Raw genomic sequence first — 57671 nt, 5'->3', positions numbered from 1 at the left:
ATCCCTCTCCTTTTATGGATGAGATAACAAAGCCTTGCGACTGATAAAAGCCAATGGCGTTTTCATTAGCAGTCAGACACTTCAATGTCAGATCAGAGTAATGTTGTTTGCAGGTATTTAGTAAAGCAAAGCCGACTCCAGAACGTAGCGTTCGCGGGCAAACATAGAGGTGATGGATGAAACTTTCAGGTTTCCAAATAGAGGCAAAACCTAAAACCTTGTTGCCAGAAACAGCCACCCATATTTCTTCACCTTCTGTATCGAATTCGAAATCGGATAACTTAAAAGCGTTGGTATCAGCCCAATGAAAGGTGTTCTGTCTTGATTCTAGATAGATCGCCTGTAAGGCAGTTAAATACTTGGGTTGATGCCTTGTGACTTCCATGTCGCTCCTGCCAATCCGTGTGACTAGAATTAAGGCTGTGGGCTAAGCTTTTCTACCTGTTAGCCATAGGGTGTTCAGGGTTTAACTGAAGCAGATCCCACAAGTTACCGTAAAGATCTTCAAACACAGCAACGGTACCGTAACCTTGCTCTTTAGGCTCTCGGACAAAGTTAATGCCCAAAGATGTCATGCGTTCGTAATCACGCCAGAAGTCATCGGTGTTTAAGAATAGGAATACGCGTCCACCAGCTTGGTTACCGATGAAATCAAGTTGCTCTGGCTTGGAAGCTCTAGCAAGTAACAGGCTCACACCGGTTGAATTTGGTGGAGCAACAACAACCCAGCGCTTATCTTCTTCTGGTAGATACGTGTCTTCAATGAGAGCAAACTTAAGCTTATTTACATAGAAATCAAGCGCTTCATCGTAGTCTTTTACCACTAGTGCAATGTGGACAATATTCTGTTTCATAACATACCTTTTTTTTGCTTAGTGAAAACTTGTTTCATGTTACTAAGCAATTCGCCCACGCATAATAAATTGCGGGCCTGCTGCGCCACCTAGATACTGTTCATTAGTATCTTCGAAGCCGCCTTTCTTATAACAGTTGAATGCTGCGGGATTTTTGCAATTCACGGTTAAGTAAATCAACTCATACACTGAGTAATTCGCTTTTAAATATGGAAACAAAGCTTTGACCGTGCCAGTTCCTAAACCTTTACCTTGCTGGTTTTTATCAAGCACAAAAGCTCTTAAGCCAATGCTTCCTTCAGGGCAGAATTCGTAATGCTCTGCGTAAGCGATATCAAGCTTAAAGAAACCCACCACATCGTTATCAAACTTAATCACGTGCAAGTGCGTCGTTTCACTGCCGTCTAATAAAAACTCTGCAGCTGTTCCTGCAAACTTAACCTGTTCATCGGCTAATTGGATGCCCTGAACTAACACCACATGAGACTCTTCAAGCTTTTCGATAGTTATCATTGTCCTTCCTTTTGTATAACACCCACGTAAAATAGCTTAAAGCTCATCGCTCGTGTCTCGAGAACCGTAGTTTGGGAAGTTGATATTAAGAACGTTATCGTCCTCAAGAGTGAATAGAACACTTCCATTTTCTACACCAGTTTCATTCCTATCTGAACATCCTAGAAACAGCTCCCAATCAAACGAATATTGAAGTCGGTATTGATTGCTACTGATGTGTTGAACTTCTTTGATTTTGATACCGTTCACTACATGTGCCATATCATCGATGTATGACAGATCAGGGATTAGCTTTTCTTCGAAATCACTCTTATGCTCGGTTAAGAAATTGAGCAGTTCAGAACATAACTCGGAGCCATGAACCAATGGCTTAGACAGACTAGAAAACAACATTTCTAAATACTCCAAGGATTGTTTTGATATTAGGCGGATGCGCACGAATCTGTTACAAATTCAAGCTCAGCCAGCGCGAACCTTTAAGGCTAAACGTTACTATTATCCGAGCTATTAAACGAGTACATTCGAACTTCATCTCGAGGAAACCAGCCCAATTTTTCGTAAAACTGTTGAGCATTGATGTTGTCGTTATAGACAAACAAGTGGGTCTTCGGGATGCCTAACCCTGCAAGTGCGTTGACCGCCTCTGCTATAAGCTTACAACCTAACTTTTGCCCTCTGAAGTTGGCCGAGACAGCTAAATGTTGTAAATACCCACGACGTCCATCCGTTCCGACCAACACAGCGCCAATGATCTCGTTGTTACTTTCAGCCACAAAACTTAGACCGGGGTTACGATCTAAATAGCTCCCAATGCTTTCTTTCGAATCGGCATCGCGAATACTCATACCTTCTGTTTGGCACCACAACGCGATCACTGAGTCGTAATCTGAAATTGCCATTTCCCGAATGTTGACCACTCTACTCTCCTTGTATAAACGGGCGCTTAATACGCTATTTTTTGACGAGCGACTTGGTGAGAAACGATAGCGAGGAATCTACAGGGTAATTTTCTAACACCATCTGGCATTCATACCCTCGTTTCTCATAAAAAGGCTTCGCTTGGAAACTTAATGTATCGACCAATGACGACGTACAACCTTGAGACTTCGCATACTCTTCAATACGCTCAAGTAGCTCACTGCCGACTTGCTTTCCTCTCATCGAATCGTCGACCCAGAGGAACTTAATCAGTAACCAGTTTCCCCAAAGGTCAGCGATAATGCCACCGACTTTGTTACCTTCCACCATCGCGTAGTACGCAACTTGAGACTTGGGGATCCCTTCCAGAAACGGTGTGTTGTGTTTGATTAACCCGCCTCTGACTTCATTAATGTCGTCATCGGAGGGCTCGATATCTAATTGGTATTCCATTGACTTCCTATCTCTGGATTAACGGCTTATGTAACATGTTCGATGCACTTACTAGCAGATAGCTAAACCACTCAAGTGAGTTACTTATACAAGCTAAACTTCTTTGTAAACTCACGTAGAATCTCCGTTTCACCAAACAGGCATACACCAAGATACTCAAGGTCTTCTTCTTTGATTTCTTTGGTTCGTTGCTGCTGCTCAGCAGAACCACCTTCGATCATTGAGCTCGTAAAATCAGTAAATTTAATACCACGACTGAACGCTTCTTCGCGCACTTTTCTAAGCTTATTTGAGTTTTCTGCTTTCAGCACGATGAAAGGATAGTGAGATAGGTTTTGGTGAACATTGCCATCCAAGTCTTCATAGTCAACGTAGCAAGTCTCGTCACTTTCTAATTGATTAGATAGGCCAACGCTCAAGTGCCCTAGCACGTTCAATGTTCTTCCTAAATCCATCTTTTTGCTTAAAACCGCTATGAATCGTTTTTGGCTTTCGTCTGGTAAATGGCTCACTACATATCCTCATTCATTCTTAATCACAGTATTTGTATAACGCATTACTGGGGCGTGAGCAATGCAACCTTAGTACTCAGTTAATACGTTTAGTCTATCCAATAATTTCGAGCAAAGACCAGTATTCGTTAAACCACAAGGTCATGATTTAATGAATATCTTGGCAGAACCTAAAGAGATAACCGTCTGGAGTTTGAACGATGAACTGCTTCTGAGTCGCGATCGAATCACCACATTGATAAGACTTCGACTCTAACGCTAAGTAAATAGAATCAGCGGCGCTTTCGTTAACTCTCTGATATAGAGATTCGATATCGATAACATCCCATTGAAAGTTAACGCCACGCCCTAAAGGTAACTCCAGATCACCTGAAAGCCATTTTCGACTTTTGCCCGCGATCCCTTCAAGCATCACATCAACACCATCAAGCGTTAGATAAGCAAACTCCTCATCTGGCCGCTCGTATTTCACTTCAAACCCTAATACATCGACAAAGAAGGATTTGCTCACATTAATATCGAAACAATAAAGCTCCGGAACTACTCGTAACGTCATGATTTTCCTATTCACTAAATAGCGAGAGATTAGTAAGAATCTAATCAGGATTTACACTCTAATATAGAGTTAATTAATCTGTGTACTTTAGCTAGCTTTGTAAAGCCTTTCGTTAATCTCCCAAAGCGCGTTTCTGTTCGAGTCATATGTTAGAAGTTCAATAGCTTCTTGGTAATCACACCAACGGTAACCTGTGTGTTCATTGGATAATTTAGGATCTTCCGTTACTTTAACTGAGAAGGAATGCTCAGGAATGACGAATGGATGCTCAGTCCAATTGTTATTCCCTGCATAAAATACTTTTGGAAGCATGCACATTGAATCAAGCTGCTGCCAGTTATCACCGACTAACTGAGTTTCTTCAGAAAGCTCTCGTTTTGCTGCTTCAAGAATTGATTCATCATTTTCGCCACCACCGGATATTGCCTGCCATACACCATAGTCACTTCTGCGTACGATTAAAAACCGAGGTTTGGTGTCGACTATTTGATAGGGAAAGACTAAAACTTGAAAAGGTGCTCTCATTGGTATGCCCTCCTATCGTTCACGTTTACGGCGCTAGCTTCCCAAGGATGACTGGATCGCTCAACAGATTCGTCAGAGGAAGAAACAATGGCTCTGGTAAATCATCGAGCTTAAACCATTTCCATTGCTTACATTTATCAGGCTCTGTCACCTGTGGTTCGCCGCTAACGTCAGAAGCAACAACAAACAGCGTTATATAGTGCTTGTTCTCTTTCTCAAAAATATCATTGGTAAAAGAGAGCTTCTCAAATGCATTAACAACCAAGCCCGTCTCTTCGAGTGTTTCGCGTTTGGCACACTCTTCAATGCTTTCGCCCCATTCAAGATGTCCGCCCGGCGTAGCCCACGTATGAGCGCCGTGAGAACCAATTCGTTCTCCAAGTAACACTCGCCCTTCACGTAGAATAACCGCAGCTACACCTACTCTTACTTCCTGACTCACTTAAAACTCCTTAATTCTTACCAAAAGACAAACGAACAGCTAAGTGACTAACAATGCCGAGATTGCGTTCAAACTTACCACTAACGCCAAGCCGAGTTAAATACCAAATGTTGATAATCTCATTTGGATACTTCGTTTTATGTAGTCTTCAACTAACTCGACAGGCTCAAACGAAGAACTAATTGGTAGTTTTAGATTCAGTTGTTCAATACCAACGGCCATAGAGCCATTTTCTGACTCAAACTCTTCCCAACTGATCTTTCTCACTTTTGTTACAGCTTTAGCGGCCAATAAGAGTTGAGCGAATTTTGCAGGACTATAACCTTGATTCTCTGCAACAAAATGCTGTTTTTCTAAGGTTCGGCCTTGCGCCAAAAGTAAATAGAACCGTGCAATGTCATAGACATGAACATATTGGTTAAATCCTATAGACGGCATACCTACTTGGATCGTTTGGCTATCGAAAGATTCTACAATTCGCTTTAACTGACAGTTCTCACCGCCATAAACCAAACTAGGACAGTAAACGACGTGCCATCTGTTTCTAATAGCGCTCTGTATTGTTTCTACATCTAATCTAACGGCTTCCAAGGGTTTCAGCCTAAATTGACTCAAATCAGCGCTAGAGGCGTTACCAAAGAGCCAAACACCCGATGTATGTATCTTTGTTGCATCTCTAGCGGCAAGTAGGTCTAACTCAGATAGTAACCTTTGCTCCACATCTGCAATTTCATCTGCTGAGAATTGTGACCAATGTGGACGCGCGCAATTCACAACCACATCAAAGTAGCCTTCAAAATCGGACCTGTTTTCTATCAACCCGACTGTAAGAGGTGTGACGATTTTGTCTCTACCGTATGTAAAAACTTCAAAGCCACTTTTTGCGAATAGCGATGTAACGTGACGGCCAATGTACCCACTAGCCCCTGCAATCAATACTTTCATTCTTTCCCTGAACTTTGCATACATGAAGCCCAAGCTTTACTTCTAAGCCAGAACAGCGCGCTCAAAGGTTAAGTCTGTCCCGTTATCCAGTCGAGAGTTATCAACCAGTGTCGTTATTTTCATAGTTCTCTTTTTATCTGATCACGAATCGTACATTGCCCAACGAAAATAAGTTCACGCTGAGCAACGACGAACCACCAAAACTAAACCGTCGCACCGTAAACCCAGTGATTACTCTCCACTTTCAAAGTGGGCAAATACTTCTGCACCAGTCATATTATGTGTTTCATTTTTAAATTCGTAGTATTCGGGCTTTTCGTCGATGAATATCTGATGAGTTAACTTGTAGTCATCCCCAGACATCAATAAACCGACAGGAAGGTGATACTGATTATTTGGCACCAAAAAGTAAAACAAGTGAGTACCACATTTACCGCAGAACCCCCTCTCAGCCCAATCTGATGACTTATATCTCACTACATTTGATTCACCTGATATTTTAACTGAGTCAGCGCAATCAATGACTAACATCGGACCGCCAGACCAATTTCTACACATACTACAATGACAAGCCCCCAATTCATTACTGGCGTACTCTACTTCCAACTCAACCGAGCCACATAGGCATTTTCCTTTACCTTTCATGAATCCTCCAATCTTTGCAATGTGTGTAAAATGAATAGCAGATAACGCTTTTTATACCGATGGCTTAATAAGAAAGGCTATTTTTTTGTTTCCCTTCTCCGACAGATACGCGGCATACTTTTTAGAGATCCATTTATGAATATGAAGCCCTGTTTTACGGACAAGATACCAATCTATAGCAACTAGAATCACCAAACCGATTACAGTACCCATTATAAAACCTCCATGCTCATTGAAATGTCACTCTAGCAAATGGTTAAGAAAGCCTGCGAACGTACACAGGCTATAAATCCGAGTTCTCGTTCTTTACCTAACCCTGTATAAACACTAAGACATTACAGCTATCAAACAGAAAAATTCCGTATTTAAATCCAGAATAATTCTTTCTAGTTTCTAAGATAGGCAAGCAATATGCAACTAAGCTATTAAATAACAATGGCTTATGTCACAGCTAATTTCAGGCGTGTGAAAAATCGCTTACTTTAGTTAATTTGGAATGCGGCGATCTTTGTGGTAATACTCTCGGTCTCGTTCGTTGATTTCGCGTACCACTTTGCATGGGTTGCCTACTGCGACGACATTAGCTGGGATGTCTTTGGTAACGATGCTCCCTGCGCCTATTACTGAGTTTTCACCAATGGTGACACCGGGAAGTACCACGGTGTGTGCGCCAAGCCATACGTTGTTGCCAATACGAACAGGAACATTGAACTGCGCTGCTTTTAGCCTGAGTTCTGGGCTGATGGGATGTGTGCCAGTGGCGATGGTCACGTTAGGCGCAATCATCACGTTGTCGCCGATGAATACGTCTGTAAATTCAGACATCACTTCAAAGCCGATTGACTGGTAAAAACGCTTGGATAAATCGAAGTCTTTCGCGGGTACGAAAGACTTAATTTCTGAGACTTTGAGGTTTTCCATCCTACATCCTTATAGTGTTGATGTTCTGGTGCTGATACGCTTAACGCTTTAAGTAGTTACGGCGTTTATTCAGAGCTCTTATTCAGAGTCTTGCTGAAATGAGTCGACTTCGGCTTTGGTTAAATAACGCCACTGACCTGCTTCAACATCTAAACGAACATCACCAATCTGTTCACGGTGTAGTCCCACAACTCGATTACCTACCGCAGCAAACATTCGTTTTACTTGATGAAACTTGCCTTCTGTAATGGTCAACAGCACTTCTTTACTGGTAATCACTTCGAGCTCTGCTGGACGCGTCAGTTTTTGCTCGCCTTGCAATTGAATGCCCGCTTTAAACTTGTCAGCGACATCCTCTTTTATATCTCGTGACAATGTCACGCGGTACACCTTCTTACATGACTTGGTTGGCAGTGTGATATTGAATGACCAGCGCCCATCATCGGTAATCAAGACTAAGCCTGTGGTGTCGGCATCTAAGCGCCCCGCGATGTGTAGTTCTGATGCTTTGTCTATCTCAATGTAGTTGAACAGCGAGGGATAAACTTCATCGATATTGGAGCAAATAGTACCCGCTGGCTTGTGCATTAGGAGGTATCGAAATTCCCGTAACTTAAGCTGCGTGCCATTCAACAAGATGGTGTTGCTTTCATGAACCTGAGCAGATTCATCGGTGATTGTTTCACTGTTTACGTACACCTCGCCATTATGGATACGTTCAATCGCTTCAGGCTTGGTTAGGTCTGTGCTTTTACATAGGTATTTATCAAGGCGCATTAATCGTCGGCACCACATTTAGCACAAGGCTTGTAAGTTCGTTCACCTTGCTCGATAACCACATAATCACCAACGCACTTTTCACATAAAGCGAACTTTGGGTAAGCCTCTTTTTGTTTCTTTGCGTTGATGTTGCCTTCGGTGGTGTATACGGTTCTCATTTTGATGCCTTTGCTTGAATTACGTGAGAGACGCAAATTGTATCACTGTTTACAGCTTTGATTGGAGTGGTGGTACATAGATAAATTGACTTTAAGCGCCATAACTCCAAGCTCCCGCCCCGTAACGACTGAACCATGAACAACAAAGTCAACGTGCCACGCCTATCAGTGGTAAAATGATAAAAGCTCACCAACTTATGAAGTCGATAATGAAAGATTGTAATCAATGCGGAAAATGCTGTATCAAATACGGAGATGGCGACCTTGCCGCGACTCAAGAAGAGATCGATTTGTGGGAGCTGTTCAACCCAGACATCTTTGAATATGTTCGAGGAAGCGAGATTTGGTTTGACCCTGAATCTGGCGAACGTTTAACTCGCTGCCCTTTTCTGGAGCGGGTTCCGACGAAAGACACCAAGGCTCAAGCCAAGTACACATGTAGCATTTACTTAGACCGACCAGAAGATTGCCGACACTACCCAAGCCTAATTAACGAGATGGTACGAGATGAGTGTGAAATGATTGAGGTGGTGGATTTACAAGACACGAAGAAAGCTCAAAGGAAACTCGACCTGTTGATGAAAGACAGCCGCCCTTCAAGCTATTCGTAAGCGATGATCTTTTGAAGATCAATTTTCAGCATTAGCTAATATCAGCCAAAACCTTAAGCCAAATACTGGTTCGCTTCTAACCAATCAAGCGCAACCAGTGCTGCCAGTGAACATACCGCTCTGTCGTTGCCATCAACAAACTTAAGTTCTTCGATTTCAGCATCTGGAGACAGTTCGCCAGTATAATCAGCAAGGTAACAAGTCAATTGCACCGATACACCTTCCGCTTTACCATCAGCTTGACCTGTAAACGTCTCGACGTATTTGATGGAATTAGGCACTAAATCGACTGAGATCTCTTCTTTGATTTCGCGAAGCAGTGCTTGCTCATCACTTTCGCCAGCTTCACGCTTACCACCCGGTAGGTAGAACAGTTCTTTGCCTTTGGATCTCACCATCAATAGCTTACCGTCTTTGATGAATATCCAAGCCAGCTTATCAATTACCTTATGCATGTCGTTAGACCTTCTTTCTGTTTTAGTTCTCGTTATTACTGAATCTAGCCACACCATTAGTCGCGACCAAACAAAGCCTGGGTATGTTACACGCTGCAATGAATATACTCTATTGAATCGAATAGGAAATATCATTGCCAAACCGAAAAATGACAGCGTTCGAGACAATGCTCGTCAACTGTCATTGGCGTTGTTTACGGATTGCTTTCTAGTTGTTCGTAGATAGAATCAATCGACTAACCACTTAAGCGCAGAGTCATGGTCTTCGAATGACTTAATCTCACCAGACACAAACCAGCTCCCTACTTTTGAAGCGAATTCTTGCCAGCTTTTATCACCATAAATCGCGATTTTGTCTATCTTCGAATTGAGCTCTAATCCCAGTTTGAAATCATCCCAAGCAGCACGTAACTCCCAACCCGTTAAGGTAGAGATGTCGACCAGCATCTTGAGTTTAGATGAATCGAGTTCTTCTAGCGTGGTATTTAGAATTGGCATCATTGCTTGGTAGTCATCGTGTGTGAGTTTGCCTTTCGCTTTGAACACAACGATGGTTTCACCGCTAACACGTTCAATTCCGACCGATATTCCGTGACGTTCGATACTCATAACTTAGCCCTCATAGTGGAAACTAGAGTTAGCTTAGAGGATTAAACAACAAAGAGATGAGAGATTGGCGTCAAAACAGACAAGCGCTTTATCTGAACTTAATATCAGAGAATTAATCGCGCTTCTCCAACAGTTCGCTTAGGCTTTGAACTTGCATTATATTCGGATGCTCTGACTTAAGATCAGCACCTTCCGTGTTCAACCACACCGTATTCAAACCCGCTTCAAGTGCTGGGTAAATGTCTTTCTCTAAGGTGTCACCTACCATGGTGGTGTCTTGTGGTTCAACACCTAGCTGGGAAATGATGGCAGGATAAAAGCCCGGCTCTAACTTAGAAAAACCAATGCTCGCCTTACAAAAGTAACCCAAGATATATTGAGACAGGCCAACACGCTCGAAGGCACGAATCATGTCGTCTTTACTGGAATCGCCAGCATTGGTGGCAACGTAGACTTGATGATTTTTGGAGAGTTCAGCCAGTAATGCACGAGCACCACTCACTTCTTGTACAGTTTCCCAGTCACACATCTTCCCTTGTGCGTCTGGTAAATCGACCATCAGCGTATTGCCCCAGTCGAATATGACTATTTCTGTTAACTCGATTAGCTTTGTCATCTAGCCTCCTGCATACGATGAATTATCTAATGTTTAAGCGAGCCAATAAAAACTTCTCGAACGGTTAAGCTCATTGTTGTCGACCTTATTACTGTTTATTGGCCACTATAACCTAAACATAAAGTGCCACACATTATGAATCAAAAAATACCTTTTATTGATGAACCACTTTGAAGCGCTCTAATACCAGCATCATGTCTTCAGTTGGCGAGATTTTTAGCTCTTCACATTCACGAGAGAAGAAGTTCCAGTGCGCTTCTCTCCACCATTCGAGTGTTTTATCACCCTCACCTTCTGCGGCAGCAAATTCAGCGGTTACTTCATTGTATTTGCACAATGACAATGAGGTAATCTCTACAATGCAAACTGGCTTGCCATCCCAATCGGTGACGACTTGCAAATGTCCTACGACAGGCATCGCTTCCCCTTCATGGCTGTACCAATATTCAAGGCTGCAAGACGCTTGTTTTTCACCTTTAAGAATCAACTGTGCACACAAGTTGGCGTTGTATTCGTCGGCACAGTAATAGTCGGCACTAAAAGAGGTGTATTGCGAAGCCACTTCGGCTGGCAATGTGCTTAGGTAGCTATCGAGATAAGCTTGGCTTCTTTCTTCCATGATCTTTCCAGTTTGAATATAAGGTTCAGTCAGTTAGCCCTCAGTAAGGGAGTAACAGACAGTAGTCTTGTAGCAATTGAAAATGCAGAAAAACAAAAAGGACCTAGAATTCTCTAAGCCCTTTAAAGTGATAACGCTTGGTAACTCTATATTTGATAATGACACCAAAGATTAGCGAGTTACTCCAACGATTACTCTTCGATGTAGAACGCTTCTACAGTACCTTTAAGAGTAATAAGCATAGGTTGACCACGACGATCTAGCGCTTTAGGAGAAGGGATCTTAACCCAACCTTCGCTGATGCAGTATTCTTCAACATCCGTACGCTCTTTACCATTTAGACGAATGCCGATTGGGTATTCGAAACACTCAGCCACGTGATGTGGGCTGCGTGGGTTGCCTGCAAGATGATCTGGTAAAGCTGGTTTTGAATTAGTATCGCTCATGTTCATTACCTGTATGTGCGTAAATAAAAAAAGTGCGTCATTCTAGTCAATATAAGCTTGTTGCTCAACCACTGCAGTAATAAATCGTACTGATAGCTTATATAACCGTTAGTTGCCTGATTTAGCAGCAAGATATCGGGTATATATACACTAGAATTTGCAGGTTGATGCATTTCCAGTAGACGAGTGTTGGTCACATTGTCTAAATACCACTTTTTTGTCTGATCGCCCTCTCAATAAGCAACTTAGCTCACTATATTAAAGCGATTGTATTTTCTGTTTCAACTGTATTTTGCTCGCTTCTAGCCAATCGAGGATGACTCGTCGCGCTGCCTCTGTAGGTGGCGCATTACGTTTCCCGCAGATTTGGTCGATTTCAAAAGGAAACGACTTGTTAGGAGCTCGGCGCAAACCTATGGTTAGCCTTTGTGGTTTAAACATACGAAACGCGATATAGCGATCGCTCATGATGCGGTTATGATATACACCAATGCAGTGTTTTTGCTCCACGCCCTCTTGCTCAAGATCGTAGTAATCGATAATGGGGTGGATATTATCATTACCTAACAACGGAACAGGATAAGGTATATCCATATCTACAGGGCGATTTCCCTCTAAACGACGCAACTGACGCTGCTCTGTCCAACGATCATGAAGTTGTTCAAACATTGCAAATGAGTTCTGGCTGGTGATTGAACGCAGAGGGTCATCGATGTCTAAATCCTGCCCCAATAATATCGCATCTTGAAACATAGCCATTTTCGACGGTGTATTGAGCCTTCCCTCTTCAACCATTGCGATACCCAATCGGCTGCCAGTTAAAAACGGATGAACCTGATCCAACCGCAAGGCAGTATAACCCACTTTAGAGTAATGCTTGAACTTGAGGACGCGCCTTTGCAGCGGTTCAAGAATACGTACAATATGGTCAAGCTCATCACCCACATTGTAGTGTAATTCTAACTTATCGATGAACTTAAGCGTTGCTTTACTGCTATCTAACCCCAGTTTTGCGAGAATTTTCTTTTGCCCTAAACGGCTCAGATCCAATGCACTTTGGTTATCGACGCTGTATTTCATACAGATCAATGCCAAAATAACCGGACGTAATTCCAACAATTGTGCCGCTTCATACGTATTCGCAGCTAACCACAACATTTGATATTGGTACTCTGGAAAATCGTCTGTGATTTCACGATACCGAGCCGGCAACGAATCTAACCAGCGACCAGTTACATCAAATTGCTCAATGAGATTTAAACTTAAGCCAATCCCACCATCAAGCGGGCGTCGTTCATCTTTAAGCACATGAAAACCAATGAGCTTTTGCGACCAGTCACTAATTTCAATGTCGTAATCAAAGCCTAATGTTCGAGTGGGAATAGTGAGTAGTACGGTCATGGATGTCTCTTAGTTATTAGCGATTGATCTGTCGAATCACGTAAAGTAACGATATGTGGCTTTGATATGCCTTCTCATGGCTTTGTCGAGCATCGAACTCGCATCACTATAACAACCTTTTGTAAATTTCTTATCAATCAAAGTGATATATATGTGAAAGTGTTTAGAAGATCTTTGCATGATGATTTTCGCCAATATGAGATCCCTTCGATATCATTTGCTCAAACAAAAACTATGCTTAGTACATCACTCACAACAATAGGCTTTAATTATGGAATACCGACATATTCTGGTCGCACTTGAGCTAACTGACGACACTAAAATCCTCATTGATAAAGCGATCTTCTTCGCAGACAAACTAGAAGCAAGCATTTCGTTTGTCTATATCGACGGGACTCACGGAGAAATTTACCCAGAACTCGTTGATATTCATGAAGATAATATTGATTTACCTTTCAATGAAGATGCGATAACAAAGTTAAGAGTATTCGAAACTTACGCCAACCAGCCAATTAAACATATATTTGTGGGTACAGGGGATTTGAACGATAAGCTCAAAAACACGATTGAAACACACGGGGTAGACCTATTGCTGTGTGGGCACCATCATGATTTTTGGCACAAAATCATTTCCCATTCAAAGCAGCTTATCGACACATCTCCGGTCGACATTCTCGTGGTTCCTATGGAATAACTGTTTTGGTATAAAACCAACGTCACTGCCAACCTCTATCGGTATTATTGGTTGGCTTATGCTGACCTCTTTATATCTTGCTTTTGACCTAAACTAAACCCTTCCTATCTCTGTCTCTCAAAAATAATTTGTGATCTTGGCGGCTTGTCAGCGCGTAGTCATCTAATAGCTAATAAATCACAATAATTTGATTTGCTTATCAAACTGATACCTACGATTCACACCATACGTTTATAAACTAGGACGTGTTATGAAATTCAATACTGTGCGCCTGATCTTAGGTGACCAACTCAACATTGAGCACTCTTGGTTTCAGCAAGTTAACGATGATGTCATTTACATAATCGCAGAGCTCAAACAAGAAACCGATTACGTTGATTCTCACATTCAGAAAGTCGTGGCATTTTTCTCCGCCATGTCTTACTTCGCTAAAGAACTCACCCAACAAGGTCATCAGGTGCTGCATTTAACACTGGATGACACGGCGCAATTTGAAAACCTAGACGGCCTACTTCAACACTATGTACACGAGTTCGATGCTGACAAGTTCGAATACCAGAGGCCAGATGAATATCGTCTGCTTCAGCAAATGGCGAAGCTCAAGCTAACCAATGTCACCAAAGGGTGTTGCGATACAGAGCACTTCTTATTTCCGTTTGAGGAGATAGAAACGCAGTTCCCGCAAGATAAACACATCATGATGGAACACTTCTATCGCCGAATGAGAAAACGTTTTAACATTCTGTTGGAAGATGAAAAACCGGTTGGTGGTAAGTGGAATTACGATGCCAATAACCGTAAAAAGCTTAAGAAGCAAGACATTAGCAACTTACCACAGCCTTTGATGTTCGCTAACAATATCTCGGACATTTTGAAGCGTATCGAGCGGCATCACGTTAAAACGATTGGCGAAGATGACAGTCAACTCTTATGGCCAGTGAACCGTGCTCAAAGCTTGTCTCTACTCGCCCATTTTTGCCAAGTCTGCTTGCCATTGTTCGGTCAATTTCAAGATGCAATGATCACAGAACACGATGCAAGGTGGAGTTTGTATCATAGTCGCCTCTCCTTCACATTGAACAGCAAGCTGCTCAGCCCTCGCGAAGTCATTGATGCGGCACTCTCGGCTTATGAAGCCTCTAAAGCTCAAGATAAAGCAAGCATCGATATTGCGCAGGTGGAAGGTTTCGTACGTCAGATACTCGGTTGGCGTGAATACATTCGTGGCGTGTATTGGGCTAACATGCCCGCTTATGCCAATAAAAACCATTATTCAGCCAACCGACAATTACCTCATTACTTTTGGGATGGTCAAACCAAAATGAATTGCATGAAGCATGCAATTGGTCAATCTCTTGAGTTTGCTTATGCACATCACATTCAGAGGCTGATGATCACTGGCAACTTCTGTTTGATAACTGGCATAGACCCTGACCAAGTCGACGGTTGGTACCTTGGCATTTACGTAGATGCGATTGAATGGGTCGAAATGCCAAATACACGAGGGATGGCGCTATTTGCTGATGGAGGTATCGTAGGAACTAAGCCCTATGCTGCCAGTGGTTCATACATCAATCGTATGAGTGATTACTGTAAAGGCTGTCATTACCAAATAAAAGCGCGCAGTGGTGAAGCCTCTTGTCCGTTCAACAGCTTGTACTGGCGCTTTATGAACCTACATCGTGATGAGTTAAACCGAAACCCTAGAATGGGCATGCTTTATCGATCTTGGGACAATATGGACGAACAAGACCAACAAGCCATTCTCGACACCGCAGAACAACGACTGATGAACTTGGAGAACTTATAATGGTGGAACAACTCAGACTACAAGTATTGGTTATTGGTGGGAGTGGCGGTATTGGTTCCGCTGTCGTTCAACGCCTCTTGTCTGAACTGTCTCATTTTGATTTTCTTGATGTACATGTAGACGCGACTTACCACTATCAACGGCCTACTCTTGAAGACAAACGACTTCATTGGCATCAACTCGACGCAACCAGCGAAGCGGAAGTCGCACAACTGAGCGCAAAATTTAATCGACTTGATTGGTTAATCAACTGTGTAGGGATGCTTCACACACCAGACCTTGGGCCAGAAAAGAACTTGTCGTCCATTGCACCAGAATTTTTTCTGAAAAATATCTCGGTCAATACGTTACCAAGCCTGTTGTTGGCTAAGCATTTCACTCCGATTCTCAAATCCAGCGACAATCCAAAGTTCGCCGTCGTTTCAGCCAAAGTCGGCAGTATTTCAGATAACAGATTAGGCGGTTGGTACAGCTACCGTTCATCGAAAGCGGCGTTGAATATGTTCATTAAAACCATGTCGATTGAATGGCGACGGACTATAAAGCAAGGAACAGTCTTAGCACTGCACCCAGGAACAACCGACACATCACTTTCAAAGCCTTTTCAGGCGAATGTTCCAGAAGGAAAGCTGTTCAAATCGGATTACGTCGCTCATCAACTGGTTAAGATTATTAGCGGTGCAACGCCAAAGAGCAGTGGCAATTTTTACGCCTACAATGGTGAGCAATTGACGTGGTAGTGAGTAAAAACAGAAAACCCAACAGAGTTGTGACTCTGCTGGGTTAATTTGGTTAAAGCGGCTCGTTGACACTAAAGCTATCATTTCAAAAACAGAGGCATATAAGCGGTCAAATAACGCCCAAAACTGATCAGTACAAGTCTGAATGAGTACGATTACTCAGACCAATTAAACTTACTCTCATCGACCCCGTCTTTGGCCTCTTTTACACGATCTCTCCGGTGTTGCTCTTCGATTCTCGCAGAGTCAATTTCTTGCATGATAGCTTCGATATCCGCCAAATCATCGCTTTCCTTAAACTCACCAGTAAGCTTACTGTCTGGCTTTAGATCACCTTTTTCATATAATGCCCACATTTCCTTGGCGTACTCTGTCGTTGATAACTCGGGCGCAAACTGAGCATAATAGTCACGGATATTATTAACATCACGAGTCAACATCCACTCTGCATTATTATTTGCAGAAGCATCGACGGCTTGCGGCAAATCGATGATCACTGGACCATATTCATCTACAAGAACATTGAACTCAGACAAATCGCCATGAATCAGGCCAACACATAGCATTTTCACCACGTAGCTCATCATCACTTGGTGATCTTCAATCGCTTGTTCAGCGGGCATCACGACATCGTTCAATCGAGGTGCGACATAGCCATCGTCATCGGTAACCAACTCCATTAGCAACACGCCATCGAAACAACCAAAAGGTTGCGGTACCCTTACGCCCGCTTCTGCCAGTTTATATAAGGCATCAACTTCAGCACTTTGCCATACTTTTTCTTGTTGCTCACGACCAAAACCAGACCCTTTTTCCATGGCTCTAGCGCGACGGCTATTACGGACCTTTCGCCCTTCTCGATAGGCTGTTGCTTTCTTAAAGCTACGTTGGCTTATTTCTTTATAAACCTTGGCACAACGGATCGTATCGCCGCAGCGTACTATGTACACTGATGCTTCTTTGCCACTCATGAGTTGGCTTGTCACCTCGTCGACTAAACCATCGTCAACTAAGGGCTGTATTCTTTTAGGTATCTTCATGCCGCCTTTATACATGAGTTATCTGCAGATAGAAATATTAACTGAAGAAATGAAAGATGTGATTATCAGAGAGAAGCTTTCGACGATACTCGAGTCTCGCCTTAGGGGATGACGGTTAGGGCGGCTTCTATCCTACTGTTGTATTCGCTCAAATTAGCGAAAAACAAAGTAGAACAACAAACAGTCACATCTTTTTATGAACGAACCCAAATTAAACAATGTCGACAAAGATATTATGAATATGCCCAACTTCGTCACTCTCGAGAAGGAGTAACAACTAAGTCGGGCACCTAATAATTAAGCCATAACTGTTAACTGATCGGTAACTTTTAATTAAGCAGTCACTTTGTATTGAGATTCCATTTCACTCACACCAAGGCCTGAGTGCTTAGTTACTTTCAACTGAACCGGGACACGCTCTTTCAATGCTTCAACGTGGCTTATTACACCAATCATCTTGCCTGAAGCATTCAAGTTATCTAATGCGTTTAAGGCAATATCCAAGGTATCGCTGTCTAGCGTGCCGAAGCCTTCGTCGAGGAACAGTGAATCAATACTGGTCTTGTGGCTCACAAGGTCAGATAGCGCCAATGCCAATGCCAAACTCACCAAGAAGCTTTCACCACCCGAGAGCGTTTTGGTATCTCGCATCACGTCGCCCTGCCAGGTATCTAACACTTGCAGTTCTAACCCGTCATCCGCTTTACGTTGTAACTCGTAACGGCCATGCAAACGTTGCAACTGCTTATTAGCTAGATATACCAAATTCTCAAGGGTTAAGCCTTGAGCGAACTTACGGAATTTGTCACCATTTCTGGAACCAATCAAAGAGTTCAAACGTGAGATATCATCAAACTCTAATTGCTGTGCTTCAATTAGCTTAAACAGATCTTGTTGGTTACTACGGTTTTGACGGTCCGTTTCTAAATTCGCAGAAATTGCACCAATTTGAGAAGCATGGCTCTGTCGTTTGTTTTGATATTCAACCGTCGCCTGCTCGACTTCACTTTGCGGTGTGGTGCTCCACGTTGCGGCTTTTTCATGATCTTGCAGCTCAGATCGATTAGCTTTGGCACTGTTCAACCTTGCCTGAGCACTCACGATTGCTTCATCAAGTGTCTTCTTCAAGCTTCGCAGTTGTGCGGTTAACGCTTCATCAAGCAGTGAAGACTCAAAGTCGGCATCAGTTGCGAAAGGACTCGACGCTAACGCCTGGTCCCACAATTGCTTCATTTCAACTTGTGCCTGTTGTTTTGTCGCCAATTCTTCGGTGTAACTGGCGTGCTTAGTTTGTTCTTTTAGATGTTCGCGTTCACAACCGTTGAATTCTGTTTGAGATACTTCAAGGTTAGTGACGGCATCACTCATTTTTTGCTTCATTGCTTGAATCGTTGACTGAACATCGTTATCACCAAACAATTGTTTTCTTGATTCAGTGATCGACGCTAGCTCTTTAGTTAAAGATTCAACCTCAAGGTTTGCGTTAGCGGTCTCGTTGGTTAGCGATTCCAATTTGTCATCGAGTGCTGTCAGCTCGGCACGCTTACTAATCAACTGTTTATCTAACTCATCGTGTTGCAGCTTCGTCGCTTGCCATAAATCAGAAGCTTCCTTTTTTTGAGCAAACCAAGCGTCAATATGTTCAAGTTCTGGCGCCTCAATCGAGGTCTCAGCAATACTTTCTTTAAGTTCAGTCCACTGCAATGCTTTGGATTGGGCGCACTTTTCAGCTTGATCAACCTGAGCCTGCGTTTTCGTAGTTAGATCCGTTAGACGTTGTTCCGATAACTCCAAGTTCGCCTGCGCTTTATTGGCCATGATGCTTGCGGTTGTACGTTGTTTTTCAGCGTCTAGGTAAACATTTTTCGCATCAATCACGGCACGTAACTGGTGAATAACTTCGTTAAGCTGTTGCTCACAAGATTCAGTAAAAAAGCTTACCGTTTCACTATCACCTAGTGCCTCAATAGACGGTAGCTTGACGTTTAGCAAGCCACCTTGAGACACAAAACTCACATACACTTGTTCAAGTTTATTTAAGGTGTTTGCCCAATTTAACTTTGCTTGTTCAACATCAGCCTGCGTACGTTTAAGCTCATCTTTAATCCCATTAATGATTGGTACAATCGAATCCAACTGCTGGCGATGTTCAGTGCCTTCTTTTTCAATAACCGCGAGAGCTTGTTCTTCACGTTTTTTTTGTGAAATCAAATCCGTCAGATCTTGTGACTGTTCAATCGCATGGTTGGCTGAACCACACAATGGACAATCCATCCCCGGCTGCAACGCCGCGCGATACTTCGCGAGTTCGCCTTCTTGCTCAATTAAACGAATCAATCGTTCAAGTGACGTTTTGTTTTTTTGGTAACGCTCCACCAAAAATTCACGCTCTTTCGTCAATTTATCCGACCAATGAATGTGGTTATAAAGCTCAGCTTCTTTAACTGCAATACGCTGAGTGGCTTGTAGGTAACCACGATTGATATCGACCAGCGTGTTGGTATGACGGCTCCAATATTCAAGCAGATCTTTGCTTTCATTCAGTGCCCCTTCACTGTTTTGTTGCTGCAGTGTGTCCCATTTAAGCTTGGCGTCATTCTCGACAGCAATTCGTTCAGCCAATGTTTTGTCTTGTGTAAGTTTCAACTCTCGAGATGTCTGTACTAGCGTTTGCTGTGTTTCTAACGCTTTGTTGGCACCTTGAACATTACTTAATAATTCAGTGTGCTGCGTTTCAAGGGCTCGAACTTGATCGACCTTGAATTGCCATTGCCCTAGATATTTTTCGAGTTGCTTATCGGCTTGATGCGTCTCTAAATACTGTGCATGGATCTTTTCTTGTTGCTGAACAGAAGCGATGGCTTGGCTGAGTACTGTATGTTTGTGACGTTGTTCAACCTCTTGTTGATTCAAAGCTTTAACGTTTTTCTCAGCCGTGACTTGTTTGTCTTTGAATACTGAGATTTGGTTGTCTAGCGGTCGAACTTGCTCAATGATCTTCTCTTGATCTTGTTGTTCTTGTTTTATTTGCTCAACCAGCGCGCTTTGCGTTTTAAGCTTGTCACTAGCAGCTGATTTCTCTGCATCTCGCTCAGCTAATCTTTTCGTGCTGCATTCAAGGTTGGCTTGAGTCACTTGCACATCTTGATCGCTGCGTTGCACATCTTTATACAGTGGGCGCAATTTTTCTGCAGGCTCGCTTTTAGCTAAGCGATCCAGTGAGGGTTGGTTTTCAGATAGGTTATCTTGTGCTTGTTTTAAGTCTTGCTCACCATTGACGATAGCCAAGTCAGTTTTGGTTACGTCTTTCCACCAGCTTAAATGGGCATTCCATTCGACCAGTTGCTGAGCCAACACAGCTTGCTCTGCTTCTAATCTATCGCGATCCGTTATCAACTCTTGAATTTGTTCTTCCGTTAACAGACTCACCCCCTCGGCCTTGGCTTTAAGGTGATTAAGTGACTCTTCACTCGATTTAAAGTGATCGTAAATCCGTTCTGAAATCAAGCTGTAGACTTCTGTACCAGTCAACTCTTCAAGTAACTCAGCTCTGTCGTTAGCATTTGCGTTTAAGAAAGCAGCGAACTCGCCTTGCGACAACATTATCGATTTAGTGAATCGAGAAAAATCCAAACCCGTTACGGTTTCAACCCTCTTAATCTTCTTAGTCAGCTGCGTTTCTAAAATATCATCGCTATCTGCATCTGCAAGCTCACAGGTCGGTGTTTGCAGTGCCCCATCGTGTTTGCCGCGCGCTCTCTTATGGTGAAAATTGGAGCGGTAAGTTTTACCTTTTACTTCAAATTCAATCTCAGCAAAACACTCACCTGTACCACGTGTCATCAGCTCATTGGTGCCCTTGGCAATACTTTTCAAACGTGGTGTACGGTGGAACAGTGCCAAACACATCGCATCAAGAATCGTGGTTTTACCGGCTCCAGTTGGGCCAGTAATCGCGAACAAGCCATTTTCGGCAAAAGGTGACTTTGTGAAATCGAGTTTCCAGCGACCTTTTAAGGAGTTTAGGTTTTCAAATTCTAAGCTTAAGATTTTCATTCTGAATTACTCTTCTGAACCGTTTAAACCGTCAGTTCCGTGAGAAACTTCGGCAATCACTTGCTTAAACTTGACAGTCATTCTTTCTAAGCGTTCTTTCTCGGTGTCACTTTCAAACTCTTCAAGGGCGATACGTTTTTCAAACACATCCATTGGCGTGAGTTCCGCTAAGGTTTCGGCAGATTCGTGTTCTAACGCTTGGTTGCGGCGTTCTCTTGCTCTTCTTAACTGAAGCACTTCAACGTTTAAACCTTCGGTTAACGCGCGCATGCGCTCTTGCAAATCCGATAAGTAATCTTGCGCTTGAACTTCTATCGACAACCATACGCTTTGCTCCTCTTCCATATCAATATATTGATTCAGTTGAGATTCAATTTCGCTCAAATCGCCTTTGATTTCGGCCAGAGGTTGGAATATCGGTACTTCAAGTTGAGAAATCGAGCGCTCACCTTGAACAAACTCAACCACACACACTTGCTTTTTAGATTTCAGTTCATCAAAACTGAGCGGAATTGGCGAGCCGCAGTAACGAATGTGTTCACGCTTAGCGACCACTTGAGGGCGATGAATATGGCCTAGAGCAATATAATCAGCATTTGGGAAACCATCTGCAGCAAAACCATCAAGGTTACCAACATAAATATCACGCACCGAATCAGATTGCTTAACACCCATGGCGGTCAAATGCCCTGTTGCGATGATTGGCATTGTGTCGCGATTTTCGAAAGTATTACGCTTAGCAACGGCCGCATCGTAGACGCTTTGATAATGTTGTTTGATCGCATCACCCAGTTGTTTCTGACGTTCCACCCCCTTGACACCCGCTTGGCTAGTTAAAACATCACGAGGGCGGATAAAAGGAATCGCACAGACTAAAGCTTCAACCTTGCCACTCTTACCTTTCAACTCGACAACCTGAGTCGCATGATCTTCATTAGTATTCGGAATCACATCTGCACCCATATACTTCAGTAATTGCTGTGTTTCTTTAAGCACTGAAACCGAATCATGGTTACCACCCAATAACACCAGTTGACAGCCAATCTTATTCGAGTCTACAACAAACTTGTTATACATCTCGCGAGCATAGCTTGGTGGAGTGCTGGTATCGAAAATATCACCGGCGACGATAATCGCGTCGATATCATGTTCAGTCACTTGCTCTAGCAACCATTGCAAAAACCGTTCATGTTCATTCTTTCGGCTTTTATTGTAGAAGTTTTGGCCAAGGTGCCAATCGGACGTGTGAAGAATTTTCATTGCGGCTCACTGGATGTCTGTAATATCCATAATCTACCAAAATTGTTCGCACAATTCTTTTTATAAGCTTGTGAAAACCAACTAATTTGGCAGGTTTATGTGAAGTCAATTCAGGTGCATACCAACGACGACTGAGCAGGCGCTCACCGTGAGATAGGTTTGACAATCAAATAGGCAGAGCCATGATTAGCTAATACGACGGTTCAATTGAAGAAGCTCCCATTTAGTCTCGTAAAGCTCCTGGAAAACCACGGCCATTCTATATGATACTGAGAATAACAATTCGCCCCGTACAACTTGTCAATTAACAAACTAATCAATTGATTTTTAAGAATTTTAACTACCCCCTTTCAATTTAATAAATGTTACATTTATTAATAGAATTCAGCTCAAATTTTGAACCCTAAAAATCGACCACAGTGAGATCTTACTGCAATTTCATTGATTGAAAGAATGATACAAATCTAATTGCATACTACCGTTTGAGTGATTTTTGAACGGGCGTTTCCCGATCAAATAACTGACTTAACACGTGCTTTTTCGCACAGTTTTCGAAGGAGTCAGTTTTAGCCACACAACAATAAGGATGCAACACAGATGAATCAAGGACACACACTTACCACCCTTACTTTAGCCATTATGGCTTCAGCTCATGTTTCCGCGTCAACGATAAACAACAATACGGATCCGCAAGCCATTAACTCTCCCTTTATTCAAAACGTAAAAGGTACGATTGTTGAGGATTACTCGCGAAAAACCATCAAACCTTCACTTTTCTCTCTGAGAACAATGAGTGCCGCTGATGAGCAACGTGGTGATTGGTTTAACCTATCGGCAAGTTACACAAGGTTGCAAGGCGTAGGTTCCGATGTTGTGTACGATTACTTAATGCCACCTCTTAAGCCGCAACCAGTTATCGTTGCTGTTCTTGATTCGGGGGTTGATATCACACACGAAGATCTAAAGAATAAACTTTGGACCAACGAAAATGAGATCCCAGATAATGGTATAGATGATGATGGCAATGGGTATATCGATGATATACATGGCTGGAACTATCTGGGTAACTCGCTTGGTATTAACGTTGACCACGACACATTAGAAGTAACCCGAGAGTACAAAAAATACCTTGATTTAAAAGAGAATGGGCATTGGATTCCGCGAAAGAAGCAAAAATACTATCAAGCGGTTGAAGATGATTACCTGTCAGCGTTAAAAGATAGTCAAGATTCGTTGAGTCGTGTGACGATTGCGTTTGAGCAAGCTGATCACTACAAAACAGATATTCTTAAGTTCACTGAACACAGCGACTTTTCAGTCGAAGGGCTACAAGTTTTGTTGAATCATGACAATGCAAATGTTGTCTCTGCAGCTGAAGGACTCTTGAATATATTTGACTCGTGGTACTCGTTCGAATATTTAGAATCACGTCGTAGCCGTTATCAAGACTCTTTAGATTTCCACCTTAATCTTGATTTTGACACTCGTGCAGACATCGTTTTAGATGACATCACTAACCCTTGGGAAAAAGGTTACGGTAATAATGATGTGAAAGGCCCAGTCGGTTCACACGGAACACACGTCGCCGGAATCATCGCAGCTGAACGTAACAACTCCGTGGGTATCGATGGCGTGGCAGATCATGCTCAGATCATGGCGTTGCGTATGGTGCCTAATGGTGATGAGCGAGACAAAGATATCGCCAATGCCGTGCGTTACGCCGTAGATAATGGTGCGAAAATCATTAATATGAGCTTCGGGAAAAGCTACTCGCCACGTAAATACGTCGTCGATCACGCATTCCGTTATGCTGCTCGTCATGGGGTTCTCATCGTTCACTCTGCGGGAAATAGCCGTAGTGACAACGACATCAAACCAAGTTTTCCAAACCGTTATACAAAAAACTACCGTTCAAAGCCAATTTCAACGTGGTTAGATGTGGGGGCATCAGCAAAATACATTGATGAAGCACTCGTCGCTAGCTTCAGTAACTTTGGTCAGGAATCCGTTGATGTGTTCGCGCCGGGATATCGCATTCTATCAACCACACCTGGCAACACTTACGGGTCGAAAAGTGGTACCAGCATGGCTGCTCCAGTGGTCTCTGGTATTGCTGCGCTGGTTTGGTCTCGCTACCCTGATTTATCCGTAAAAGAGCTCAAAGCAATGTTAATGGAGCACTCTAAAACTTATCCGGAACAGCTTGTCCAGAAGCCATCAAGCCCTGAAGATTTGGTTCCTTTTAATACGCTTTCCATCTCAGGCGGAATTGTCGACGCTGAAGCCATTTTCGCAGAAATAGCAACCCGTTAACGATTAAGAAGAATCACTGATAACCAAATAAAAAGGTTGCTGAGAGCAACCTTTTTATTTTCTAAATATTGAGGGCTTTGGCCATGTTAATAACCCCACAGCTCAATTCATCACACTGCAATGCTCATGAAATGGCTGTTTGGATCTAATCGGTAATCCGCGAAAGGTTCACAATAATCAAAGCCAAATTTCTCATACAAACTACGAGCAGGTTTAAAGTATGCTTCCGACCCCGTTTCTAAACTTATTCGTTGATACTGGCGAATAATGGCTGTGTCCAAAACGTGTTGTAACAACTTGCTTGCTACACCGGACTGCCTCGCAAATTGAGAAGTTCGCATCGATTTAAGCTCTGCGTGGTTGTGATCAAGCTCTTTAATAGCAACGCACCCGAGTAATTGGTTGTCTTTCCAAGCACTGAAAAAAGTAATCTCTGGTGATTTCAAGGCTTTAATATCCAGCGCGTGTACACTCTCAGGTGGAGAAGTCGCATACATATCCGCTAAATGTTCTTCTAGTAACTCAATCACTTCCCCGCCCGACAAGTCGTCGATTTTTATTTCCATAGCTGATTCATTTTCCTTAATAAACTCTTAACCCATTTCGACAATGTAAACTGGCGCCACCTTCATAAATCATGGATATCATGGTTTTACTATATAGTGTCGCTGCATTCATTTCCGTTCCATTTTTAACACTCAAATAACAATAAAACAACCAATAGCATGGCACGGTTCTTTACTCAAAGTATCTGTTTTCAATAAAAAAATAGTCAAGTCGCTAGAAAATAGAATAACAGCGTAACTGCAAACCTATAACCTATAACCTATAACCTACAAATGAAGAGCAATGAGAATTGTTTTAGAAATGAGCGTAATCGCTATTTAAGTCGAGAAGTTAATCTAATATTTTCTTGTTATTTTCGAGTACTAGTTTAACATGCGCCACCCCCATTTTTTCAGCAAATGCTGCAGGTAACTATGTCCGCCAATGTACTCTATACCGACCTATCTGGTTACTACGATTTAATGTGCGTCGACATTGACTACCAAACTCAGAGTAACTGCGTTCGTAGGCTACATCAGATTTTTGGCAACGAAGGTAAAACGCACTTAGACCTTGGATGTGGTACTGGCCCACATGTTCGACACTTTATTGATTTTGGCTATCAAAGCAACGGCCTTGATTTGAATAGACCTATGCTAGACATTGCTCAATTACGTTGTCCTGAAGCCAAATTCTCTTTGCAGAACATGAGCAACTTTGAAGTATTTGAACCTCTGGATCTGATTACTTGCTTCTTATATTCAATCCATTACAACGACGGCATAGACAAATTGAAAGAATGCATTGCGAGCGTTCACAGAGCACTTAAGCAAGGCGGTATATTCTGCTTCAATGTAGTAGACAAAGAGAAGATCAACAACGACCTGTTTGTTAGACACACAACGAACCAAGAACAAGACAATTTTACTTTCCGTTCCGGTTGGTATTACTCGGGTGAAAGCAGCAAGCAGGCGTTAAAACTCACGATTGAGAAAACCACCGCAGGTAAAACACAAGTTTGGAATGATGAACACCCGATGGTGGCGTTCTCGTTCAAACAGTTGATCGAAATATTGGAGCCCTATTTTGATGTTCATATCTTCGAACACGATTACGATAAGCTATTGCCTTGGGATAACATTTCAGGAAATGCACTGATCACGTGTGTCAAAGCCTAGTCAACTCATTCAACGTATAAAGCCTACGCGCTTACTCTACTTGTTTAAAATCATAGTGAGTTTAAAAGCTAAAACGAAAGCCCCACGCAACAACTAAATTGAATTGCCCTCAATAGTTGGTCACCAATTATTGGGGGCTTTCTTTATTGGTTAATTCATTTAACTGGCGGTCCATACCAAACGTAAGCGTGTGTCTTTCGCAATGATAACAAGATGAATATTAAAACAATCTTTGTGGGGAGATCGCCATTTGCTTTCTATACCCTACTCCCGGGACAATAATAGCGTTCAACTAGTGAGATAAAGTTCGCTTTGTCTACTTCACTAAGCTGGTTGATACCTGCCGCTGCTTTTCTACCGCCACCCGTTGCGAAGCTAGAGCAAATTTCATCGGCACCGGTTCTGTTTGATAATGGTGCCCGCAGGCTCACCGTGTAAGATTTACCATCTTGATTTTTCGTTAACACCGCTTGTGCACGATGGGAGTCTTGATTTACGATCTCATTACCAAATACACCACTAATGCGTCTTGCCCAAGCCTCTCCCGGCAGTTCAAACACACGAACGACTTCACTCTCATATACTGGGACTAGGTTCGATAATTGTTGATGATCATTTTGATAAGCCGCGCGCAAGCGATAAAACACGGAGTCTTTGTCATCCAAAAGGTGAAATGGATTTGGATATTGATAAAGAGTTTGGTAAAGCGTAATAGGCGTGAAGTGTAGGTCGCTCAATGACGTACCGTAACCGTTATAGTTAACCAAAGTACCCAGCTCTTCCAAAAAAGCGATTTGGGGGTCATCAAATCCATTTTCAACCGCTAACTGTGTTGCAACCGTTTTAAGGTTATCACCAAAAGCCGCGGCAATTGCCCATGCTACATACTCACCGTTTAGCTTTTGATTTATCAACAAACTGGTACAGCACTCTGGCGCTGTATTAACAAGAGTCTCCAGGTGCTGAGATCTCGGAACTTCTCCCGTGCGATGGTGATCGCAATAGAATACATCAATATTGGCATCTAACAGGTTGTGTAACGCTGATAGGTTTTTCTCCATGGATACGTCCAATACCGCGACAGACAAAACATTTCCCTGCTCGACCATTTGAGTGACCACTTGAGACACTAATTTAATGTCTCGCTTGACACCTGAGATCAACACACTGTCTTTTGGCTCGCTTAAACGCAGCTGCAATAACGCGATGATGCCATCTGCATCTCCATTGAATACATCGTAATGCATTTGTCTTTTTCCCTTCTGAGGCTTAACCACTAATTGAAAATGTGGCCCTCGATCTAATTAAGTTGATACGCTACTTTATAGACAGTTTGTCATCATTTTAGGTCGATTTCCCATATACTTAAGGCCATTTTGGAATGCCTTATTCTTCTTTTACAGTTGTTATTGATTTAGAAAACTAAACAGCTCCCCACTATCCCCCCCTGTTACTACTACCATTAAGATCAAAATGGCACTGCTTTTCATTCTATAACGTCACTTCCCTGTCATTTTCATCTTATCAAATTAGCCTTTAGTATTTGTTTCGAGCATAAAAAAGCGCAGATAAACTGCGCCTTTTAGTTCTTGCTTGCGATACAACGTTTTGTTGAATATCGCTTCTCTATCAGAGCGATCTATGACGTCTTAAACTGCGCGACCGCCCTATCCATATCATTGGCTTGTTCAGCTACTTTATCAACTTCAACTAAACAGTGTTGAGCTGATGCATTGTTGTCGTTAGAGATAGTATTCAATTCCGTGATCGAATCGCTCACTTGTGCCATTACGGCACCCTGCTCTTCAATAGCAGAAGCAATACGCTCGGAGTTTCCTTGGATGCTTTCCATATCACTCAAGATTAATTGTAAGCTTCCGTCTAACTCTTCCGAATCTTTTAACGTCAGTTGCCCTTGCTGGTTGCATTCGCCAATTTCAGTCATCGAGGCATGCATTTGGCTTTGGATTGCGGTTACTACACTGGTGATTTCCATTGTTGACTGATGCGTTCTGCTTGCGAGTGCTCGAACTTCATCGGCAACAACGGCGAAGCCTCGCCCTTGTTCCCCTGCTCGCGCTGCTTCAATTGCTGCGTTCAATGCCAGTAAATTGGTTTGTTCTGCAATGCCTTGGATGATGTTCACCGCATCACCAATTTGATCAACATGATGGTTCAACGAACTAATGGAGTCTTGACTGCTTGAAAGGCGTTCAGACAAACGTGTGATGTTGTCAATGGTATCTACCACGACTTCGCGTCCTTTATCGGCATTCACTTTAGCTTGATGTACACCTTCTGCGGCGACCGATGTGCTCTCTGAGATTTCACCGATAGTTAGCACCATTTCTTGTACTGATGCTGTCATCGTTGAGGTGTGATTTGCTTGCACTTCAAACTGTTTAATGACCGACACCAACTCATCATGCATGTTAGATGTACTTTGTGTCAGTTGAAGTGACTTAGATTGAGATGCGGCGATCAAACTCTCTAGTTGGTCAAGCAGTTGGTTGAAGTATTGCCCTAGTTTTCCGAGTTCGTCTTGGCCGTCGAGGTGCGAACGAATTGACACGTCGTTAGAATCCACAATATTTCTAATAACCGCGAGTAAAGATTCAATCTTACCAATGATAGAACGCACGATTAACCAGCTGAACACAATGATAGTCAACAGTAGTGTGATACACAGGATGTTGTTTATCAAAGAGCGTTGATCCATCTCTTCTTGAGCTTCTCGATCAAGTACTTCTGAGAACTCTGAAAATTGATTTTCAATAGCGTGAGAGGCAGAACGTGTTTCCCCCAACAGACCTTCATTGTGCTTTAAGCCAATAACTCGCTTCTGCGCGACTACTTGCTTTGCAGCATCTAACAATGCGCTCGAATTCACGGTAAGCACGCTTGGATCGAATTCCCCCTTTTCAATCAGGTCATTAAATCGGTATAGCTCGACTTTTTGTTCCGTATTGGCCGTTGCGCTGAGGTTGTCCAATTGTGCGTAAAACTGCCCGAGCAAACCTTTATCACGTGCTAATCCAATAACTTCATTCGCTTTTACCAGCTGAACAAAACTTGTGTAGTACGTTTCAATGTCTTGTCGTAAGCGTGTGCTGTTGACCAAGCCCAAATCGCTAAGTACCACGTTGAGTTGCGCTTCAGACGCTAAGAATTTGTTGTAGTTGGTGTCGAACTTGTCGAGATATTTCAAATCGCTACGTAACAAGAAGTCTTTCTCGTTACGGCGCAGGTTGAGCAAACGAACTTCGAGTTCTTTGGTAATCTGCTTAGCCTGGCTCATCTGAGCGGTTGTGTCTGCAAATTGTGAAGTGGTAAACAGCAATGAAATCATGCCGAAGATGGAAAACATTCCCAGTGAATAGAGCTTTTTCTTTATGTTCATATAGGTAACTCGTCTTGACTAATCTAAATATGGGTATCTAAGTTTTTATGTGTATTTTACTATCTAGCTCTCGTGGTATAACTCGTGCTGTTTCATTCTTTGTAGCTGTAGCTGTAGCTGTAGTGAACATTAGGCTAGGAGCATGAAACGAATGCAACTCATCGACAACACCGTTCTCAATGGCATTTGAACTCACCCGCTAAAATTAAAATTATCAATAACACAGATAAGTTACATATACATTAGTAAGGCATTAAAAATTTGCAGGTCTAATTTGATGGGTTGAATAGGGTTTGAACAATTGACGACACAAAGCTTTGAATCAAAAGACTTTAGCCCTTTATTTACCTAAAAATTTTTATGCTTTTATTTTGACTCATCAGAGCAGTTTATTTCCTCATCAACCCAGCCTAATAGTTGCTTGGTCGCTTTAGACAAGACTTGGTTTTGTCGAACGACATAGCCTAGGCTAGTGCTAGAGAATCCGGTAAGTGGTGTAATTTTCGACTTCAAATACTGTTTGGTGGATATCGCAAATTCAGGAATGATGGCGACACCAAACCCCGCTTCTGCCCAGTCGATTTGGGCGTCAACACTCCCTACTTCCATCACCCTGTAATTAGATAAATTAAGACTTGGCAGACCTTCATCGATAAAATCACGAGTTCTTGTATCGTGGCCAAGCAGAATCAAAGTTAGCTCTGTATCAGACTCAGCCTCCTTAGCATCATTTTTTTTATGACTATCCGCAATTTGGACTTCAAACCCATCGCCAAGTGCACACCATGATAACTCCTGAAGCTCAACAAAATGCAGTGACTCATTCTGTTGCTCTTTGGAAATAACAAAACCAAGATCGGCTTGAGCATTCTTAACCAAACTCGATGCTTGAGATGACGTGGTATTCAATAGGGTAAGGTCGATACCCGGATACTGCGCTTTGAACTTCTGGAACGGGCGAATCAACAAGAACCGAGAAATGATGTCACTTACAGCAATGGTTAACGTCCCTATTTTAAGGTCGTTTATAGCATTGAGATCCGTCTGACAAATCTGTAGTTCGAGTAACGTTCTTTGGCTTGTTTCCAATAACCTCTCACCCGCTTGAGTCAGTTGAAATGGGCTTCTCTCTATCAACTTAATACGCGTTTGTTGCTCTAATTGCTTTAAGTGTAAGCTCACATTGGGTTGCGTCATGTGCAGTGCATTCGCCGCTTTCCCGAAATGCTTATATTCCGCTAGCGTCACAAACGTCTTCAACAAATTAATATCAAGCATCATATCCCTCCGTGTTTTTCCACATTATATATGAAATCCTTATCAAGATAATAAAGATAATTAATTTCTCTTATCCAGCTTGTAGGCCTAACATGATTTCTCAATCAGTCAGGAGAAAAATTATGCCATCTATTGTTGTTGTAGGCGCTAACTGGGGCGATGAAGGCAAAGGCCGTATCGTTGATTTTTTAGCAAACGAAGCTTCTGCTAGCATTCGCTTTCAAGGCGGAAACAATGCTGGCCATACCGTAGTAAACGACTTTGGTACGTTCAAACTGCACCAGCTACCAAGTGGCATTTTTAATCCTGATTGCACAGCGATTCTTGGCCCTGGCATGGTGATCAGCCCTGCTGCATTAACTGAAGAGATTGAAGAAGTACAAGCGGCTGGTATCAAAGTGAAAACGGCGATTTCAGACCGCGCGACATTGTGTCTGCCTTTGCACGCCCTTGAAGATACGCTTGAAGAAGAGCGTTTAGGTGATGGCGCTTACGGCTCAACACGCCAAGGTATTGCACCAGCGTACGGAGATCGTGTGATGAAGAAAGGCATTCTTGTGGGTTGGTTAAATCAGCCTGAGATTTTAGAGCAGCGCATTCAATTCTTACTTGATTGGAAAATGCCTCAACTAAAAGCGCTATACCCTCAATGTGATTTCACTCAAACCGCTTCTGAAATGACAGAATGGCTACTTGAAGTAACGAAAGCTTGGCGCCCATTCATTTGCAACGTGACTGAGCCACTTAAAGCACTGCAATCACAAGACGCAAACCTACTGTTTGAAGCTCAATTAGGTGCAGGCCGTGACCTTGTCTACGGTGAATACCCTTGGACGACCTCTTCTAATGTAACTGCCGCTTACGCGGGTATCGGTAGTGGTTTACCTGCCCTTCGCCCTGAACGCGTTATTGCGGTTGCTAAATCATTCAGCTCATCTGTGGGTACTGGTACGCTAGTAACTGCAATGGAAGAGCAAGACAGCTTCCGCGAAAGCTCTAACGAATACGGCGCAACAACAGGTCGCCCACGTGATATGGGTTACTTTGATGCGGTAGCAACTCGCAACGGCGTTGACCTGCAAGCTGCGACTGAAATCGCACTGACTAAGATAGATTGCCTGTCTGGTTTGTCTGAACTTAAGATTTGTACGGCTTACTCAGGTGAGCACACTGAGAACCCAATTTGGCCGCAAACAGCAGAACTAAAGCCTGTATATGAAGATATGGCAGGCTGGGAGGAAGACATCACTGGCTGCCGTACATTTGAGAGCCTTCCTCAAGCAGCACAAGATTACGTAACTCGCATCGAAGAATTGATGGGCGTGCCAATCGTGATGGTATCGGTAGGCCCTGAACGCGAGCAAATGATCATTCGAGGTTAGTTTAGATAGCTACGACATCTACATCAAAGCCCACGTTCAGTGGGCTTTTTGTTGCCTGAAGCAGTAACCGGAATCTAGTTTGCTCAGCTGATAGATAAACAAGACAAACACACTCTACAGCTTGTTTTTCTTGTTGAGGTACATATTTTCATCAGACGACTTTATTAGATTAATGATATTGAAGTTTCGAGAATCCGCAGTACCACATCCATATGAAAAACCGAGTGAAACCTCATCATCACAACGAAAGCTTTCAATAAAGTCACGGAATTCAGCGTGAATTCTATCGAGCAACTCAGAAGCATAACCAGGCTCTTCAGAATGTATGACGACAATGAACTCATCACCACCGACCCTAGCCGATATAATGTTGTATTTTGAATTGTTTTTAATGCATGACGCAAAGCCTGATATGTAATCATCACCTTTAAAGTGACCATACGTATCATTGATGTATTTCAGGTTATCTAGATCAAAATACAAACAAACAATCTCTCCATCGCTTATGTTTGCTTTATTAAACTCATGGAATAAGCCTCTCCGATTAAGCAGTGTTGTCATGATATCAAAATAACTATTTTTGTATAAAATTCTTCTTTCTTCTTTTAGTAAAATTTCAGAACGTAATAGAGTCGAGATATTTTCAATCAAGTTTACTTGGCTTTGCGTGTACGAAGTTGGGCTTAAATCGAATACTAAGAGAACCGCAAATACTTCACCATCGCCCCCCCTTACAGGGACACCGCAAAAAGACTTATAGGCATCAGCTCCCTTTGCAGAAACGGACTCACCACCAGAGTGACCACTCAAATAAAGCGTTCTATTTTCGTTATGTACATACTCACAAAAACAGCGAATTAAGCTCTTATGTTGGTTGCACGATATGTTAGAAGAGCTCCAAACACTCTCAGAGCCAGAACAACTCAAATCAGAGAGCATAATGATGCCTGCATTAGATGCAGCCATTATGTCCCGTATGTTGTCCAACATAGATACCCACGTATCTATATCGATATGTTTTTCCATCCCTTCAGAAGAGATTTCATCAAAAATCATTAATATTTCTTTAGTATCAGATAGTTAAACTTTATTGAACATTCATTAGAGTGCGTTTAAACAAAATTCTTAAAGCGATAATTTAGGGCGGTTATTACGAAAAAAACAATCGCACATCACTGACTCTATTTACTATGTCGCGCTGACTAGCACACGAAGACCAGTGAACGAATTTTAATTTTTTAATTCAGAGGCATCATTCTTAGAGGCCCAAACTTCTGAGCGTCTATTTTTGGCTCTACCCTCTGAAGTTGCATTAGAGGCAATAGGATTACTTTCACCAAACGAACGAATAACAAGGCGATTTTTATCGACACCATCCGAGATTAAACCATCCGACGTAGTCAGCGCTCTTTGAAGCCCCAATGCTTGGTTGTAACCTTCAGCGCCAGTGCTGTCAGTGTGACCACTCACAGTAATCGCACTGTCGCTAGTCTTTAACTCGCTAGCTAGCTGACTCAATGCTTTACTGCCCATCGGCGTTAAGTTGTGTTGGTCAAAACCAAAATGAAGACGTGCTAATAATCCGTGACGCTCTTGGTTACTGATCCACGCCTTGCATCCTGATTGGTTCATACCTAGATTGGATTGACTGGCTAACGCCTGCCTTAACTCGCTGCTGTCGGACTGCTGCTCTATTTGCATAAAGCCCTGTCTGTGCTGTGCGATACCAACGACTTCATCAACCGCGACACTGTGTTGATATTCACTGAACGCAGTATCGCAATAAATGCTGATAACTTCTTCCGCATTGGCTGTAAGGCTAAACTGCAGTGTCGATAGGACGATTGAACCGATCATTAACTTTTTCATATTTTCCTCTAGTATAACTTAGTGATTCCGCTTGTTTTTGAGCCTTTACGGATGAGTTCTTCTATCTTTTCAATCAATTCATCTAGGTTAGATACATCGATGATGTCTTCATTTGGGTCTTCCACACAATCTTGAAAACCACTCTGTTGGGACGCTCGAAAATCGATACCAATAACACCTATGTATAAGCCAGGTATCTCCTCTCTTGCTTTTTCACACATGCCTCTGCCGACTAATCCTCTGAGGATGCCGTTATTTGGACTCTCCTGCCCGTCGCTCAAAATCAGTAGCATCTTGATTTTCTTGTTGTAGACTTGCTGTTCTTCTTGGTCAGCGCTGTTCGGATCACCGTCATGCAAGATTTGCGATCCTCTCAAAATGCCCTGAAACGCCGCTGTACCTCCGTCTGCCCACATCGAGTTAATCGGGTCTAAATCTGAGAGCTTGTTCGATAGCTGAATGTTGGAGAACTGCGATGAACTTGAAGAACCATGCGCGTTAAATAGCTCTGTTTCACTAACACCATAGAAATCAGGCTGTAACCCCGATTTGTCCGTAAACATGGTCGACACTGATGTCGGTAAATCAACATAGTTGTATACGTCAGCAACTCGGTAATTATCTTGATAAATCACATCCTTAATACGTTTGGCATACTTTTGATTATCCGCCTTTGGATATGAGCAACGTGACTCACGGTCAGCACATCTGATCACGTCATTTTGAGAATAGGTGCGCCAGTAATCCCAGTTAACATCGTTGTAGGAATAAGGTGATACGTTTGTTTTATAGTTATCTTTGTAGCTCAACTGACTTGTCGCACGAGCTTGATTTCCCGAGACGATTTCCCTCGTTCGAACGTTAAAAGGCACAAAGCCAACTCGGTTAAGTAACTTATCTCCGGTGGTATCTTCACCCGGTTCGTCACACACGTCTTTCCACTCTCCATCGACATCGTCCTGCTTAATCGATGTGCAAAGAATTTTGCTGGATATTTCATCGATAGCAGTCTTTAGATCATCGATTTTTATGTGTCGACTTGAACCCCATCTGTCGTTCATTGAACCGGAAAAGTCTGATACAAAAACAATATCGATGTTGTTGTCACCAAGATAAACAGGGTACTTTCTCGCTAATGAGCGTCCCGCTAAATCTTGCTGCTGATCAAACGAAGGGATAAAGCTACTCGAGAACCAAGAGTCATGTGTCGTCTTGGCATTCACTGTGTATTGGATGTATTCAAGAACCCCAGTGCCCTCATCTTCCGCTTGGTGGAACCGGTCTGCAGAAAGGTTGGTTGATTTGATGTCTCGAACATAGTTTTCGACATACTTGGTCGCCAATCCACGAGCCTGATCCGGTTGATCTTCAATCGTCACCGCAATCGCAGCGGCCTCTGCTGAATCTCGTAATCGGCTAGTCTCTTGAACATAACGTGTGCCTTCAACCGCCCAAAAGGTCATGCCCATAATTGGAACAAGCAATAAGCCCATCCACACCGCGGCAACCCCTTGCTGTCTTTGGAGACTGAGATGCTGGCGATTGATATGACGATCGTGCTGCATTTTCATTTCATTATCTCCCAGGCATTATTGAAGAAGAGCCAATCTGAACCGTGGTACTGGTGCCACTGTTGAAGAAGGGCTTGAACCAAGAGCTTTGCTCTTCACAAAGACTGATTCGGTACAGTGGATACACAACGCCCTTTTCTACCGGAGCTAAATCTGCATGCTCGAGAATCGAATCCGTTTTACAATTTAAACTTCTGTACTTGCTGGTTGAGAATTCAGCGACATTAACTTTATTGGTCAATGACTCTATCTTGATCGCTACATTATCGACTGGTGTATTGAGCATTCGGCTTGCCACTTTAGCCATGTCTTCTAACTCTGAATTAGTTACGGGTAGGTTTTGTCCTGCCAACACGTCGGCATCAAAGTAACGAGTACGCTCTTTGATCACATTGACTAAAGCAAAACTGGATCGATCGAGCTTGGCGCGCACGAGTAGCTGATGACTCAAGTCTGCGCCAAACAGATAAACACCCCACAACGCCACAAGGATGAACAGCAATTCAACGGTGAATGAACCTTGCTGGCGAATCGCGTAAGACACACGTTGTTTACGGCGCATCATTATCCCACCCCTCGTGTTCTAAGTTCAAAACCATAGTGCTTGAAATATCCCTATCCGCAGCACCAGCCAGTTTAATAACTGGGGTGTAGCGGTAGGTCACGGTGATCTCGGCTAAGTTGTAATTGAAGTTCAAGCCTTGATCAGAGTGTCCCCTATTCGCGATAAAATCATCATAGGTTTTGAAGTACTGACCTGCGATAGAGAACCTTGAGCTATCGATTAAGAAACTCCATAGATTGTCATCATCTTCGATTAACGATTTGAACTTAGTTTCGTACTGCTCGTTGATCCCTTTTCCTTCATATATTTTGGTATTCCTGATGGTTTCTCTCAGCGAATACTCGGTCATGTTTACAACGTAGATTTGGTAACTCGATTCGAAGATCGCAAAAGTGGCAAAAAACAGAACAAGCGCACCGAGCACAAACTCAATCGCCGTCGTGCCCTTCTGCTTGTTAAGACGTTTCATCATTAACTCCCAACTGAGTTAGTTCAGCAGCGATGCTCTGGAGCTCTTCCGCTGAAAAATCGCCTTTGAGCAGTTTTTTGGCCGAGTCTATTTGCTGGGTTTTCATCAACGCAATAGCCAGGTTTGCTTTAACGGTTTTATTCGCTGGGTCTTCTTTTAAAACCGGAGCTAATGTTCGAATCGCTTGTTGATACTCACCATTGGCCATTTGAATCATTGCGATGTTGTTCTTAACAACGACATCGTCATAACCGCGTAAGCGGGCTTGGTTAAGCTCTTGTAGTCCTTCATCGTATTTCCCAACTTTGGTGTAAGACACACCGAGCAAGACGTGAATTTTCCCTGTTCTATTTCCTGCTTCCACAGAGGTTATATAAGCAGCGATTGCACTTTCGATGTCATTCTTTGCATCAAACACTTGTCCTTCTAACTGGTACAAATTGGGATTTTCAATCCCCTCTTTTTGCAAGTGTTGAACATAGAAGTCAGCCGACTCGATATCCCCTTTATGGAAATATGCCCAAGCCAGTTTCTCTTTTACCTCTGGGTCCTTGGAGCCTTGTGCTAACTCAGTTTTGTAATAGCTAATGAGGCCATCATAGTTTTTCACCTTTTCCATGCTAATGACGTCGGCAAGTTGCAAATTTTGTTGTGACGGTGCTGATTGACAGCCCGCCAATACACTGAGCGCTAGACCAATGAGACAGATACGTTTTCCAATCACTGGTAATACCCCTATATGTTCAATGTCATTTGCATGATGCTCGGCGCGAGAATCAAGATAACGATCGGAAACATAATGAAAAGGATCAAAGGCACACTCATCTTCGCAGAAAGCTTACCCACCTTTTCCTCGACCGTAAGAATCTGGACTTTTCGCATGTCTTCAGCGAGATCACTTAACACATGCGCCACGGATGTACCGTATTGCAAATTTTGAATGATGGTCAGTACAAAGCTTCGTACTGGTGGCGTAGGAATACGTTCACTCAGGTCGTTGAGCGCCTTTTCTAAGCCGTGAATTTTCGCCGAGTCCGATGTGCGCTTAATCTGGTAACAAAGGTCTGAATCAAACTCAGCTAACTCTTTGCCCAAATAGACCAATGCCGCTTCAATCGTCATACCGGTTTGCACACATACCGACATCATGTCGAGCAAGTACGGAAGTTGAGCTGAAGTTCTGCTGATCAACATCTTGCGTCGCATTTGCAGTAAGGTATCTGGCACGACGATGACAGCAATCAACGAAAAAATAACCACGATCATTTTGTTGGTTGATGACATATCCCCTAATAACACCAACCCAGAAACCAACGCCAATACCAATAACTTGGCAGGGAAATAGAATTTCGCCCATTCGGTGTTGTAATAGCCGGCCTCAATCATTTTTTGCTCGAGTTCATGCCGATGCTCCTTACCAAAACGAACAAAAAAACGATTTACACGTGAAGGCGGACGAACCGAATTATCTCCGATATAAAGCGCAACCTTCTTGTGTCGTTGGTCTCTACGAATCGAGTCGACTATTAGAAATAGTAGCGAAAAGAACAGAATGATAAGGGAAGCTAATAACATCATGCGCGTACTCCTCTTACTAATAACCAAACAATGAACAAACCCAAAAGCTCACTACCCAACACGTAAAACAATATGATTCTTCCCTCTGGATCATAGAGAACAAAATCGACATTAGCGGGATTAACGTAGTTGAGAATAATCATAAAAATCAAAGGAATGGCTGCAACTATTTTGGCAGAAATTCGAGCCTCCGAGGTCATTGCCATCTTCTTTTTCTCTAGCGTTCGGGAGTCCACCAGCACTCTAATCAGCCGCGCCAACACACCCTTGAGTTGTCCACCGCGCGCAATATTCGCTCTGAGTGTTACTGTAAAAAACAAAAACTCAGGATAAGGGTAGTTTTTGCACGATCGTTGAAGCACCACTTCTGGAGATTCGCCTAACTTCAGTCGCTCTCCCATCAGCTTAAATTCACGACCTATCGGGTTGTGCATGACATCGCCTACATAACTGATGGCTTGCATTAAGCTGTCACCCGCAGTTACCGCACTCATTAGAATATTCAACGCATCAGGGAACGTATTCTCAAATTCTCGACGTCTTCTTGTGATTAGGAATCGATAACCGTATAGGGTAAACACCACAGATGAACCAAGCACCAACCACGTATTGGTGATAGATAACAACTCAACAACGATGTACCAAGATGCGATTATACTACCCGTAATATAGAGCGCGATGTACAGAGAAGATCGTGGGCCTAACACCATCAACGTGGGTGAAATTGACTCTTTGATCTTTTGCCAGTTTTGTTTACGAACCAAAGACTTGATGTTAATGGCATTGAAGTTTTCAGCTTCTATTTCTTCAATATTGAAAAACTGGTGGACCTTTTTTACCTTTGAATCTCGGATCAAAAGCAGAACAAATGCAAACAGGATTAACGAAATCCAAAGCATACTATGCCCCCTTAAACGATGCTTTCAGCTCGTCATAGAGCCCGAAGAATTGCGCTTTTTTCACAAGCTCAGATCGCTGCATGATGCCGTCGGTGACAAATTCGCCTTTAACGATTTCTCCGTAATGCGCATCGTCATAACGAAAGCGATAGATCTCCTCCATCACTACGCTATCGCCTTCTAGACCGACGATTTCTGAGATGCTTGTGATTTTACGAGACCCATCACGTAGCCTGTTGACCTGAACAATCATTTGAACGGCACTCACGATCGTTCTTCGAATCGCATCAAGAGGCTGGTTTAAGTTCGCCATCATCACCATCGACTCAACACGAGCAATCGCATCACGTGGGGTGTTGGCGTGCAACGTAGACATCGACCCATCGTGTCCAGTATTCATGGCCTGCAGCATTTCAAACGCTTCAGAGCCACGACATTCACCAAGAATAATGCGGTCTGGACGCATACGTAGCGCATTGATCACTAACTCTCGTTGAGTTACTGCTCCTGTCTGTTCAACACTTGAAGTACGTGTTTCCAGTCGGACTAAATTGGGTTGCTGGAGACGCAACTCGGCTGCATCCTCAATCGTAACGATACGTTCATCCTCAGCGATGTATTGAGACAGCGCGTTGAGCAACGTGGTTTTACCTGAGCCTGTACCGCCAGAGATCAGTACATTGATACGACAGCGAGAAGCGATCATCAGCACTCTTGCCATGTCTGGAGACATCGAACCGAAGCCAATCAAATCTTCAAAACCGATGTTCTGCTCTCTGAACTTACGAATGGAGATCGATGTGCCATCTAAAGAAATCGGAGGAATAACGATATTTACACGGCTACCATCTTCCAACCTGGCGTCGACCGTCGGAGAAAGTTCATCAACCCGTCTTCCCACACGTGACGCAATACGTTTGGCAATGGCTAACAACTGCTCTTCATTCACAAACGAGACTTCGGATTTTTGTACCTTACCGTGTCGTTCGAAGAAGATATTGTTTGGGCCATTAACCATAATATCGGAGATAGACTGGTCTTCTACTAAGGGTTGCAAAGGACCCAAGCCAAACAGTTCATCGATTAAGCTTTTCACTAGCCCTGACTTCATCATTGATGTGATCGGTCTTTGGTAACTATTAGCCAACAGATCAACCGCTGCTTGTATCTGCGATTCAAGGTCTCGACGGCTCATTTTCTGAACCGCTTCTGCATCTAGCGCTTCAAAGATCTGGCCACGAAATGCGAGGTATAAGTCTTTGTTAGAACTCATTTAACACGCACCTTGTTCAACCAAGATCTCATGCCCTTTTGATCCACAGGTTGACCGTTGATCAGTTTCACTAGTTGTTCCATAGAACGACTAATATGACGATCATGCTTATGCCCTCGCTTACCATCGATAAGGATGTGTGCTAACGATTTGCAATAGTCGACTTCGAGATCAACATTGGATCCTAAATATTTGGTGAGATCGGACTTTTGTAGCACGTAAGCATTTTCCGGACGGTGATAGTTCAGCATCGTAATAACACGAGTTCGCGACGACAACGAGATCTGTAAGCTGGAGATTTTTTCAATCAGTCGTTTAGCGCTTCTTACGGACGATATTGACGCATCTAACACCAACACAACCACATCGAAGTTTTCTACCAAGAGTTGAGGTTCAACTTTGAAATCCACACCACCGGAAAAATCTTCAATAATGAAATTAGTGTTTCTCGCGAGTAACTCACACAGAGTTTGATTGTAGTTAAGAACATCGTTTTGGCTCATATCGCCATCAATCGCCAACAGACGTAAATTTTTACGAGCTTTGAATAGGTAACTCAGCGCCCCTTCCTCATCCATTTCATGCAATGGCGCGGTGAACTCATCAATGGTTCGCGGCTTAAAGTCCTTTAGCCCTAGCAAAACATCAATATTAGTATCAGCATATTGATGGTCGACAAGAATCGTGTCCGAACCTTGTGTCGATAATAGTGAGCTGACCTCCGTTGCGATAAACGATGCGCCTACTCCACCTTTTGAGCCCACAATAGCGACTCGCTTCGCCTTGCGTTTCTGGCTCACACCGGAGAACGTCTTAAGATTTTTGCTAACGTGAGTAAAAAAGTCAGCAAACTCCTGCTTATTTACCGGCCAGAAAACGTAATAAAACCCCATGTCTTTCAGAGATCGAAGCGTAGAAATAGCATCCTCTTTACCAATCACGACCACACCTTTGTGTGTGGGTAGTTTGCTGACAAAAGATTTAGCGTCTTCAACAACATTGGTCGATTCATTTAATTCTAGAATCACAATGTGGCTACTTTGTTGCTCTGTCAGCTTGGTCAAACCAGCATTGGCTTTAACGCACGCCGGATCATTCCATCCTTCAAATCGAAAGACTTCTTTAACAAGGTCTAAACACTCTTGAGATTGATAGAACAAAGTACACCCGGCAACACCTGTCGTTCCTGTCTGAACTGGCTTGGCCTTCGTTGTTAATGCTTTAGTCAAGTCAAACATTATTGTTCTCCTACCAATCGAGACTTGTAAGCCACTTGCTTCAAGCGCATCGACTCAGCAAAGCAGTCTGACTGCCTCAACCGAACGTGAATCTGTGCTGGCGCGCATTCTTGAGTCTTCAAACGCGTTAAGGTCACCTGAATCTTTAAGTCGATCGGTAACAACTGAGCGCTTCGATACAAGACTCTTTGTGGTGCGATAACATGTGGCGGATATTGAGCGAAGATCGCTTGCAACATCTGTTTGCTACGGTTTGATTTGTAATCCACGATATAGGTGGCTTCTTTATCCATTGACTCAATATCTTGAATCAAAGCGTTGATCTGCTTGGTCGTTTCAGCGCGGTTTTTCATCGTAAAGTCAAAGCTATGGTGCTCTTTGTACACCAAGGCTTCAGCGCCATGTCCAACAAAATATTGCTCCGAGGCACAGCCCAAAATTGTCGAGGTAAATAACACCATTAGTAGTAATTTCTTCATTGGATAAACCCTCCTTGCGACAACAGACGGATAGTTGCATCGGAAGATGTCACCGATTTGCCATCCCACTTAATGTTTAGCCAACGCGCCAATGTGGAAGTCTTCTTGATGTAAGGCAGTTGAATGTCTTTCGGTTTCATCGGCTCAACAAGATTCACAGTGGCAACGATGATCAATTCAGTTCGTTTTCTTTCTGTGGTTGCTTTACGGAAGGCAGCACCCAAGACAGGTATGTCGCCAACAAAAGGGATTTTTTGCATTTTTTCCAAATCAGCGCTGCTCATCAAGCCACCAAGGACGAAGCTGTCGCCATCGGCTAACTCAATGGTTGTCATCGCTCGTCGAGAAGCCAGTTGCGGGACTTTGATACCAGCCGCTTCGACATAGCCTTCGACTTCGCTCACTTCTGGTGCTAATTGCATACGGATTCTGTCTTGGCTAAGCACTTTCGCAGTAAGATCGAGCTTGATACCGAACTCTTTGAAAGAGATGTTCACGTTGCTGCTCGTCGACACGATAACGGGCACTTCGCCGCCTACAAGGAAACTTGCAGACTCACCGGATAACACGGTTAAGTTAGGCTCAGCCAGAACCTCTGCGATTTGATCGTTGCCTAATGCAGTAATTAACGTACTTAGGTTTGCTGCGTCGAACTGGTCGAAAACAAACTCGCCAACACTTGAACCGACTGAGCTCCAATCAACACCAACGGTTTGTCCAAACGATTCAGTTACTTGCGCTACTGATATTTTGACGTTCACTTGCTGAGTCGTCGCCACTTCAATGCGTTCGATGATCCCTTCCCACGTCATATTGCGCGCAAACACCATGCCTTCGGGTTCTTCATAATTTGAGCTGTCGGACTTAAACTCCAGTTTCACCGTTTTGTCCCATTTCTCTGTTTTTTCTCGTCCCAGCAAAGTGGCAACCAAACGATAGATATCGTCACGAGTCGCTTCGGAATCCACAAGGCCACTGACAGCGACTTGCTCTCCTACAGACTGAACCTTGACTTTGGCATCAGGGAAATGGAATTTGAGTTGACGTCTGATATCCGTTAAATCCAAATCAACAATAATGCGATCGGAAAGCAGAACATCACCATCAATGCCATAGACGATCAGTCGTGATTGCCCAATAGCATTGGCGAACACAACTATCGTGTTGTCGTTGATTATTTTGTAGTCGACGATGTCAGGGTTATTAATAAACACTTGGCCAATCGGACTTTTTAACTGGATGTGCTGACCATCGTTGAGCGTGATGGAGCGATCGGCGGCAAAAGCGTTTGTTATAGAAAGTAAGCCAATCAGCGGCGCTAGAATGGAAGCAAACAGTACTTGTTTGATTCGATGGTGAATCATCATCACAAAGCCTCTCTCGGGTTGCTCTCGTTACCACGTAACTCAGCAATCCCTGTATAGTTATCGATAATATTGCGCACCTCCGCGAACTCGGGTTGCGTGTAGGTTTGGCTTCGGTAAATTTCGATGTGCATTGTTCGTTGCGCTAATGCAAGTTTTGGTAACTCGTCGGGGCTAACTTCAATGACCACCGTAGTCAGTCCATCCTCTTTACTCGGAGCGCGAGCGGTAATAGAACTGTCGCCAGTTGCGTCATTGCCAATGTTGAGTACTTTGACGTTTTTAAGAAACATTGAAGCCTTCACCCCTCTAAAGCGCTTCGGCTTATCAATATTTCCAGCTAAGTTATCGTTTGGAGAACTCACAGTGAGGATATCGATGGACGTACCAGGACGGATGTAATCGTTGATTAGGTTTTTGTCACTGACTTTAAGTGGGTATAACGTCATACCTTCCGTGATCAAAAGGTCGATGTATCCGGGCTGGCCAGGCGTCACTTGATATTCAGGTAGCACAACCTCACCTGCGTTAAGGCTGCGATTGAGCAAAATGGAAGGTGAAAAGCTGATTTGTGCATCCTCTCTGACACCAAGCGTTAATGCTTCACTAAGAGGGAGTTGTTGTTTTACGACACCTTGCGCATCGATCGCACGTCCTTTTTCATAAGGTTCCGTGGTCACCCAAACAGCAACATGCTCTTCATTTTTTTCTTCCACCACTTCAGCGGTCGTTGTCGGTTGAGGTTCACTCTTCAATAAATCGACAACGCCTAGCGCGCCCACTATTAAGGCAGCAATGGCAACAAGTAATACCAGTCGAGATCTCATAATGTTCTCATTCTTGAAGGTTTAAATATGTGGCGTGTTTTGAGTTAAAATTACCAAGTAGAATCCAACGCTAATTGCTATTCCATATGGAATACCTTGTAGGTCTTTCGACGTTTTTCTTGCTAGCTTTTTACTTATCAGCTTGTTCTTTACGAGATAAATAACGGCTAAGAAGCCGCCAGCAAAAGCCGTCATAACAAACGCCCAAACCAAATCGTTGACAGGTATAGTAAGTGATAGAACTGCGGCATATTTAATATCACCGGCTCCAATCCAAATCAGGGCGTAAACAATCAGCCCTCCCCCTAACAACAGTAAAAAGCTCATAATTTGAATATCTAACGGTGACAGAGAACACTGCAAAAAGAGTAATATCAACAATGCGTGATTTTGTATCTTGCGATAGAGAAAATCGGTAACCGATACATAGACACATACTATTGCCAAAAGCAGTAAATATACTTCAAAACTCAAAATTGGAAATATTGCCTAAATTTATATGGATTGACGTAAACATGTATTAATTGGTATTCCCAATTAACTGAGCCAGACCAATGAAAACACAGGTCTGGCACTAATATCTTTCGATATATTCTACATTAGCCAATAAGGCTTGATGTTACTCGCTAGCAGTACCAATAGCGGTAGCTACTTGCGCAAAAGCGGTTTCAAGTTTTCCAATAAAACCAGTAGGGCCTACTGCTGCAGTTACTAATACAGCCATTGCTACTGCAATAAGACCATATTCAATTGCAGTTACTCCGCGATCATCGTTCTTGAACTGTGATAAAAACATGCTTGTTTTAACGTATAGCTTAGTAATCATTATTTTTCCTATAAGGGATGTTGAAAATTCGTCGCTATTATAATTAGCACCTTCACACTATGGAAAATACCCTCTATCGATTTAATCTATAGGTAGAGCAAAAAACGATCAAAAAAAACGATAACCAAAAACAAGCACTACAAAAAATAACTTAAATTACAACAACTTAAGCAAAGTCACACTTTCAGTGCCAATATGAATCTAAATTTATATTACTTTAAATAGTAAGAGGTAGATCAATAATATTAATTATATTTAGTTTATATAACCTTAAAACACACCCTTGGATTTAAATCATCGTTCTTTATTATAAAACTTGTTGAAATACGAGTATCATCACGCTATTGTTTTTTGAATCAACAAATAATAAAAATACAATTTATTTATGTCAGAAGGTTAGTGGAATCATGAAACTACATTTCGAAAATATTGTTTCGTTCATAGCGGTAGTTGAGGAAGGTTCATTTAGCTCTGCAGCCCGTAAGCTTGGGAAATCTCAGTCAACAGTTAGCACAGCAGTTCAAAACCTTGAGTCTGACTTGGGTTTCAATTTATTTAATAGACAATACTCTAAAGTCTGGTTAACCGAGAAAGGAGAGCGCCTATTCCAGTTATCTTTACCTATTGTTTCGAAATATCGTGAGTTAGTTACAATTGCAAAACAAATGAATATATCAGACCAAATAGTTTACCGAGTAGGTATAGATCCACTGGTGTTTAATAAAAACGTTAGAAATACATTATTGGCATTTTCAGAAGAGTTTCCTAATGTCGACTTACTTGTTGTTACTAAGCCAAGTTTCGTTTTAGGTAATTATATTAACGAGGGGAAGATAGACCTAGCCTTAGGTAACCCATATCACAAAACAAATAACGACTTTAATATAGAAGAGCTATTCCACGTCAACTGTTGGTGGGTAGCCCACAAAGACTTAGCATCCTTTAAGGCTCACGCTTCATTGAAGCGTGTTCTGCTAATGGATGGGTGTGAAGAGCTTCTTAATTTGTCGAACATCGCTTCGTATAATCTATGGCGATTGGATGATTTAGAAACCATCATTGATTTATGTAATGCTCAAAAAGGCATCGCTTTTTTACCTGGGTTTCTTATTGAAAGTAACGTAAAAGAAAATAAACTGAAGGTCATTACAGACCACCCTGATTTTTTTGGTAAACGAGTTATTGCATCCCTTTTCTGGCAATTACATTCTGACTTTAGCTTGTTTAACCAATGGATTAAAAAAGAGCTACAAACCAGTGTAAGTTACAAGCAAACATTTATCGCTGATTTGGCCCAATAATACTCTCTTACATTTAAGGTAGTCACACCCTAGTACATTCGCCAGCTTCGGGTGTGATACTCAAAAACTCTATATATTTACATATATATGATAAACAAACCATAGATGAGAAATATAACTTGCATCGCTATATTTATTAGATAGTCCATTACTTACAGCTTAACTTTACATATCACCTTTCATTATTTTTTCTTAATCGATATGAAAAATTTAATTATGTTTAGACTAAATTGGTCGTCTATAAGCTCAGCACTGGGTTTATTTAGACTCATACCCTTTGGCAGGCTTAGCTTTCGTTTAAACCCAGACAAGCGATATAGAAGATTAGAAGGTAGGTCGATGATAGTGGCGACACTCATATAATTGCTAAGGTCTTTGACCTTCCTCACCACGCTAGCCCTCGCTAAAACTACCAGCCCTATCGGATAGCAATACATACAAAGCCTCATAAAACCCCAGAAGGTAAGTACTCGATAAAGCAAGGAATTGCAGACACAAAAAAGCCCACACTAGGTGGGCTCTTTTGTATAATTTGGTGCCCGCTACTGGACTCGAACCAGTGACACCTTGCATGTCATGCAAGTACTCTAACCAACTGAGCTAAGCGGGCAATGTTCTAATTTCTTATTACTACCATTGTGACAAACTCAATAGTTATGAAATAAAAACTAAAGAAGGAATGGTGCGTCCGAGTGAACTCGAATCACCGACCCCCGCCATGTCAAGGCGGTACTCTAACCAACTGAGCTACGGACGCATTCCTTTAGAACGAGAAAGATATTAACGACTGATTTATCGTGGTGCAAGTTAAAATTACACTTGAATCAACCGTTTGCTCTTATTCGCATCAATGCGTTGATTTTTTAGACGCAAAACGTAAATAAAGTTGAGTTGCATCACACTCAATGTGAGCCTGACTTTACTTTATTCGTCATCCACATCGAACACCACATTGTAGTTCTCGGTATACGTACAGTTCGGCTGACGGCTACAAGTGAAAAAGCGTCGGCCTTTATGGTCGCCTTGACTTGCTAACTTGATGATCATCGGGCTACCACATTTTTTACAGAATCGAACTTCTTTTGATGGTTCAATTAAATCGATGTGTGCTGCCAGTAACCGTTTCAAACGGCTCACTTGATAGCTGTGTTTAATAGATGCACCAATCAGTGGTAAGCCTGCCGATTTACACACGTGAATCAGTAGCTTTTCTCGATCGGCCTTTCCCTTGTTGAGCTCTTTGCCGTTATCAAGTTCAATAATCACGCGAGGCTCTAACGTTCGCGGGTCGCAGACCACAAAATCAAAGTAGCTACGTGAGATTTTGTTGTTGGCGATAAACCAATTCTTCTTGTTATTAGCCTTAGCGGGGACAAGAACGTTCGACATGCTGACCTTGGCAAACACTTCACCATGATTGCCCACAGCGGATTTAAGTGCGTTATAAAATGTCGCCTGTTGCGCCGACATCAACGACCCTTTTTTCTGATAAGCATGATCTTTAGTATCATCATGCTTCACTAGATACTTTTGGATAAAGTAGAAGAACACAACCAGAATAATTACAACGATAAAGATATTAGTCATTTTCCAACACAATCACGTCTGTATGGGTATTAAGATAGTGGCTAGCGTATGTAGAAAAGCCTCACGTGGCAAGCAAAAGAGCGAGAGTTGCCAACCAGAATCACGACCTTTGAATGCTGTAATCACTATGAACTATCAAGAGAACCGGCTACAGAGGGCGAACTGGTTGAAATGCTGCAAGGTGCCGCTGAATAACTCATATAGAAAATGTTGATATAGATAAACTCGACATATCGCTAAGTAAACCCTACTTCTCACTCAAATTTTGATACTAGCGATCTCAGAGTGTTCCAGAAGCCATTCTTATCTCACGAAGAGCAGAATGACTTTTTGTTTCCTGATTAGCGATTAACTTTCAGCGATGATGACTTGATTCCTACCCGACTCTTTCGTTTGATACAATGCATCATCCGCAGCTTTGAGGTACTTCTTGTAAGTATCTTGATTGAGTTGCTCATGAGCAATACCAATCGACGCCCCTATCGACGTGGTGAGGTCTAAAGAGCCGGATTGCGTATCAATGGGGGTTTCGGAAATGGCTAAACGGATAACGTTCAACTGTTGCTCAGGATCAATGGAACCAGACAGCAGTATAACAAATTCTTCACCACCCCAGCGAGACACTGCGTCATTTGGAAATAAGTGTTGCTTTACTCGCCTTGCGACTTCCACTAAAACCTCATCACCAACATCATGTCCAAAGGTGTCATTAACGCGCTTAAAGTGGTCAAGATCTAGAATAGCTAGACTGATTCCAAACCGTGAAGCATTAAAAGATACTGGCTGAGTTAACAACTGCTCTAAACAGCGTCTGTTGTATAGACCCGTTAGCGCACACGTCGTAGATTGAGTGACCAGCGCTTTATTTTTACTTTGAGTGCTGCGAAGCCTAATCGCCAGTAATCCAGCACTAATGCTGACCATTATAATCAATGTCACCACAATTCTGTTTCTCAGTTGTTCCTTTTGAAGCAGCAACTCGTTGAGGTCTTTTTCTGTATTGAGTAATTCATTTTCGTTAGCGAGTGCCTTCTTTGCATTGTCTTGTTCTAGTAAGAAAATGTCACTCTGCCTTTTATCAAACAATAACGCTTTGTTGCCATGATAATATTGTTTGTAGTAACTCAGTGCAGTATCAAGGGCACCCTGAGATTCGTAATATTCAGCCAGTGTTTTTAAGCCTAGCACCTTCCAACTTCTGCTCCCAACCACTTCAAAGATTACAAGTGCTCGTTCAAGATCATCCAATATGGCGTTATCTTGATCTAGTCCAATATTTGCTAACGCGCGGCTTAGGTAACACTGCCCGTTTTGAAACGTGTACTTCTTAATATTCGGCGCTTGAAGACATTGATTAGCCACTTGTAATGCTTTGCTGAAATTGCCCTCTGATAGCAGTACATCACTGTAGGTTCTCAGTAATAAGATTTTGTATCGAGCAGTGACTTTTTTGCTATCGAGTGCTTTTGCCTTTTCATAAGCAATTCGGCCATTAGTCACATCGCCACTGCTTAAATACACAAATGACTCGTTTATGTAAAGGATGCCAATCGCGTCATCTTCAAGTAAGTCACTGTTAAAATAGAGCTTTTTTGATTTCTCGATAATACGCAGGGCTTTAGGCCAATCCTCTAAATAAATGTAGAGCAGCGCCATGTTCGACATAAGCTTGCTATTATAAATATGCGTTGGATACTGCTTGCCAAGTTGCAGCCCTTTATAGAGAAAGTACTGAGCGTCTTGCAAGTCGTTTCGCACGTTATTAATCGCTCCCGCGGTGTTATACGCTTTAACCAATAACTGATCATAACGAATAGATTCAGCAATGCTTATCGCGGATCGAATTTCAATTTCAGCGATTGCAAGTTCCCCTTTCTTGAGATATTCAATCGCAGATTCAACCAATGATTCTGACTTCAACCACAACATATCTTCATGCTCAGACAACGTTTTTATTTGCTCTACGTAGGACATCACGGCGTCGGCATCTCGTTGATGTTGAGCGACATTCGACAAAATCATAAGTCGATAAGCTTGGTATATTGCTTTGTCATTAATGCCAGTGGGCGGCCGAAGTAGATCAAGTTGATGTTTTGCAACAGATGGGGAACTGCGTGACAAACCGAGAATATGAATTAACTTTTTTCCATATTCAGTTTGAGAGAGTTCTTTTTCTGGAGTGTAGGCAGAAGTACTGTCGGCTTGAGGAGGACTAAAGTCCACATCATTGAGCGGATACAGCAAATAAAGCCCGAATATGGCACTCATTGTCACAACGAGTAGAAATGAACCTAAAACGTTGTTTTTATTCATGTATTAAGACCGTTACAAATTTAAAGACCATATCACTGCTGTTTATCCATATTAGAAACTAATTATACACGAGGCCTACACAGATTAAAATGTTATCAGTTCGACGAACTGAACAAGGTTATTCTGACTAATTAGAATAATCAGGCAACTTTTTGATTTAACTCAGTCATTCATCTGGCACATTGGCGTTATAGTGATTTTCCTGTTCCTTAGCCGTGACTTCTGACGAATGAGCGGAAACATAATGAGAATTAACAATGACCCAAATTAATGAACAACGTCTTGTCGACCATTTCTGCGATCTTGTGAAAATCGATAGTGAATCACGCAACGAAAAAGCCATCGCGGAAGCACTGGCTGAGCAGCTAGGTGAACTCGGCTTTGACGTACATAAGCTGGCCGTTCCTGCACAAGTGTCGAATGGTTTCAACATCTACGCTCGTCTAGATGGCACTCTTCCAGGCAGCACAGTATTCAGTTGCCACATGGACACAGTAACGCCAGGTATCGGCATTGAGCCAATCATTGAAGACGGCATCATCCGTTCAAAAGGCAACACAATTCTAGGTGGCGACGACAAGTCTGGTATCGCAGCTATCATGGAAGCGGTTCGTTGCATTCAAGCTGAAGGACAAGCGCACAAAACCATTGAAATCGCATTCACAGTATTCGAAGAAGGCGGTTTATTCGGTTCTCTGAATTTCGATATGTCTTACATTCAATCTGAGCACGCTATCGTTCTAGATACAGGTGGCCCGATTGGTACGATCGTAAATGCTGCACCAGGTCAACAGAAGGTAACCGCGACAATCAAAGGCCGCCCGGCTCATGCTGGCTTGGCACCAGAAGAAGGCATTAGCGCAATTCAAGTAGCTGCAGACGCAATCACCAAGATGAACCTGCTTCGTATCGATGAAGAAACAACAGCAAACGTGGGTATTGTTGAAGGTGGTCAAGCGACGAACATCGTAATGCCGGAGCTTAAAGTAGTAGCAGAAGCGCGTTCACTGAACGGTGAGAAGCTAACTGCTCAAGTTGAGCATATGATTTCGACATTCGAAGCAAGCGCGAAGCAATTTGGCGCCGAAGTGGAAATCGAATCAACTCGTGCTTATGATGCATTCGTGATTGCAGACGATCACCCGCATATTCTTTCTATCAAATCGGCATTCGAGAAACTTGGCGTAACTGCAAACACCAAACGTACTGGTGGCGGTAGCGATGCAAATAACTTTAATGCTAAAGGTCTAACAACCGTTAACCTTTCTACTGGAATGGCAAAAGTTCACACCACTGAAGAGTATATTGCAGTGAAAGACATGGTCTCAATCACTGAGTTTGTTATGGCTTACGTAACACAATAATCTTACTTGTGAGATAGGTGTACACTACTAACTGACTCATATCAAAAAGCCGAGTTCACATGTGACTCGGCTTTTTGTTGTCTGAATTTAGCCAGAAGTTCGAACCTAGAAACCTCTACGTTTCCAGAACTGACCTTCATCTTTCGCGACCAGATCGAAAGTTTTATCTGCAATGATGTTGCCTTTCAGTTCGACCGTCATTCTCCATTTACCGATTTTATTCGATACAGGGGCCCAAATAGTATCGCCTAGATAGAAATCCCAATCGTTGTTGCCGACATACTCTTCCCCATCGAATGGTTCTAGCACTTCGCCTTTGTCTGTGGTGATGTTCGGGTGATAAATGCAGTAGCAGATCTTTTCGCCTTTGGCTTTTTTAATATTCAGAATATAACCAAACTCTACGTCAATTTCGGCACCAACGATGGTGGTGAACTCTTGGATTTTGGGAAGATCTTTAGATTTAGAATCCCACGTCGTGTAGATGCCGTAAGATGTCATATCGACGATAGCCGATCGCTTTGCCATGTGTACTACCTAATAATTGTGTATTACCTAATTTTTCTTCGTTCTTTGCGTTAACTCATTAGCCAGAAATAGCGGGTTATTCTTGCCAATCTTTTGCCATGCGCTTAATCACGGATGGTTCGATGTCGTGAATGCTGCCAAATTGCTCTCTACACACTTCTATAATCAAATCTGCTTTATATTTAAGTGCGAGTTGGCGGTAAGCCTTCATTTCCCACTGCTTGATAAAGGTATTTGATACAACAACATCTAGCCCTTGTTTCAAGCCTTTTTCCACGGTGTTCTGACACCACTCATGGGCTTGTTGTAATCGCCTAGGATCAAACTGATACACTCCTTGATCATTCACAAAATACATATCGGCTTCGACATGCAGTGCATCGTAGGTTTGCGCTTTTGTTGACTTGCCGGAACCGGGCAGCCCTCGAATGAGTATTAACTTCATCTATCACTTTGCAGGCTAATTTGAAAACGTAAGTTTATCTTAAATGTTTGTCGCTTGCTCTAATAACTATCTTTCGTCACTTACACACACCCTATATCCGACTCGGATAGTCGTTCGACATGATGGTACGCGACTTGAAATCGATGGATTGTTTCTGATAGAAAACACAAATAATTTACATCTATCCATTTTGTATATCGACAAGCGTGTCAAACTATTATAGATTTAGATGTATAGACGTCTACATATCTAGCTTAGGGAGAAAGCTGTGCCTATTCGCATTCCAGACCAATTGCCCGCATCCGATGTTCTTCGTGAAGAAAAAATTTTTGTTATGCCGCTATCAAGAGCATCGACACAGGAAATTCGTCCACTTCGAGTCTTGATCCTCAACCTAATGCCGAAGAAAATTGAAACAGAAACTCAATTCTTACGCCTGCTATCAAACAGTCCATTGCAAGTAGATGTAGAACTGCTGCGCATCGACGACCGGCCAAGTAAGAACACACCGACGGAGCACCTTGATAACTTTTATCGTCAATTTGAGATGGTAAAAAATCGTAATTTTGATGGGCTGATCATCACTGGTGCGCCGCTTGGTTTAGTCCAATTTGAAGATGTTATCTATTGGGAACATCTACAAACCATCATGGAATGGGCAAACAAACACGTTACGTCGACTCTGTATGTATGTTGGGCAGCTCAAGCTGGTTTGAAATTGCTGTATGATTTGCCAAAACGCACTCGTAAAGACAAGCTGTCTGGTGTTTACAGTCACGAAATACATAACCCATTTCACCCTATTTTACGTGGCTTTGATGATACGTTCTTAGCGCCTCATTCACGCTATGCCGACTTCTCTCAAGAATACTTAACCGAGCATACCGATCTCGATGTTCTTGCGACTTCCGATGTGGCGGGAGTATATTTGGCAGCAACCAAAGACAAGCGGAACGTGTTTGTAACAGGTCACCCGGAATATGATGCTCATACACTTCATAATGAGTATATTCGTGACTTAGGTGAAGGCATGGAGCCGGTTATCCCTATCAACTATTACCCAAACAACAATCCAGATAATAAGCCTATTGCCAGCTGGCGTAGTCATGGTCACTTATTATTTTCAAATTGGCTAAACTACTGCGTTTACCAACAGACACCTTACGATTTGGATCACTTCAGCGAAGACAATTTCACCAAAGACGATTAAACGGCAAGTTATTTTTGTCAGCCATAGAGATCTGTATTCAATAGGTTGTTGATAATAAAGCCAATTGGATGCGGATTTTTTATGGTAAGTGGCTCGCATTCCATAGCAGATTTAATACTTCGACTTATTCGATTCCATATGATGGGCTGGTGTTCATAAGGAGCTGCACATGCCTGCCAAGTCATTTTTATCACATTTCATATTATTCACATCTCTTTCACTAATAGGCTGCGTCTCTGTCACTGAAGGTCCACCTAAAATAGAAAGTGACCCAATTGCGATGTCTGAGTCCCGCATTGAGTTAGGCTTAGGTTACATGGGGCAAGACAATATGGTTAGAGCTCGTGAAAACCTAGAGTTAGCGATCAAGCATGCGCCTAGTTATTACAGAGCACGACTCTCTATGGCGCATTACTATGAAAAAGTTGGCGAAGTAGACGAAGCAAGATCCACATATCAAAAGGCGCTAAGTTTAGATTCAAGAAACGGAAATGTATTGAATAACTACGGTACGTTTTTGTGTAAACAAGGCGAGTATGAGCAGGCTGACAAATACTTCAACCGAGCCATCGACCAACCCTATTATTATTTAGTCTCTGCCAGTTATGAGAATGCGGCCTTTTGCGCATTTAAAGCCGGTAATACTGACCAAGCAAAGTATTACTTCACACGTGCTATTGACCACGATCCGAATCGAGCAAAGTCGATATTACAGCTATCAAAGATTGAAGTAAGTGAAGCAGATTATAATAACGCGAGGCTTCGTCTGTTCAAGTTCCACCAGCGCTATGGCTATCAAATTCCATCCCTTCAAATATTGGTCGAACTGGAAAACAAAGCCGGAAACAGCGCGCTTGAGAAGAAGTACCAAACCAAATTAGACGAGTTGCTCTCCACTTAGACTCGCTGGAATATAAAAACGGGCTTGTTGAATGAACAACAAGCCCGCTTTCTTATGTAATCTATTAGATACTTTCTGGTATGGAAGTGTTATTTAAGCGCAATCCACTCTTGTCTCTGCTCATCATCCATAAAGCTCCACGCAACAAAGCGACTTACCTTTTGGCCTTGCGACATCTCTATTACTTTCACTTGTTTTGCTCTTAACTTACCAAGCTCTGAACGAATCATATCAACGTTGTCTTTCTTAGAAATCAACGTAGTAAACCACAGAACTTGCGTAGCGAAGAGTTGGCTCTCTCGCGCCATTTTCATAATGAAGGCGGCTTCGCCACCCGGGCACCACAACTCTGCTTTTTGTCCACCGAAGTTCAACGTTGGCTTATCTTGTTTCGCGTACGATTTTTTAGATTCTGGCTTGAATGACTTGCCTGCTTTCTTAGCGCGATTTGCCGCTAGATTATCAAGTTTACGCTGTGACCCTTTTTCCGCTTCTTCTAAAGAGCCGTGGAATGGAGGGTTACAAATAGTGACATCGTAACGTTCATTATCCTTAATCACACCTTTAAAGATAGCTTCAGAGTCTGCTTGCAAGCGTGCTCGGATCTTACCCTTTAGGTTCGCATTACTTTCTGCGATGAAGTTTGCTGTTTTTATGGATACAGGGTCAACATCGGTACCCGTGCAACGCCATTTGTATTCTGTCGTGCCAATAATTGGGTAGATACAGTTTGCGCCAACACCAATATCTAATGCTTTCACAGATGCGTGATGATAAGGTTCGCCTTGACCATCGCTGTTAAGGATGTCTGCCACTCTATGGATGTAATCTGCTCGGCCTGGAATTGGCGGACATAGGTAACCCGCGGGAATGTCCCAGTGCTTAACGCCATAGTGATGTGCTAGTAGCGCCTTGTTAAGTAACTTAACGGCCAATGGATCCGAGAAATTGATCGTATCTTCACCGACAGGGTTCTTAATCAAGTGCTCTTTCAACTCAGGTAACGCAGAAACCAAAAATTCGAAGTCGTAACGACCTGTATGTTGGTTTCTTGGGTGCAGTCCACTCGCAGGTTTAGCCGTATTCTTGTTACGTTGTGAACCACCCGTTCGTTTCGTGCCTGAAAGCTTTTGCGAACCGCTCGATCTTTTTGGTGTGCTCTTATTCGAAGTGCCTTTTTTAAACGGTGCTTTACCCGCTCCGCCTTTATTATTGGTTGGTTTACTAGAAACTTGCTTGGCTTTATTCTGTCCAGCCGCTTTTGAATCCGCATTGTTACGGTTTTTATCAGAGGTGCTGTTTTTCGACAGGCTTAGCGTGGTTCTATTTTGTGATTGGCTCATTAGGCTACTTCTTTAAATCTAAATACATCATGAATAAGCGGGCATCTAACTCAAGTTGATGATATTCCGGTTCCATGTGACAGCATAGTTGGTAAAAGGCTTTGTCGTGCTCTTTCTCTTTGATGTGCGCCAGTTCATGCACTACCAGCATTCGGAGCAAAGGTTCTGGTGCATTTCTAAACACACTGGCGATACGAATTTCATTCTTCGATTTGATCTTGCCACCGTGATTCTTTGCAACATAAGAGTGGAGGCCTAATGCATTATTGATTAGGTGTATCTTCCCGTCGTAAATCACTTTGCTGATGGGTGGTGTTTTCTTCATGTAGCGATTTTTAATCTCAATCGCATAATCAAACAGGGCCTTCTCACTTTTTATATCATGATTCTTTGGGTAGCGAGCTTCAAACCAAGGCACTAATTTACCCGACTCTATAAGTTGAGTCACCGGGTCGATAATGTGTTTAGGATAACCTTGAATATAGCGTAAAGAAGGATGCATTTTGAAAGACCGTACAAGTTACGCCACGACAATACGTTGTGGTCTTGAAATTTGAGCCGCATAGTGTAACTGATCACACTTTTCTAATCACCTAGGATTCGTTACACTTTAGCAAGATTCACCAAGAGCTAGACTCAGCAAGAGAATGTAAAAATGAAACGTGTTGTATTGTACGTCGCAGACAAATGCCCACACTGCAAAGATGCCCAGCGCTATTTGGACTCTAAAAAAATTGAATACCGCCTAACGAACGCAAAGATGCAGCGTGGCCGTAAAGAATTACAGGCAATGGGTGCTCGCTCTATACCTGTACTGAAAATCGGCGATCAAGTGATGGTCGGATGGAATCAGAAGAACTTCGATAAGATGTATAACTCAAAGAACACCTAACGTGTTCTGAACCAGTCATACTTCTATACAGCAAAGCCCGCAGATCCGAATAAGGACCTGCGGGCTTTGTTTTGTCTATTTCATCCTTACTTAGAGCATGTTGATCTTTCGAGCTGATTTTTGCAGCGAGTTGCTGGGTATTTATACAAGGCA

60 protein-coding genes, 2 tRNA genes and 1 pseudogene (1 of these 63 running past the window's edge) are annotated in these 57671 nt (G+C 42.7%); 12 read left to right on the top strand and 51 right to left on the bottom strand.

Annotation, left to right across the window (positions count from 1 at the left end):
• The 15 genes and pseudogenes from ACED48_RS16640 to ACED48_RS16570 form a co-directional block, all read right to left on the bottom strand.
• Positions 1-385, bottom strand: the 5' portion of a protein-coding gene (locus ACED48_RS16640) for a GNAT family N-acetyltransferase (RefSeq protein ID WP_017057347.1). The gene continues 35 nt to the left of window position 1, outside the view; only the first 385 of its 420 coding nucleotides appear in the window; its start codon is at positions 383-385; its stop codon lies beyond the left edge, outside the window.
• 52 nt (positions 386-437) lie between these two features.
• Positions 438-854 (bottom strand): VOC family protein, encoded by a 417-nt coding sequence (locus ACED48_RS16635; protein WP_017057348.1) that lies wholly within the window; start codon positions 852-854, stop codon positions 438-440.
• Between the two features lie 42 nt (positions 855-896).
• Entirely contained in the window at positions 897-1367 is a 471-nt protein-coding gene (locus ACED48_RS16630) for a GNAT family N-acetyltransferase (protein ID WP_017057349.1), read from the bottom strand.
• Between the two features lie 36 nt (positions 1368-1403).
• The gene (locus tag ACED48_RS16625; protein ID WP_017057350.1) at positions 1404-1760 is read right to left on the bottom strand and encodes a hypothetical protein; all 357 of its coding nucleotides are present in this window, start codon (positions 1758-1760) and stop codon (positions 1404-1406) included.
• Positions 1761-1849: 89 nt separating this feature from the next.
• A complete protein-coding gene (locus ACED48_RS16620; RefSeq protein WP_029627127.1) occupies positions 1850-2284 on the bottom strand; it encodes a GNAT family N-acetyltransferase in 435 nt (144 codons plus the stop codon).
• A 34-nt stretch (positions 2285-2318) separates the two neighbouring features.
• A complete protein-coding gene (locus ACED48_RS16615; protein WP_017057352.1) occupies positions 2319-2738 on the bottom strand; it encodes a GNAT family N-acetyltransferase in 420 nt (139 codons plus the stop codon).
• An 80-nt stretch (positions 2739-2818) separates the two neighbouring features.
• Positions 2819-3250 (bottom strand): DUF2000 domain-containing protein, encoded by a 432-nt coding sequence (locus tag ACED48_RS16610; protein WP_017057353.1) that lies wholly within the window; start codon positions 3248-3250, stop codon positions 2819-2821.
• Positions 3251-3398: 148 nt separating this feature from the next.
• Entirely contained in the window at positions 3399-3806 is a 408-nt protein-coding gene (locus ACED48_RS16605; protein ID WP_017057354.1) for a VOC family protein, read from the bottom strand.
• 87 nt (positions 3807-3893) lie between these two features.
• Positions 3894-4331, bottom strand: a complete 438-nt coding sequence (locus tag ACED48_RS16600; protein WP_017057355.1) for an NUDIX pyrophosphatase — start codon at positions 4329-4331, stop codon at positions 3894-3896.
• Between the two features lie 25 nt (positions 4332-4356).
• Positions 4357-4773, bottom strand: coding sequence for an NUDIX hydrolase (locus ACED48_RS16595; protein ID WP_017057356.1), 417 nt, complete (start codon positions 4771-4773; stop codon positions 4357-4359).
• Positions 4774-4869: 96 nt separating this feature from the next.
• The gene (locus ACED48_RS16590) at positions 4870-5718 is read right to left on the bottom strand and encodes an NAD-dependent epimerase/dehydratase family protein (protein WP_029627129.1); all 849 of its coding nucleotides are present in this window, start codon (positions 5716-5718) and stop codon (positions 4870-4872) included.
• A 231-nt stretch (positions 5719-5949) separates the two neighbouring features.
• Positions 5950-6363, bottom strand: a complete 414-nt coding sequence (locus ACED48_RS16585; protein ID WP_017057358.1) for a GFA family protein — start codon at positions 6361-6363, stop codon at positions 5950-5952.
• 486 nt (positions 6364-6849) lie between these two features.
• Positions 6850-7170, bottom strand: a pseudogene (locus ACED48_RS16580) (DapH/DapD/GlmU-related protein); the annotation flags it as partial.
• A 192-nt stretch (positions 7171-7362) separates the two neighbouring features.
• A complete protein-coding gene (locus tag ACED48_RS16575; RefSeq protein ID WP_017057361.1) occupies positions 7363-8061 on the bottom strand; it encodes a pseudouridine synthase in 699 nt (232 codons plus the stop codon).
• Positions 8061-8222, bottom strand: a complete 162-nt coding sequence (locus tag ACED48_RS16570; RefSeq protein ID WP_017057362.1) for a hypothetical protein — start codon at positions 8220-8222, stop codon at positions 8061-8063. Before ACED48_RS16570 ends, ACED48_RS16575 begins: the two co-directional genes overlap by 1 nt.
• A gap of 209 nt (positions 8223-8431) precedes the next feature.
• Between ACED48_RS16570 and ACED48_RS16565 the strand changes: the two genes are divergently transcribed.
• Positions 8432-8833 (top strand): YkgJ family cysteine cluster protein, encoded by a 402-nt coding sequence (locus ACED48_RS16565; RefSeq protein ID WP_017057363.1) that lies wholly within the window; start codon positions 8432-8434, stop codon positions 8831-8833.
• Between the two features lie 53 nt (positions 8834-8886).
• Here ACED48_RS16565 and ACED48_RS16560 read toward each other — a convergent pair whose 3' ends face one another.
• From ACED48_RS16560 to ACED48_RS16535, 6 genes are all read right to left on the bottom strand, one after another.
• The gene (locus ACED48_RS16560; protein WP_017057364.1) at positions 8887-9288 is read right to left on the bottom strand and encodes an NUDIX domain-containing protein; all 402 of its coding nucleotides are present in this window, start codon (positions 9286-9288) and stop codon (positions 8887-8889) included.
• A gap of 228 nt (positions 9289-9516) precedes the next feature.
• A complete protein-coding gene (locus ACED48_RS16555; protein WP_017057365.1) occupies positions 9517-9897 on the bottom strand; it encodes an STAS/SEC14 domain-containing protein in 381 nt (126 codons plus the stop codon).
• A 112-nt stretch (positions 9898-10009) separates the two neighbouring features.
• The gene (locus ACED48_RS16550; RefSeq protein WP_017057366.1) at positions 10010-10513 is read right to left on the bottom strand and encodes an HAD family hydrolase; all 504 of its coding nucleotides are present in this window, start codon (positions 10511-10513) and stop codon (positions 10010-10012) included.
• A 154-nt stretch (positions 10514-10667) separates the two neighbouring features.
• On the bottom strand, positions 10668-11132 hold the full coding sequence (locus tag ACED48_RS16545; RefSeq protein WP_017057367.1) for an ASCH domain-containing protein: 465 nt from the start codon (positions 11130-11132) through the stop codon (positions 10668-10670).
• Positions 11133-11323: 191 nt separating this feature from the next.
• Positions 11324-11578, bottom strand: coding sequence for a DUF3297 family protein (locus ACED48_RS16540; RefSeq protein WP_017057369.1), 255 nt, complete (start codon positions 11576-11578; stop codon positions 11324-11326).
• Between the two features lie 258 nt (positions 11579-11836).
• The gene (locus ACED48_RS16535; protein WP_017057370.1) at positions 11837-12979 is read right to left on the bottom strand and encodes a PcfJ domain-containing protein; all 1143 of its coding nucleotides are present in this window, start codon (positions 12977-12979) and stop codon (positions 11837-11839) included.
• Positions 12980-13250: 271 nt separating this feature from the next.
• On the opposite strand from ACED48_RS16535, the gene ACED48_RS16530 reads away from it, so the two are divergent.
• From ACED48_RS16530 to ACED48_RS16520, 3 genes are all read left to right on the top strand, one after another.
• On the top strand, positions 13251-13673 hold the full coding sequence (locus ACED48_RS16530) for a universal stress protein (protein ID WP_017057371.1): 423 nt from the start codon (positions 13251-13253) through the stop codon (positions 13671-13673).
• A 250-nt stretch (positions 13674-13923) separates the two neighbouring features.
• Positions 13924-15483 (top strand): cryptochrome/photolyase family protein, encoded by a 1560-nt coding sequence (locus ACED48_RS16525; RefSeq protein ID WP_017057372.1) that lies wholly within the window; start codon positions 13924-13926, stop codon positions 15481-15483.
• Entirely contained in the window at positions 15483-16223 is a 741-nt protein-coding gene (locus tag ACED48_RS16520) for an SDR family oxidoreductase (RefSeq protein WP_017057373.1), read from the top strand. The genes ACED48_RS16525 and ACED48_RS16520 overlap by 1 nt, the downstream gene beginning before the upstream one ends.
• Positions 16224-16378: 155 nt before the next feature.
• Here ACED48_RS16520 and ACED48_RS16515 read toward each other — a convergent pair whose 3' ends face one another.
• The 3 genes from ACED48_RS16515 to sbcD all read right to left on the bottom strand — a co-directional run bounded on the left by ACED48_RS16515 (position 16379) and on the right by sbcD (position 22579).
• A complete protein-coding gene (locus ACED48_RS16515) occupies positions 16379-17263 on the bottom strand; it encodes a PA4780 family RIO1-like protein kinase (protein WP_017057374.1) in 885 nt (294 codons plus the stop codon).
• 333 nt (positions 17264-17596) lie between these two features.
• Positions 17597-21319: an SbcC/MukB-like Walker B domain-containing protein gene (locus ACED48_RS16510; protein WP_017057376.1), complete on the bottom strand. Its 3723-nt coding sequence runs from the start codon at positions 21317-21319 to the stop codon at positions 17597-17599.
• Between the two features lie 6 nt (positions 21320-21325).
• Positions 21326-22579, bottom strand: coding sequence for an exonuclease subunit SbcD (sbcD, locus tag ACED48_RS16505; protein WP_017057377.1), 1254 nt, complete (start codon positions 22577-22579; stop codon positions 21326-21328).
• Between the two features lie 597 nt (positions 22580-23176).
• On the opposite strand from sbcD, the gene ACED48_RS16500 reads away from it, so the two are divergent.
• Positions 23177-24892 carry a S8 family peptidase gene (locus ACED48_RS16500; protein ID WP_017057378.1) on the top strand — a complete coding sequence of 572 codons (1716 nt, stop codon included), beginning with the start codon at positions 23177-23179 and terminating at the stop codon, positions 24890-24892.
• Between the two features lie 110 nt (positions 24893-25002).
• Here the strand turns inward: ACED48_RS16500 and ACED48_RS16495 are convergent, their stop codons facing one another.
• The gene (locus ACED48_RS16495; protein ID WP_017057379.1) at positions 25003-25458 is read right to left on the bottom strand and encodes a GNAT family N-acetyltransferase; all 456 of its coding nucleotides are present in this window, start codon (positions 25456-25458) and stop codon (positions 25003-25005) included.
• Between the two features lie 414 nt (positions 25459-25872).
• On the opposite strand from ACED48_RS16495, the gene ACED48_RS16490 reads away from it, so the two are divergent.
• Entirely contained in the window at positions 25873-26616 is a 744-nt protein-coding gene (locus ACED48_RS16490; RefSeq protein ID WP_017057380.1) for a class I SAM-dependent methyltransferase, read from the top strand.
• Positions 26617-26873: 257 nt separating this feature from the next.
• Here ACED48_RS16490 and ACED48_RS16485 read toward each other — a convergent pair whose 3' ends face one another.
• The 3 genes from ACED48_RS16485 to ACED48_RS16475 all read right to left on the bottom strand — a co-directional run bounded on the left by ACED48_RS16485 (position 26874) and on the right by ACED48_RS16475 (position 31297).
• A complete protein-coding gene (locus ACED48_RS16485) occupies positions 26874-27863 on the bottom strand; it encodes a hypothetical protein (protein ID WP_017057381.1) in 990 nt (329 codons plus the stop codon).
• A 392-nt stretch (positions 27864-28255) separates the two neighbouring features.
• Positions 28256-29965, bottom strand: a complete 1710-nt coding sequence (locus ACED48_RS16480; protein WP_029627131.1) for a methyl-accepting chemotaxis protein — start codon at positions 29963-29965, stop codon at positions 28256-28258.
• Positions 29966-30382: 417 nt separating this feature from the next.
• Positions 30383-31297, bottom strand: coding sequence for a LysR family transcriptional regulator (locus ACED48_RS16475; RefSeq protein ID WP_029627132.1), 915 nt, complete (start codon positions 31295-31297; stop codon positions 30383-30385).
• A 119-nt stretch (positions 31298-31416) separates the two neighbouring features.
• Between ACED48_RS16475 and ACED48_RS16470 the strand changes: the two genes are divergently transcribed.
• On the top strand, positions 31417-32676 hold the full coding sequence (locus ACED48_RS16470) for an adenylosuccinate synthase (RefSeq protein ID WP_017057384.1): 1260 nt from the start codon (positions 31417-31419) through the stop codon (positions 32674-32676).
• A 114-nt stretch (positions 32677-32790) separates the two neighbouring features.
• Here the strand turns inward: ACED48_RS16470 and ACED48_RS16465 are convergent, their stop codons facing one another.
• The 15 genes from ACED48_RS16465 to ACED48_RS16395 form a co-directional block, all read right to left on the bottom strand.
• Positions 32791-33732 (bottom strand): sensor domain-containing diguanylate cyclase, encoded by a 942-nt coding sequence (locus ACED48_RS16465; protein WP_017057385.1) that lies wholly within the window; start codon positions 33730-33732, stop codon positions 32791-32793.
• Between the two features lie 174 nt (positions 33733-33906).
• Positions 33907-34545 (bottom strand): OmpA family protein, encoded by a 639-nt coding sequence (locus tag ACED48_RS16460; RefSeq protein ID WP_017057386.1) that lies wholly within the window; start codon positions 34543-34545, stop codon positions 33907-33909.
• 8 nt (positions 34546-34553) lie between these two features.
• Positions 34554-36110, bottom strand: coding sequence for a TadE/TadG family type IV pilus assembly protein (locus ACED48_RS16455; protein WP_139151208.1), 1557 nt, complete (start codon positions 36108-36110; stop codon positions 34554-34556).
• A 10-nt stretch (positions 36111-36120) separates the two neighbouring features.
• Positions 36121-36678 carry a tight adherence pilus pseudopilin TadF gene (gene tadF / locus ACED48_RS16450; protein WP_029627133.1) on the bottom strand — a complete coding sequence of 186 codons (558 nt, stop codon included), beginning with the start codon at positions 36676-36678 and terminating at the stop codon, positions 36121-36123.
• Complete coding sequence (locus tag ACED48_RS16445) at positions 36668-37150, bottom strand: TadE/TadG family type IV pilus assembly protein (protein ID WP_017057389.1); 483 nt, start codon at positions 37148-37150, stop codon at positions 36668-36670. The genes tadF and ACED48_RS16445 overlap by 11 nt, the downstream gene beginning before the upstream one ends.
• The gene (locus ACED48_RS16440) at positions 37137-37874 is read right to left on the bottom strand and encodes a lipopolysaccharide assembly protein LapB (RefSeq protein ID WP_017057390.1); all 738 of its coding nucleotides are present in this window, start codon (positions 37872-37874) and stop codon (positions 37137-37139) included. Before ACED48_RS16440 ends, ACED48_RS16445 begins: the two co-directional genes overlap by 14 nt.
• 11 nt (positions 37875-37885) lie before the next feature.
• On the bottom strand, positions 37886-38728 hold the full coding sequence (locus tag ACED48_RS16435) for a type II secretion system F family protein (protein ID WP_017057391.1): 843 nt from the start codon (positions 38726-38728) through the stop codon (positions 37886-37888).
• A complete protein-coding gene (locus tag ACED48_RS16430) occupies positions 38725-39627 on the bottom strand; it encodes a type II secretion system F family protein (RefSeq protein WP_017057392.1) in 903 nt (300 codons plus the stop codon). Before ACED48_RS16430 ends, ACED48_RS16435 begins: the two co-directional genes overlap by 4 nt.
• A gap of 1 nt (position 39628) precedes the next feature.
• Positions 39629-40900 carry a CpaF family protein gene (locus ACED48_RS16425; protein WP_017057393.1) on the bottom strand — a complete coding sequence of 424 codons (1272 nt, stop codon included), beginning with the start codon at positions 40898-40900 and terminating at the stop codon, positions 39629-39631.
• On the bottom strand, positions 40897-42138 hold the full coding sequence (locus ACED48_RS16420; RefSeq protein ID WP_017057394.1) for an ATPase involved in chromosome partitioning: 1242 nt from the start codon (positions 42136-42138) through the stop codon (positions 40897-40899). Before ACED48_RS16420 ends, ACED48_RS16425 begins: the two co-directional genes overlap by 4 nt.
• Positions 42138-42617, bottom strand: a complete 480-nt coding sequence (locus ACED48_RS16415) for a hypothetical protein (RefSeq protein ID WP_017057395.1) — start codon at positions 42615-42617, stop codon at positions 42138-42140. Before ACED48_RS16415 ends, ACED48_RS16420 begins: the two co-directional genes overlap by 1 nt.
• Positions 42614-43984, bottom strand: coding sequence for a type II and III secretion system protein family protein (locus ACED48_RS16410; protein WP_017057396.1), 1371 nt, complete (start codon positions 43982-43984; stop codon positions 42614-42616). Before ACED48_RS16410 ends, ACED48_RS16415 begins: the two co-directional genes overlap by 4 nt.
• A complete protein-coding gene (cpaB, locus tag ACED48_RS16405; protein ID WP_017057397.1) occupies positions 43984-44808 on the bottom strand; it encodes a Flp pilus assembly protein CpaB in 825 nt (274 codons plus the stop codon). The genes ACED48_RS16410 and cpaB overlap by 1 nt, the downstream gene beginning before the upstream one ends.
• 21 nt (positions 44809-44829) lie before the next feature.
• A complete protein-coding gene (locus tag ACED48_RS16400; RefSeq protein ID WP_029627134.1) occupies positions 44830-45282 on the bottom strand; it encodes a prepilin peptidase in 453 nt (150 codons plus the stop codon).
• Between the two features lie 145 nt (positions 45283-45427).
• Positions 45428-45634, bottom strand: a complete 207-nt coding sequence (locus ACED48_RS16395) for a Flp family type IVb pilin (RefSeq protein WP_017057399.1) — start codon at positions 45632-45634, stop codon at positions 45428-45430.
• 407 nt (positions 45635-46041) lie between these two features.
• Between ACED48_RS16395 and ACED48_RS16390 the strand changes: the two genes are divergently transcribed.
• Positions 46042-46935 carry a LysR family transcriptional regulator gene (locus tag ACED48_RS16390; protein WP_017057400.1) on the top strand — a complete coding sequence of 298 codons (894 nt, stop codon included), beginning with the start codon at positions 46042-46044 and terminating at the stop codon, positions 46933-46935.
• 533 nt (positions 46936-47468) lie between these two features.
• Here ACED48_RS16390 and ACED48_RS16385 read toward each other — a convergent pair.
• From ACED48_RS16385 to ACED48_RS16370, 4 genes are all read right to left on the bottom strand, one after another.
• Positions 47469-47545 (bottom strand) — tRNA-Val (locus tag ACED48_RS16385).
• Between the two features lie 70 nt (positions 47546-47615).
• Positions 47616-47692 (bottom strand) — tRNA-Val (locus ACED48_RS16380).
• A gap of 167 nt (positions 47693-47859) precedes the next feature.
• The gene (locus ACED48_RS16375; protein WP_017057402.1) at positions 47860-48522 is read right to left on the bottom strand and encodes a DUF2726 domain-containing protein; all 663 of its coding nucleotides are present in this window, start codon (positions 48520-48522) and stop codon (positions 47860-47862) included.
• A 348-nt stretch (positions 48523-48870) separates the two neighbouring features.
• Positions 48871-50835 (bottom strand): GGDEF domain-containing protein, encoded by a 1965-nt coding sequence (locus ACED48_RS16370; RefSeq protein WP_017057403.1) that lies wholly within the window; start codon positions 50833-50835, stop codon positions 48871-48873.
• A 257-nt stretch (positions 50836-51092) separates the two neighbouring features.
• Between ACED48_RS16370 and ACED48_RS16365 the strand changes: the two genes are divergently transcribed.
• Positions 51093-52199 (top strand): M20/M25/M40 family metallo-hydrolase, encoded by a 1107-nt coding sequence (locus ACED48_RS16365; protein WP_017057404.1) that lies wholly within the window; start codon positions 51093-51095, stop codon positions 52197-52199.
• A 105-nt stretch (positions 52200-52304) separates the two neighbouring features.
• Here the strand turns inward: ACED48_RS16365 and ACED48_RS16360 are convergent, their stop codons facing one another.
• Together ACED48_RS16360 and ACED48_RS16355 are read right to left on the bottom strand one after the other, a co-directional pair.
• Entirely contained in the window at positions 52305-52727 is a 423-nt protein-coding gene (locus ACED48_RS16360; protein WP_017057405.1) for a DUF3859 domain-containing protein, read from the bottom strand.
• A 76-nt stretch (positions 52728-52803) separates the two neighbouring features.
• Positions 52804-53172 (bottom strand): ATP-binding protein, encoded by a 369-nt coding sequence (locus tag ACED48_RS16355; protein WP_017057406.1) that lies wholly within the window; start codon positions 53170-53172, stop codon positions 52804-52806.
• Positions 53173-53440: 268 nt separating this feature from the next.
• On the opposite strand from ACED48_RS16355, the gene metA reads away from it, so the two are divergent.
• Together metA and pilW are read left to right on the top strand one after the other, a co-directional pair.
• Positions 53441-54382: a homoserine O-succinyltransferase gene (gene metA, locus ACED48_RS16350; RefSeq protein WP_017057407.1), complete on the top strand. Its 942-nt coding sequence runs from the start codon at positions 53441-53443 to the stop codon at positions 54380-54382.
• A 169-nt stretch (positions 54383-54551) separates the two neighbouring features.
• Entirely contained in the window at positions 54552-55283 is a 732-nt protein-coding gene (gene pilW, locus ACED48_RS16345; RefSeq protein ID WP_017057408.1) for a type IV pilus biogenesis/stability protein PilW, read from the top strand.
• An 89-nt stretch (positions 55284-55372) separates the two neighbouring features.
• Here the strand turns inward: pilW and rlmF are convergent, their stop codons facing one another.
• Complete coding sequence (gene rlmF, locus ACED48_RS16340) at positions 55373-56626, bottom strand: 23S rRNA (adenine(1618)-N(6))-methyltransferase RlmF (protein WP_017057409.1); 1254 nt, start codon at positions 56624-56626, stop codon at positions 55373-55375.
• A gap of 4 nt (positions 56627-56630) precedes the next feature.
• Complete coding sequence (locus ACED48_RS16335; RefSeq protein WP_017057410.1) at positions 56631-57128, bottom strand: YgjP-like metallopeptidase domain-containing protein; 498 nt, start codon at positions 57126-57128, stop codon at positions 56631-56633.
• 153 nt (positions 57129-57281) lie between these two features.
• Here ACED48_RS16335 and ACED48_RS16330 point away from each other — a divergent pair, with 153 nt between their 5' ends.
• Complete coding sequence (locus ACED48_RS16330; protein WP_004734934.1) at positions 57282-57518, top strand: glutaredoxin family protein; 237 nt, start codon at positions 57282-57284, stop codon at positions 57516-57518.
• Positions 57519-57671 lie beyond the last annotated feature (153 nt).

Origin of the sequence: Vibrio sp. 5S239 (assembly GCF_041439575.1) — a bacterium.
Classification (GTDB): Bacteria; Pseudomonadota; Gammaproteobacteria; order Enterobacterales; family Vibrionaceae; genus Vibrio; species Vibrio kanaloae.
This window is presented reverse-complemented; position numbering and strand designations above follow the sequence as displayed.

What these genes read in the sequence shown, in the direction of transcription:
- ACED48_RS16365 (WP_017057404.1), top strand. Translation starts at nt 51,093, where the DNA reads ATGACCCAAATTAATGAACAACGTCTTGTCGACCATTTCTGCGATCTT.
- pilW (WP_017057408.1), top strand. Translation starts at nt 54,552, where the DNA reads ATGCCTGCCAAGTCATTTTTATCACATTTCATATTATTCACATCTCTT.
- ACED48_RS16430 (WP_017057392.1), bottom strand. Translation starts at nt 39,627, where the DNA reads ATGCTTTGGATTTCGTTAATCCTGTTTGCATTTGTTCTGCTTTTGATC.
- ACED48_RS16570 (WP_017057362.1), bottom strand. Translation starts at nt 8,222, where the DNA reads ATGAGAACCGTATACACCACCGAAGGCAACATCAACGCAAAGAAACAA.
- ACED48_RS16530 (WP_017057371.1), top strand. Translation starts at nt 13,251, where the DNA reads ATGGAATACCGACATATTCTGGTCGCACTTGAGCTAACTGACGACACT.
- ACED48_RS16370 (WP_017057403.1), bottom strand. Translation starts at nt 50,835, where the DNA reads ATGAATAAAAACAACGTTTTAGGTTCATTTCTACTCGTTGTGACAATG.
- ACED48_RS16445 (WP_017057389.1), bottom strand. Translation starts at nt 37,150, where the DNA reads ATGAAACGTCTTAACAAGCAGAAGGGCACGACGGCGATTGAGTTTGTG.
- ACED48_RS16615 (WP_017057352.1), bottom strand. Translation starts at nt 2,738, where the DNA reads ATGGAATACCAATTAGATATCGAGCCCTCCGATGACGACATTAATGAA.
- ACED48_RS16330 (WP_004734934.1), top strand. Translation starts at nt 57,282, where the DNA reads ATGAAACGTGTTGTATTGTACGTCGCAGACAAATGCCCACACTGCAAA.
- ACED48_RS16355 (WP_017057406.1), bottom strand. Translation starts at nt 53,172, where the DNA reads ATGAAGTTAATACTCATTCGAGGGCTGCCCGGTTCCGGCAAGTCAACA.
- ACED48_RS16415 (WP_017057395.1), bottom strand. Translation starts at nt 42,617, where the DNA reads ATGAAGAAATTACTACTAATGGTGTTATTTACCTCGACAATTTTGGGC.
- ACED48_RS16575 (WP_017057361.1), bottom strand. Translation starts at nt 8,061, where the DNA reads ATGCGCCTTGATAAATACCTATGTAAAAGCACAGACCTAACCAAGCCT.
- ACED48_RS16535 (WP_017057370.1), bottom strand. Translation starts at nt 12,979, where the DNA reads ATGACCGTACTACTCACTATTCCCACTCGAACATTAGGCTTTGATTAC.
- ACED48_RS16635 (WP_017057348.1), bottom strand. Translation starts at nt 854, where the DNA reads ATGAAACAGAATATTGTCCACATTGCACTAGTGGTAAAAGACTACGAT.
- ACED48_RS16485 (WP_017057381.1), bottom strand. Translation starts at nt 27,863, where the DNA reads ATGCATTACGATGTATTCAATGGAGATGCAGATGGCATCATCGCGTTA.
- ACED48_RS16590 (WP_029627129.1), bottom strand. Translation starts at nt 5,718, where the DNA reads ATGAAAGTATTGATTGCAGGGGCTAGTGGGTACATTGGCCGTCACGTT.
- ACED48_RS16390 (WP_017057400.1), top strand. Translation starts at nt 46,042, where the DNA reads ATGAAACTACATTTCGAAAATATTGTTTCGTTCATAGCGGTAGTTGAG.
- ACED48_RS16360 (WP_017057405.1), bottom strand. Translation starts at nt 52,727, where the DNA reads ATGGCAAAGCGATCGGCTATCGTCGATATGACATCTTACGGCATCTAC.
- ACED48_RS16460 (WP_017057386.1), bottom strand. Translation starts at nt 34,545, where the DNA reads ATGAAAAAGTTAATGATCGGTTCAATCGTCCTATCGACACTGCAGTTT.
- tadF (WP_029627133.1), bottom strand. Translation starts at nt 36,678, where the DNA reads ATGCGCCGTAAACAACGTGTGTCTTACGCGATTCGCCAGCAAGGTTCA.
- sbcD (WP_017057377.1), bottom strand. Translation starts at nt 22,579, where the DNA reads ATGAAAATTCTTCACACGTCCGATTGGCACCTTGGCCAAAACTTCTAC.
- ACED48_RS16540 (WP_017057369.1), bottom strand. Translation starts at nt 11,578, where the DNA reads ATGAGCGATACTAATTCAAAACCAGCTTTACCAGATCATCTTGCAGGC.
- ACED48_RS16545 (WP_017057367.1), bottom strand. Translation starts at nt 11,132, where the DNA reads ATGGAAGAAAGAAGCCAAGCTTATCTCGATAGCTACCTAAGCACATTG.
- ACED48_RS16375 (WP_017057402.1), bottom strand. Translation starts at nt 48,522, where the DNA reads ATGACTAATATCTTTATCGTTGTAATTATTCTGGTTGTGTTCTTCTAC.
- ACED48_RS16510 (WP_017057376.1), bottom strand. Translation starts at nt 21,319, where the DNA reads ATGAAAATCTTAAGCTTAGAATTTGAAAACCTAAACTCCTTAAAAGGT.
- ACED48_RS16560 (WP_017057364.1), bottom strand. Translation starts at nt 9,288, where the DNA reads ATGCATAAGGTAATTGATAAGCTGGCTTGGATATTCATCAAAGACGGT.
- ACED48_RS16435 (WP_017057391.1), bottom strand. Translation starts at nt 38,728, where the DNA reads ATGATGTTATTAGCTTCCCTTATCATTCTGTTCTTTTCGCTACTATTT.
- ACED48_RS16495 (WP_017057379.1), bottom strand. Translation starts at nt 25,458, where the DNA reads ATGGAAATAAAAATCGACGACTTGTCGGGCGGGGAAGTGATTGAGTTA.
- ACED48_RS16565 (WP_017057363.1), top strand. Translation starts at nt 8,432, where the DNA reads ATGAAAGATTGTAATCAATGCGGAAAATGCTGTATCAAATACGGAGAT.
- ACED48_RS16335 (WP_017057410.1), bottom strand. Translation starts at nt 57,128, where the DNA reads ATGCATCCTTCTTTACGCTATATTCAAGGTTATCCTAAACACATTATC.
- ACED48_RS16525 (WP_017057372.1), top strand. Translation starts at nt 13,924, where the DNA reads ATGAAATTCAATACTGTGCGCCTGATCTTAGGTGACCAACTCAACATT.
- ACED48_RS16625 (WP_017057350.1), bottom strand. Translation starts at nt 1,760, where the DNA reads ATGTTGTTTTCTAGTCTGTCTAAGCCATTGGTTCATGGCTCCGAGTTA.
- ACED48_RS16465 (WP_017057385.1), bottom strand. Translation starts at nt 33,732, where the DNA reads ATGATTTTTGATGAAATCTCTTCTGAAGGGATGGAAAAACATATCGAT.
- rlmF (WP_017057409.1), bottom strand. Translation starts at nt 56,626, where the DNA reads ATGAGCCAATCACAAAATAGAACCACGCTAAGCCTGTCGAAAAACAGC.
- ACED48_RS16515 (WP_017057374.1), bottom strand. Translation starts at nt 17,263, where the DNA reads ATGAAGATACCTAAAAGAATACAGCCCTTAGTTGACGATGGTTTAGTC.
- ACED48_RS16600 (WP_017057355.1), bottom strand. Translation starts at nt 4,331, where the DNA reads ATGAGAGCACCTTTTCAAGTTTTAGTCTTTCCCTATCAAATAGTCGAC.
- ACED48_RS16555 (WP_017057365.1), bottom strand. Translation starts at nt 9,897, where the DNA reads ATGAGTATCGAACGTCACGGAATATCGGTCGGAATTGAACGTGTTAGC.
- ACED48_RS16470 (WP_017057384.1), top strand. Translation starts at nt 31,417, where the DNA reads ATGCCATCTATTGTTGTTGTAGGCGCTAACTGGGGCGATGAAGGCAAA.
- ACED48_RS16585 (WP_017057358.1), bottom strand. Translation starts at nt 6,363, where the DNA reads ATGAAAGGTAAAGGAAAATGCCTATGTGGCTCGGTTGAGTTGGAAGTA.
- ACED48_RS16425 (WP_017057393.1), bottom strand. Translation starts at nt 40,900, where the DNA reads ATGAGTTCTAACAAAGACTTATACCTCGCATTTCGTGGCCAGATCTTT.
- ACED48_RS16475 (WP_029627132.1), bottom strand. Translation starts at nt 31,297, where the DNA reads ATGATGCTTGATATTAATTTGTTGAAGACGTTTGTGACGCTAGCGGAA.
- ACED48_RS16455 (WP_139151208.1), bottom strand. Translation starts at nt 36,110, where the DNA reads ATGCAGCACGATCGTCATATCAATCGCCAGCATCTCAGTCTCCAAAGA.
- ACED48_RS16605 (WP_017057354.1), bottom strand. Translation starts at nt 3,806, where the DNA reads ATGACGTTACGAGTAGTTCCGGAGCTTTATTGTTTCGATATTAATGTG.
- ACED48_RS16420 (WP_017057394.1), bottom strand. Translation starts at nt 42,138, where the DNA reads ATGTTTGACTTGACTAAAGCATTAACAACGAAGGCCAAGCCAGTTCAG.
- ACED48_RS16500 (WP_017057378.1), top strand. Translation starts at nt 23,177, where the DNA reads ATGAATCAAGGACACACACTTACCACCCTTACTTTAGCCATTATGGCT.
- ACED48_RS16550 (WP_017057366.1), bottom strand. Translation starts at nt 10,513, where the DNA reads ATGACAAAGCTAATCGAGTTAACAGAAATAGTCATATTCGACTGGGGC.
- ACED48_RS16630 (WP_017057349.1), bottom strand. Translation starts at nt 1,367, where the DNA reads ATGATAACTATCGAAAAGCTTGAAGAGTCTCATGTGGTGTTAGTTCAG.
- ACED48_RS16480 (WP_029627131.1), bottom strand. Translation starts at nt 29,965, where the DNA reads ATGATTTCATTGCTGTTTACCACTTCACAATTTGCAGACACAACCGCT.
- ACED48_RS16410 (WP_017057396.1), bottom strand. Translation starts at nt 43,984, where the DNA reads ATGATGATTCACCATCGAATCAAACAAGTACTGTTTGCTTCCATTCTA.
- ACED48_RS16395 (WP_017057399.1), bottom strand. Translation starts at nt 45,634, where the DNA reads ATGATTACTAAGCTATACGTTAAAACAAGCATGTTTTTATCACAGTTC.
- cpaB (WP_017057397.1), bottom strand. Translation starts at nt 44,808, where the DNA reads ATGAGATCTCGACTGGTATTACTTGTTGCCATTGCTGCCTTAATAGTG.
- ACED48_RS16520 (WP_017057373.1), top strand. Translation starts at nt 15,483, where the DNA reads ATGGTGGAACAACTCAGACTACAAGTATTGGTTATTGGTGGGAGTGGC.
- ACED48_RS16490 (WP_017057380.1), top strand. Translation starts at nt 25,873, where the DNA reads ATGTCCGCCAATGTACTCTATACCGACCTATCTGGTTACTACGATTTA.